58 protein-coding genes (1 of these 58 only partly in view) are annotated in these 55779 nt (G+C 63.9%); 38 read left to right on the top strand and 20 right to left on the bottom strand.

The window, feature by feature from the left end; all coding sequences use genetic code 11:
• Together MB818_RS13475 and MB818_RS13470 are read right to left on the bottom strand one after the other, a co-directional pair.
• Nucleotides 1-418: the 5' portion of a nitroreductase family protein gene (locus MB818_RS13475; protein ID WP_238905409.1), read on the bottom strand. Its footprint begins 275 nt before the window's first position; only the first 418 of its 693 coding nucleotides appear in the window; it begins with the start codon at nt 416-418; its stop codon lies beyond the left edge, outside the window.
• A 37-nt stretch (nt 419-455) separates the two neighbouring features.
• Entirely contained in the window at nt 456-1340 is an 885-nt protein-coding gene (locus MB818_RS13470) for an ArgP/LysG family DNA-binding transcriptional regulator (RefSeq protein ID WP_238905407.1), read from the bottom strand.
• Between the two features lie 91 nt (nt 1341-1431).
• Between MB818_RS13470 and MB818_RS13465 the strand changes: the two genes are divergently transcribed.
• From MB818_RS13465 to MB818_RS13440, 6 genes are all read left to right on the top strand, one after another.
• Entirely contained in the window at nt 1432-2043 is a 612-nt protein-coding gene (locus tag MB818_RS13465; RefSeq protein ID WP_234137569.1) for a LysE/ArgO family amino acid transporter, read from the top strand.
• A 68-nt stretch (nt 2044-2111) separates the two neighbouring features.
• The gene (locus tag MB818_RS13460; RefSeq protein ID WP_234137570.1) at nt 2112-3023 is read left to right on the top strand and encodes a DMT family transporter; all 912 of its coding nucleotides are present in this window, start codon (nt 2112-2114) and stop codon (nt 3021-3023) included.
• Between the two features lie 35 nt (nt 3024-3058).
• Nucleotides 3059-3472 (top strand): DUF1036 domain-containing protein, encoded by a 414-nt coding sequence (locus MB818_RS13455; RefSeq protein WP_238905405.1) that lies wholly within the window; start codon nt 3059-3061, stop codon nt 3470-3472.
• A gap of 59 nt (nt 3473-3531) precedes the next feature.
• Nucleotides 3532-4104, top strand: coding sequence for a choline-binding transcriptional repressor BetI (betI, locus tag MB818_RS13450; RefSeq protein ID WP_234143250.1), 573 nt, complete (start codon nt 3532-3534; stop codon nt 4102-4104).
• Nucleotides 4101-5609, top strand: a complete 1509-nt coding sequence (betC, locus tag MB818_RS13445; protein WP_238905403.1) for a choline-sulfatase — start codon at nt 4101-4103, stop codon at nt 5607-5609. Before betI (MB818_RS13450) ends, betC begins: the two co-directional genes overlap by 4 nt.
• Nucleotides 5610-5763: 154 nt before the next feature.
• Nucleotides 5764-6123 (top strand): nuclear transport factor 2 family protein, encoded by a 360-nt coding sequence (locus tag MB818_RS13440; protein WP_234177935.1) that lies wholly within the window; start codon nt 5764-5766, stop codon nt 6121-6123.
• 21 nt (nt 6124-6144) lie between these two features.
• Here the strand turns inward: MB818_RS13440 and MB818_RS13435 are convergent, their stop codons facing one another.
• Entirely contained in the window at nt 6145-6951 is an 807-nt protein-coding gene (locus MB818_RS13435; protein ID WP_238905402.1) for an isocitrate lyase/PEP mutase family protein, read from the bottom strand.
• A gap of 90 nt (nt 6952-7041) precedes the next feature.
• Nucleotides 7042-7623, bottom strand: coding sequence for a choline-binding transcriptional repressor BetI (betI, locus tag MB818_RS13430; protein ID WP_238905401.1), 582 nt, complete (start codon nt 7621-7623; stop codon nt 7042-7044).
• A 165-nt stretch (nt 7624-7788) separates the two neighbouring features.
• Here betI (MB818_RS13430) and MB818_RS13425 point away from each other — a divergent pair, with 165 nt between their 5' ends.
• From MB818_RS13425 to MB818_RS13415, 3 genes are all read left to right on the top strand, one after another.
• A complete protein-coding gene (locus MB818_RS13425; RefSeq protein WP_439653289.1) occupies nt 7789-8991 on the top strand; it encodes a BCCT family transporter in 1203 nt (400 codons plus the stop codon).
• A 75-nt stretch (nt 8992-9066) separates the two neighbouring features.
• On the top strand, nt 9067-10725 hold the full coding sequence (gene betA, locus MB818_RS13420; RefSeq protein WP_238905399.1) for a choline dehydrogenase: 1659 nt from the start codon (nt 9067-9069) through the stop codon (nt 10723-10725).
• 121 nt (nt 10726-10846) lie between these two features.
• Nucleotides 10847-11086 carry an HP1242/YdcH family protein gene (locus MB818_RS13415; RefSeq protein ID WP_234137578.1) on the top strand — a complete coding sequence of 80 codons (240 nt, stop codon included), beginning with the start codon at nt 10847-10849 and terminating at the stop codon, nt 11084-11086.
• Between the two features lie 72 nt (nt 11087-11158).
• Here the strand turns inward: MB818_RS13415 and MB818_RS13410 are convergent, their stop codons facing one another.
• Nucleotides 11159-12556 (bottom strand): helix-turn-helix domain-containing protein, encoded by a 1398-nt coding sequence (locus MB818_RS13410; RefSeq protein ID WP_238905396.1) that lies wholly within the window; start codon nt 12554-12556, stop codon nt 11159-11161.
• Between the two features lie 66 nt (nt 12557-12622).
• Nucleotides 12623-12910: a YciI family protein gene (locus MB818_RS13405; protein WP_234137580.1), complete on the bottom strand. Its 288-nt coding sequence runs from the start codon at nt 12908-12910 to the stop codon at nt 12623-12625.
• A 96-nt stretch (nt 12911-13006) separates the two neighbouring features.
• On the opposite strand from MB818_RS13405, the gene MB818_RS13400 reads away from it, so the two are divergent.
• On the top strand, nt 13007-13909 hold the full coding sequence (locus MB818_RS13400) for a LysR family transcriptional regulator (protein ID WP_234137581.1): 903 nt from the start codon (nt 13007-13009) through the stop codon (nt 13907-13909).
• On the opposite strand, the gene MB818_RS13395 is transcribed toward MB818_RS13400, so the two are convergent.
• Nucleotides 13853-15058 (bottom strand): multidrug effflux MFS transporter, encoded by a 1206-nt coding sequence (locus MB818_RS13395; protein ID WP_234137582.1) that lies wholly within the window; start codon nt 15056-15058, stop codon nt 13853-13855. The genes MB818_RS13400 and MB818_RS13395 overlap by 57 nt on opposite strands.
• A 182-nt stretch (nt 15059-15240) precedes the next feature.
• On the opposite strand from MB818_RS13395, the gene MB818_RS13390 reads away from it, so the two are divergent.
• The 6 genes from MB818_RS13390 (at nt 15241) to MB818_RS13365 (ending at nt 18924) form a co-directional block, all read left to right on the top strand.
• Nucleotides 15241-16773 carry an acyl-CoA carboxylase subunit beta gene (locus MB818_RS13390; RefSeq protein WP_234137583.1) on the top strand — a complete coding sequence of 511 codons (1533 nt, stop codon included), beginning with the start codon at nt 15241-15243 and terminating at the stop codon, nt 16771-16773.
• A 10-nt stretch (nt 16774-16783) separates the two neighbouring features.
• Nucleotides 16784-17272 carry a GFA family protein gene (locus tag MB818_RS13385; RefSeq protein WP_234163446.1) on the top strand — a complete coding sequence of 163 codons (489 nt, stop codon included), beginning with the start codon at nt 16784-16786 and terminating at the stop codon, nt 17270-17272.
• On the top strand, nt 17269-17667 hold the full coding sequence (locus MB818_RS13380; RefSeq protein ID WP_234163447.1) for a cupin domain-containing protein: 399 nt from the start codon (nt 17269-17271) through the stop codon (nt 17665-17667). The genes MB818_RS13385 and MB818_RS13380 overlap by 4 nt, the downstream gene beginning before the upstream one ends.
• Nucleotides 17668-17738: 71 nt before the next feature.
• A complete protein-coding gene (locus MB818_RS13375; RefSeq protein ID WP_234167087.1) occupies nt 17739-18143 on the top strand; it encodes a DUF6497 family protein in 405 nt (134 codons plus the stop codon).
• Nucleotides 18144-18357: 214 nt separating this feature from the next.
• The gene (locus MB818_RS13370; RefSeq protein WP_234137587.1) at nt 18358-18495 is read left to right on the top strand and encodes a hypothetical protein; all 138 of its coding nucleotides are present in this window, start codon (nt 18358-18360) and stop codon (nt 18493-18495) included.
• 69 nt (nt 18496-18564) lie between these two features.
• Complete coding sequence (locus MB818_RS13365; RefSeq protein WP_234137588.1) at nt 18565-18924, top strand: hypothetical protein; 360 nt, start codon at nt 18565-18567, stop codon at nt 18922-18924.
• Nucleotides 18925-19004: 80 nt separating this feature from the next.
• On the opposite strand, the gene MB818_RS13360 is transcribed toward MB818_RS13365, so the two are convergent.
• Nucleotides 19005-20105, bottom strand: coding sequence for a DcaP family trimeric outer membrane transporter (locus MB818_RS13360; protein ID WP_234163448.1), 1101 nt, complete (start codon nt 20103-20105; stop codon nt 19005-19007).
• A 698-nt stretch (nt 20106-20803) separates the two neighbouring features.
• Here MB818_RS13360 and MB818_RS13355 point away from each other — a divergent pair.
• From MB818_RS13355 to MB818_RS13345, 3 genes are all read left to right on the top strand, one after another.
• On the top strand, nt 20804-21007 hold the full coding sequence (locus MB818_RS13355; RefSeq protein WP_234137590.1) for a hypothetical protein: 204 nt from the start codon (nt 20804-20806) through the stop codon (nt 21005-21007).
• 120 nt (nt 21008-21127) lie between these two features.
• The gene (locus MB818_RS13350; RefSeq protein WP_238905394.1) at nt 21128-23173 is read left to right on the top strand and encodes an acetyl-CoA carboxylase biotin carboxylase subunit; all 2046 of its coding nucleotides are present in this window, start codon (nt 21128-21130) and stop codon (nt 23171-23173) included.
• A gap of 4 nt (nt 23174-23177) precedes the next feature.
• Nucleotides 23178-23699: a hypothetical protein gene (locus MB818_RS13345; RefSeq protein ID WP_238905393.1), complete on the top strand. Its 522-nt coding sequence runs from the start codon at nt 23178-23180 to the stop codon at nt 23697-23699.
• Between the two features lie 16 nt (nt 23700-23715).
• On the opposite strand, the gene MB818_RS13340 is transcribed toward MB818_RS13345, so the two are convergent.
• Complete coding sequence (locus tag MB818_RS13340; protein WP_234137593.1) at nt 23716-24162, bottom strand: DUF4174 domain-containing protein; 447 nt, start codon at nt 24160-24162, stop codon at nt 23716-23718.
• Between the two features lie 171 nt (nt 24163-24333).
• On the opposite strand from MB818_RS13340, the gene MB818_RS13335 reads away from it, so the two are divergent.
• The 8 genes from MB818_RS13335 to MB818_RS13300 all read left to right on the top strand — a co-directional run bounded on the left by MB818_RS13335 (nt 24334) and on the right by MB818_RS13300 (nt 32722).
• Nucleotides 24334-25266 carry a hypothetical protein gene (locus MB818_RS13335; protein WP_234137594.1) on the top strand — a complete coding sequence of 311 codons (933 nt, stop codon included), beginning with the start codon at nt 24334-24336 and terminating at the stop codon, nt 25264-25266.
• A complete protein-coding gene (gene scpA, locus MB818_RS13330) occupies nt 25232-27361 on the top strand; it encodes a methylmalonyl-CoA mutase (protein ID WP_234143266.1) in 2130 nt (709 codons plus the stop codon). Before MB818_RS13335 ends, scpA begins: the two co-directional genes overlap by 35 nt.
• Nucleotides 27362-27490: 129 nt before the next feature.
• The gene (locus MB818_RS13325; protein ID WP_234177927.1) at nt 27491-28093 is read left to right on the top strand and encodes a VOC family protein; all 603 of its coding nucleotides are present in this window, start codon (nt 27491-27493) and stop codon (nt 28091-28093) included.
• A complete protein-coding gene (locus MB818_RS13320; RefSeq protein WP_234143268.1) occupies nt 28090-28584 on the top strand; it encodes a GNAT family N-acetyltransferase in 495 nt (164 codons plus the stop codon). Before MB818_RS13325 ends, MB818_RS13320 begins: the two co-directional genes overlap by 4 nt.
• A gap of 40 nt (nt 28585-28624) precedes the next feature.
• Complete coding sequence (locus MB818_RS13315) at nt 28625-29305, top strand: molecular chaperone DjiA (protein WP_234137598.1); 681 nt, start codon at nt 28625-28627, stop codon at nt 29303-29305.
• A 4-nt stretch (nt 29306-29309) separates the two neighbouring features.
• Nucleotides 29310-30323, top strand: coding sequence for an endonuclease/exonuclease/phosphatase family protein (locus MB818_RS13310; protein WP_238905391.1), 1014 nt, complete (start codon nt 29310-29312; stop codon nt 30321-30323).
• A gap of 38 nt (nt 30324-30361) precedes the next feature.
• Nucleotides 30362-30751 (top strand): hypothetical protein, encoded by a 390-nt coding sequence (locus MB818_RS13305; RefSeq protein WP_238905389.1) that lies wholly within the window; start codon nt 30362-30364, stop codon nt 30749-30751.
• A 159-nt stretch (nt 30752-30910) separates the two neighbouring features.
• Nucleotides 30911-32722, top strand: a complete 1812-nt coding sequence (locus MB818_RS13300; protein ID WP_238905388.1) for an amidohydrolase — start codon at nt 30911-30913, stop codon at nt 32720-32722.
• Between the two features lie 234 nt (nt 32723-32956).
• On the opposite strand, the gene MB818_RS13295 is transcribed toward MB818_RS13300, so the two are convergent.
• From MB818_RS13295 to MB818_RS13285, 3 genes are read right to left on the bottom strand one after another with little or no spacing between them, the layout of a single operon-like run.
• On the bottom strand, nt 32957-34501 hold the full coding sequence (locus tag MB818_RS13295) for a Ppx/GppA family phosphatase (RefSeq protein ID WP_234163455.1): 1545 nt from the start codon (nt 34499-34501) through the stop codon (nt 32957-32959).
• Nucleotides 34502-34550: 49 nt separating this feature from the next.
• Nucleotides 34551-35240: a P-loop NTPase family protein gene (locus tag MB818_RS13290; RefSeq protein ID WP_234137603.1), complete on the bottom strand. Its 690-nt coding sequence runs from the start codon at nt 35238-35240 to the stop codon at nt 34551-34553.
• Nucleotides 35241-36308, bottom strand: coding sequence for an AI-2E family transporter (locus tag MB818_RS13285; protein WP_234183019.1), 1068 nt, complete (start codon nt 36306-36308; stop codon nt 35241-35243).
• Between the two features lie 291 nt (nt 36309-36599).
• Here MB818_RS13285 and proS point away from each other — a divergent pair, with 291 nt between their 5' ends.
• Complete coding sequence (gene proS / locus MB818_RS13280; RefSeq protein WP_238905387.1) at nt 36600-37994, top strand: proline--tRNA ligase; 1395 nt, start codon at nt 36600-36602, stop codon at nt 37992-37994.
• A gap of 4 nt (nt 37995-37998) precedes the next feature.
• Here the strand turns inward: proS and MB818_RS13275 are convergent, their stop codons facing one another.
• Entirely contained in the window at nt 37999-38367 is a 369-nt protein-coding gene (locus MB818_RS13275; protein WP_234137606.1) for a hypothetical protein, read from the bottom strand.
• A 238-nt stretch (nt 38368-38605) separates the two neighbouring features.
• On the bottom strand, nt 38606-40414 hold the full coding sequence (locus MB818_RS13270; protein WP_234163458.1) for a fasciclin domain-containing protein: 1809 nt from the start codon (nt 40412-40414) through the stop codon (nt 38606-38608).
• A gap of 230 nt (nt 40415-40644) precedes the next feature.
• Between MB818_RS13270 and MB818_RS13265 the strand changes: the two genes are divergently transcribed.
• The 5 genes from MB818_RS13265 (at nt 40645) to MB818_RS13245 (ending at nt 43919) form a co-directional block, all read left to right on the top strand.
• Nucleotides 40645-41931 carry a lipoprotein-releasing ABC transporter permease subunit gene (locus MB818_RS13265; protein WP_234217057.1) on the top strand — a complete coding sequence of 429 codons (1287 nt, stop codon included), beginning with the start codon at nt 40645-40647 and terminating at the stop codon, nt 41929-41931.
• Complete coding sequence (locus MB818_RS13260) at nt 41924-42610, top strand: ABC transporter ATP-binding protein (protein WP_234163459.1); 687 nt, start codon at nt 41924-41926, stop codon at nt 42608-42610. Before MB818_RS13265 ends, MB818_RS13260 begins: the two co-directional genes overlap by 8 nt.
• A gap of 85 nt (nt 42611-42695) precedes the next feature.
• Nucleotides 42696-43079 (top strand): c-type cytochrome, encoded by a 384-nt coding sequence (locus MB818_RS13255; RefSeq protein ID WP_234137610.1) that lies wholly within the window; start codon nt 42696-42698, stop codon nt 43077-43079.
• 25 nt (nt 43080-43104) lie between these two features.
• Nucleotides 43105-43497 (top strand): cytochrome c, encoded by a 393-nt coding sequence (locus MB818_RS13250; RefSeq protein ID WP_234137611.1) that lies wholly within the window; start codon nt 43105-43107, stop codon nt 43495-43497.
• Between the two features lie 14 nt (nt 43498-43511).
• On the top strand, nt 43512-43919 hold the full coding sequence (locus tag MB818_RS13245; RefSeq protein ID WP_234137612.1) for a c-type cytochrome: 408 nt from the start codon (nt 43512-43514) through the stop codon (nt 43917-43919).
• A gap of 67 nt (nt 43920-43986) precedes the next feature.
• Here the strand turns inward: MB818_RS13245 and MB818_RS13240 are convergent, their stop codons facing one another.
• The 3 genes from MB818_RS13240 to MB818_RS13230 form a co-directional block, all read right to left on the bottom strand.
• Nucleotides 43987-44670, bottom strand: a complete 684-nt coding sequence (locus tag MB818_RS13240; protein ID WP_234137613.1) for a hypothetical protein — start codon at nt 44668-44670, stop codon at nt 43987-43989.
• 157 nt (nt 44671-44827) lie between these two features.
• The gene (locus MB818_RS13235; RefSeq protein WP_238905385.1) at nt 44828-45490 is read right to left on the bottom strand and encodes a DNA-3-methyladenine glycosylase I; all 663 of its coding nucleotides are present in this window, start codon (nt 45488-45490) and stop codon (nt 44828-44830) included.
• Between the two features lie 62 nt (nt 45491-45552).
• Nucleotides 45553-45960 carry a PaaI family thioesterase gene (locus MB818_RS13230; protein ID WP_238905384.1) on the bottom strand — a complete coding sequence of 136 codons (408 nt, stop codon included), beginning with the start codon at nt 45958-45960 and terminating at the stop codon, nt 45553-45555.
• 227 nt (nt 45961-46187) lie between these two features.
• Between MB818_RS13230 and MB818_RS13225 the strand changes: the two genes are divergently transcribed.
• From MB818_RS13225 to MB818_RS13205, 5 genes are all read left to right on the top strand, one after another.
• Entirely contained in the window at nt 46188-47138 is a 951-nt protein-coding gene (locus MB818_RS13225; protein WP_234137616.1) for an ABC transporter substrate-binding protein, read from the top strand.
• Between the two features lie 9 nt (nt 47139-47147).
• Entirely contained in the window at nt 47148-48200 is a 1053-nt protein-coding gene (locus MB818_RS13220) for a quaternary amine ABC transporter ATP-binding protein (protein WP_234137617.1), read from the top strand.
• Nucleotides 48197-50260: an ABC transporter permease gene (locus tag MB818_RS13215; protein WP_238905383.1), complete on the top strand. Its 2064-nt coding sequence runs from the start codon at nt 48197-48199 to the stop codon at nt 50258-50260. The genes MB818_RS13220 and MB818_RS13215 overlap by 4 nt, the downstream gene beginning before the upstream one ends.
• 87 nt (nt 50261-50347) lie before the next feature.
• Entirely contained in the window at nt 50348-51013 is a 666-nt protein-coding gene (locus MB818_RS13210; RefSeq protein WP_238905382.1) for an NnrU family protein, read from the top strand.
• Nucleotides 51014-51073: 60 nt separating this feature from the next.
• Entirely contained in the window at nt 51074-51595 is a 522-nt protein-coding gene (locus MB818_RS13205) for a DUF2478 domain-containing protein (protein ID WP_234137620.1), read from the top strand.
• 85 nt (nt 51596-51680) lie between these two features.
• Here MB818_RS13205 and MB818_RS13200 read toward each other — a convergent pair whose 3' ends face one another.
• From MB818_RS13200 to MB818_RS13190, 3 genes are read right to left on the bottom strand one after another with little or no spacing between them, the layout of a single operon-like run.
• Complete coding sequence (locus MB818_RS13200; RefSeq protein WP_234137621.1) at nt 51681-52292, bottom strand: TetR/AcrR family transcriptional regulator; 612 nt, start codon at nt 52290-52292, stop codon at nt 51681-51683.
• A gap of 58 nt (nt 52293-52350) precedes the next feature.
• The gene (locus MB818_RS13195) at nt 52351-54093 is read right to left on the bottom strand and encodes an aldehyde dehydrogenase family protein (protein WP_234137622.1); all 1743 of its coding nucleotides are present in this window, start codon (nt 54091-54093) and stop codon (nt 52351-52353) included.
• The gene (locus tag MB818_RS13190) at nt 54086-55723 is read right to left on the bottom strand and encodes a long-chain-fatty-acid--CoA ligase (protein WP_238905381.1); all 1638 of its coding nucleotides are present in this window, start codon (nt 55721-55723) and stop codon (nt 54086-54088) included. Before MB818_RS13190 ends, MB818_RS13195 begins: the two co-directional genes overlap by 8 nt.
• Nucleotides 55724-55779: the final 56 nt, after the last annotated feature.

Here is a 55779-nt window from a genome sequence, read left to right as displayed (position 1 = left end):
GGCCCCAGCGCTGGGCAAAGACCACGATCAGCCAGGGCGCGTCCGTCAGATGCTCTTTCACCGCATTGGTGCCGATCGGCTCCAGCGCCTTGATCCACTCATCTCCCGCACCGCCCGCATAGAACCGCCGCTCTTCCTCTTCGGCCTCCTGCCGGATCCGCGCCTTCAGCGCCGGGTTTGCCACCGCCACGAAATGCCAGGGCTGGTGATTGGCGCCCGAAGGCGCGGTGCCCGCCGTTCGAAGGCACGTCTCGATCACAGGGCGGGGTACGGGGCGGTTCGAGTAATTGCGTACCGTGTGGCGCCGACGCATGGTGTCGTGAAACGCCTCTGCCGCCGCCAGTATCTGGGCATCGGTCAATTCGGTCCGGTCGGGAAGTGGAACGGCACGATAGTTGAGTTGGGTGCGGGCAAACATGGTTTCTCCTTGTCCGGCACTTCCTTATCCGGTGCGCTCAACCGGGGATCAAGCCCAGGCTTGCGGCCTGTCGGACCGCGCGGGTCAATGGGGCAAGCGCAGGCGTCAATACCCGGCTCACCTGCCAGGACAGCGGAACATCCAGCGGCCGGTGAGGGATGAGCGGTACCAGGTCGCCGTGGGCGATATGCTTTCGGACCAGCGCGCGCGGGTTCATTCCCCATCCCATAGCCGCCAGCGCGGCATCGACGAATCCCTGCGAGGAGGGAAGGAAATGCGTAGGGGGCGCCAGTTGCATCCCGGTCTGCATCTCGATCCAGCGCTGTTGCAATTGGTCCTTGGCATTGAATGTCAGGCAAGGCGCGAGAGACAGCGCCTCGGGAGTGACCCCGCCCGCGAACCACTGTTTCATGAATCGGGGGCTGGCAGTCGCGATATAGCGCAGCGCCCCCAACGGATGAGCGTCGCAGCCCGGAATCGGTCTGCCATGGGCTGTGATCGCAGCGCTGACCTCGCCGCGCCGCAGCCATTCGGCGGAATGGTCCTGATCGTCGATAACCAGATCGAACAACACGCCCTTGACGCCAAACATCGCCTCCAGAAACCAGGTGGCAAGGCTATCCGCATTGACCGCGATCCTGACCCTTACCGGCCCGGAGCCTTGGTCAAGCGCAAGGTCGCGGCTGACTTGCGCCTCCAGCAAACCGACATCCTCGGCATGTCGCGCCAGTCGCAGACCGGCGGCTGTGCCCGTTGCGGGTGGACCGCGCTGGATCAGTGCCAGCCCCACTTTCTCCTCCAATGCGCGAATGCGCTGGGACACTGCCGATGGCGTCACCGACAGCGCCCCGGCTGCGGCCTCGAAACTGCCCAGCCGCAGGATGGCGGCCAGCGCGGCAAGCTGTTGCGGGTCGAACTGCATTAGAAATCCTAATCCAGGCTAACAATCTTTAACTGGATTAAACTTGCGCCGCTCTCTAGTCAAACCCGGCAACCTTACGGGAATCCGCCCCATGTCCTCTGCCATTGTCGCCGGCTTTGCCCTTGGTTTCGGCCTGATCCTTGCCATCGGGGCGCAGAACGCCTTTGTCCTGCGGCAGGGGCTGCGGCGTCAGCATGTCTTTGCTGTCTGCCTGACCTGTGCGCTGTCGGACGCGGTGCTGATCACCGCAGGCGTGGCCGGGTTCGGAGGGCTGGCCACGGCCATGCCCTGGTTCGAGCCGCTGATGCGCTATGGCGGGGCGGCCTTCCTAATCTGGTACGGCGCGCGCAGCCTGTTTGCGGCGCTGACCAAGACCGAAGCGCTGATGACCGGCGACGACGCCCGCAGCGGCGGCGGAGCCGCCCTGCGTCCGGTGCTGCTGACGGTGCTGGCCTTTACCTGGCTCAACCCGCATGTCTATCTGGATACTGTTGTGCTGATCGGCTCGATCTCGGCGCAATATGGCGACAGGCTCGGCTTTGGGCTCGGCGCTGTTCTGGCCAGCTTCACCTTCTTCTTCTCGCTTGGCTACGGGGCACGCCTGCTCGCGCCGGTCTTTGCCCGCCCCCGCGCCTGGCAGGTGCTCGACACGGTGATCGCCCTGACCATGTGGACCATCGCGGCCAAGCTGCTGCTGATGTGACCGGGCAATCGCGGGTCGTTCGCATGTGAAGGGTTGCCCCGGCGCCGGAATGGGTGTTCAACCCTGATATGCCTCTGCCCGAGACCCCAGACTCCCGCCCGCTGGCCGGCATCCTCTGGATGCTTGCGGCGGGCCTGTCATTTGTGGTGATGACCGCGCTGGTCAAGTCGATGGGGCAGGGCATGCACCCGATCCAGTCGGCCTTTCTGCGCTATCTGCTGGGCATCGTCTTTGTGCTGCCTGCGCTGCGCAGCCTGCTGGCGGCGCGGCTGACCCGGCGCCACTGGACCATGTTCGGCCTGCGCGGGGCCATCCATGCAGTGGGGGTGATGCTGTGGTTCTTTGCTATGACCCGCATCCCGCTGGCCGAGGTCACCGCGATGAACTATCTCACCCCGGTCTATGTCAGCCTCGGCGCCGCCCTGTTCCTGGGCGAGACGCTGGCGGCGCGACGGATCACCGCCATCTTCGTGGCGCTGATCGGCGCCGCGATCATCCTGCGCCCCGGCTTTCGCGAGATCTCGCCCGGTCATCTGGCGATGCTCGGGACCACGCTGACGCTGGGCGGCTCTTATCTGCTGGCCAAGGCGGCGGTCGAGGATCTCAGCCCCGCCGTGGTGGTGGCGCATCTGTCGATCTGGGTCACGGTGGCGATGATCCCCTTTGCGGTGGCGGTTTGGCAGACCCCCAGCTGGCAACAGCTGGGGGTTCTGTTCGCCATCGCCAGTTTCGCCACTGCCGGGCATTACTTCATGACACTGGCGCTCAAGGCGGCACCGGTGGCGGTGACCCAGCCGGTCACCTTCCTGCAACTGATCTGGGCCACCTTGCTGGGCGCGCTGGTCTTTGGCGAGGGGGTCGATATCTGGGTGGTTGCGGGCGGTACTTTGATCCTCGCCTCGGTCAGTTTCATCACCTGGCGCGAGGCGGTGCTGAAGCGGCGCCCGATCACCCCGCCCAGCATTGCACCGAAGCTGTGATCCGTTTGAACGGGCGCGCATCAAAGGGAAATCGCATGAGAGGCGCTGCGACCATAACCTGTCTTGTGTTCGCGCCCGGTGTGGTGCAGGCCGGGTTCCAGATCTGCAACGATACGCCGGTTACGCAATCTGTTGCGCTCGCCTTTCGTGGTCCCGGGGACTGGATCAGCCAGGGTTGGTATGTGTTCGCACCGGATCAATGCCAGACTGTGCTGGAGGGTGATCTGACCAATCGCTATTATTACGTGACTGCGCTGGCCGAGGGGTGGGCGTTTGACCACCATGACATCGCCTTTTGCGTCAAGCAGGGTGTCTTTGACATTGTCGGCGCCGAAAACTGTCGGGAACGCGACCTTGTCACCAACTTGTTTCGCGAGGTTGATACCGGGCCCACGGCGACCGGTTTCCGGTTAGACCTGTCACCTCTGGTTCGACCTGCCGATGATTGATTGACGCGTCAATAAATATTCCCTAGCGTTTTCAAAACCAATGGCGCTGGGGAGAGGGCATGCCGAAAATCGGAATGGAACCGATCAGGCGCGATGCGATCGTCAAGGCGACGATAGCAGAACTGGGCGTGCAGAAAAGCCTGGATGTCACCGTCAGCCAGATCGCCCGCCGGGCGGGCATGTCGAGCGCGCTGGCGCATCACTATTTCGGTGGCAAGGACCAGATCTTTCTGGCCGCCATGCGTCATATCCTGACCGAGTTCGGCGACGAAGCGCGGGCCGAGATGAAGGCCAGCACGCCAGCCGACCGGCCGCAAGCCATTGTGCGGGCCTGTTTCGCGCATTCCTGTTTCACCCCGGATGTGATCGCGGCATGGATGACCTTCTACGTGTTGTCGCAGACCAACGCTGACGCGCTGCGCCTGTGGCGCATCTATCAGGCGCGGCTGTATTCCAACCTGGTTCATGCCCTGCGCCCGGTAGTGCGCAATCCGGGCGAGGTGGCCAGTGATATCCGGGCGCTGATCGACGGGCTCTACATCCAGGCGGCGCTGGGCGCACCCGGAGAGCCCGATTTGGCCTGCGCCCATGCTTTGCGTGTTCTTGATACCCTGATCGAGGCTGGTAGATGACCCAACCCAATATCCTGATCCTGATGGTGGATCAGCTGAACGGTACCCTCTTTCCCGATGGTCCCGCCGACTGGCTGCATGCGCCCAACCTGAAACGGCTGGCGGCGCGCTCGACCCGGTTCGCCAATGCCTATACCGCCAGCCCGCTCTGCGCGCCGGGGCGGGCCAGTTTCATGTCCGGCCAGTTGCCGTCGCGCACCGGGGTCTATGACAACGCCGCCGAGTTCCGCAGCGATATCCCGACCTATGCCCATCACCTGCGCCGCGCGGGCTATTACACCTGCCTGTCGGGCAAGATGCATTTCGTCGGCCCCGACCAGCTGCACGGGTTCGAGGAGCGGCTGACCACCGATATCTACCCGGCGGATTTCGGCTGGACGCCCGATTATCGCAAGCCGGGCGAGCGCATCGACTGGTGGTATCACAATATGGGCTCGGTCACCGGCGCGGGCGTGGCCGAGATCACCAACCAGATGGAATATGACGACGAGGTCGCCTATCACGCCAAGGCCAAGCTTTACGATCTGGCGCGCGGCAAGGACGGCCGCCCCTGGTGCGTCACCGTCAGCTTCACCCATCCGCATGACCCCTATGTGGCGCGGCGCAAATACTGGGACCTCTACGAGAATTGCGAGCACCTGCTGCCAGAGGTTAGTGATCTGGGCTACGACAACCATGACCCGCACGCCAAACGCATTTTCGATGCCAATGACTGGCGCAATTTCGATATCACCGAAGACGACATCCGCAAGTCGCGCCGCGCCTATTTCGCCAATATCTCCTATCTGGACGACAAGGTGGGTGAGATCCTCGAGGTTCTGGAAACCACCCGGCAAGAGGCGATCATCCTCTTTGTTTCCGATCACGGCGACATGCTGGGTGAGCGCGGGCTGTGGTTCAAGATGAACTTCTACGAAGGCTCCGCCCGGGTACCGCTGATGGTAGCCGCGCCGGGGATGGCCCCGGGCCGCATCGACACGCCGGTCTCGACCATCGACGTGACGCCGACGCTGGGCGAACTGGCGGGTGTCGACATGGCCGAAATCGCGCCCTGGACTGATGGCACCAGCCTGGTGCCGCTGGCAAATGGCACCGAGCGCACCGCGCCGGTGCTGATGGAATACGCCGCCGAGGCATCCTATGCGCCGCTCGTTTCGATGCGCTATGGAAAGTGGAAGTACAACCGCTGCGCGCTCGACCCCGACCAGCTTTTCGATCTGGATGCCGACCCGCATGAGATGACCAACCTCGCCGACCACCCCGATCATCAGGGCACGGTACAGAGCCTGCGCGCCAAGTCGCAGGCCCGTTGGGATCTTGACCGTTTCGATGCCGAAGTGCGCGCCAGCCAGGCCCGCCGCTGGGTGGTTTACGAGGCGCTGCGTCAGGGCGGCTATTACCCCTGGGATTACCAGCCGCTGCAAAAAGCCTCGGAACGCTACATGCGCAACCACATGAACCTTGATAATCTGGAGGAAAGCCAGAGGTTCCCGAGGGGGGAATAGCTGTTTCCCCTGATGGTACTCTGGCAGCGACGGGGATGATCGTGGCCCCCATTTTCCACGCCGTGCCAGGCGGTTTTCCAGCGCTCAAGCCGTTCGCTTCGCACATGCAAATCAGGTTGTGATCGGGTAAACTCCTGTTCCAAAAGGGGGGATCATGACCACATCAGAACACATCGCCGCGCTGACCGCGCTTGTCGAAACCTACGTGATGGCGATGACCCGGGGCGACCGGCCCACGCTGGAGCGGATCTTCTTCGACCGGGCCAGCGAGGTGGGCCATTACGAAGGGGAGCTGCTCTGGAATTCTCGCGACGCGTTCATCGCCATGTGCGAGGACGCGGCCGATGCTGAAACCGATCCGTTCTGGGCGATCAATTCTGTTTCGGTGCAGGGGGACATCGCGCAGGTCCATGTCGAAAACGATTGGGCCGGCATGCGCTTTGACGATTTCCTTACGCTGCTTTTGCACGAGGGCAGTTGGCGCATCGTGTCGAAGGTCTATCGTATCCGCTGAATGCCGGCCGCTCCGGCGGTCTTACCGGTTCAGCAAAGCTTCGACTTCGACCACGCTCGCCGCACCCTTCAGCACGGTGAAATCGCCGCGTTCCAGCATGGCGCGGGTGCCGCCCAGCAGGATCTGTTGCGTCACCCGGGCCAAACCGCCACCGATCGAGATCCGGGAAACCCCCAGCGCGCCCATCTGCTCGGCGGTCAGATCCCGCATTTCCCCCGCCGCCAGCAGGTTGACCGGCGTTCCGGTATCGGCCAGCGCCCGGGTGGTATCTGCATCGACAAGCGGGGCATAGATCACGTCCGCGCCCGCCTGGGCAAAAGCGATGCAGCGGCGCAGGGCCTCGGCCTGATCATAGCTCTGCATCAGCCAGCCATCGGCGCGCGCCGTCAGAACGATATCCACCTCGCGGGCGGTGGCTACCGCCGCCTCGATCCGGGCCAGGGCCAGATCGAAGGAATAAGACCCCTTGGACGGCATCATGGTATCCTCGATCGAAACCCCGGCCAAACCCGCCTCCGCCGCCAGGCGCACCGTCTCGGCCACGGTGTCGGGGCTGTCGCCGAACCCGTTCTCGAAATCGCCGTTCACCGGCACATCGACAGCGGCGCAGATATCGGCCGCGTGCCGCAGCGCGATCTCGCGCGTGATCTGCCCGCCATCCGCCAGACCCAGGGTAAACCCATGTCCGGACGAGGTCGTCGCCAGCGCCCGCGCGCCCAGACCGGCCATGACCTTGGCCGACCCGATATCCCACGGGTTCGGCATCACCAGAGGATCACCCGGAACGTGCAGGTCCCGAAAACGCTTGGTCAATTCATCGCGGCGCATGATGGCACTCCTCATTGATCTGGCGGCACGATGAGCATATCGGCCTCGGGCGCGAAAGGAACGGCAATCCTGAGATGACGCGCGCGCCTGTCACCGCCGGTCCAGTAACAACTCCGTCAGGGCCCGCGCATCGGCCCGAGCCGATGCCGCATCAGGGACCGTGTCGCCCTGCGCCGCTTCGATCCAGATGCCGTCCATATAGGCCTGTATCGTCGTCTGCACCCTGTTCAGACCCTGTTCCGGCACCAGTTGCCGCAGTTCCCGGCGGATGTTGCTTGCCACCCGCGCCCGGTTGATCCGGTGCAGTCGCGACAGGCTGCTGGTATAGGGCGCGTTGGCCCAGAACTGCACCCAGACCGAACATTGCGCCGGCGTGAACAGCGTGTCGTCGAAATTCGCCTCGACAATCGCAAGCAGCCTATCGCGCGGTGTTTTTGCTTCGGCCAGCCGGGACAGCAATGCCGTGTGCAGGATCGACAGCAGGCGGCGCATGGTCTCTTCCATCAGCCGGTCCTTGGACCCGAAGTAATAGTTGATCGACGCCGCCGATGCCCCGGCCTCGCCCGCGATCTCGGCCATGGTGACCGAGCCGAATCCCCTGTGATGCAACGACCGGATCGCGGCGGCGACCAGCTCGTCATTGCGGATGTCCCGAATGCGTTTGCGTCTCATGCGGTCATATTGGCCAATCGGTCAAACTGTTCAAGTTTAAAGGATTATCGAAAAACTTGTATGGTGATACAAGTTTTGGTTCTTTTGATCAGGTTGTTGTGCTAGTTTCCCGCATCATTCGACCCGGCCCCGAGGAGAGGGCGGGCGTGAACCCAGGGAGGAATAATGATCCTGAATTCGATCTTGAGCTTTGGGCTGCTGCTGACCCTTGGTCTGGTGGCCTTTTGCGTCATCAAATGGCGCGATGTGGACTGTATCGGCCCGACGCCGGTGCATCTGTTCACCTTTATCGCGATCCTGTTCACGTCCGGTCTGGATGTCGGACTGATCATGTTCCCGCTGGCCGAATTCGGCGGCTATGCCGAGGATCCGGCCTATGCCTTTGCCAATCCGCTCGCGATCGAGTTCGGGTTCTGGGGCTTCCTGATCTGGGCCTTCTACTTCCTGACCGCCTTCTATTTCTGCGTGATCGAGCCGCGCGTCGGATTTTTCGAGATCCCGCTGGTGAAGCTGGTCAACAACATCGTCATCATCGGCACCTGCGCCTTTACCGCCAGCCTGTTCCTGATCTATCTGCCCGGCTACATGCCCGAGATCGGCGATGGCGAGACGGTGGTGCCCGCCTTCTATGTCATCGTGTTCCTGACCATTCTGGCGGCGGCCTATTCCTCGACCGATCTGAAATATGTGCGCGTGCTCTCGGTCGGTTCGACCTTTCTGTTCCTGGCGCTGATCCTAGGCATGTGGGCCAGCGCGGGCATGGGGCTGGGCGGTATCGGCCAGAACCTTGGCCTGCTCGGCGCCTATTTCGGCAACCTGCAGGAATTCGTGTTGCCGCTGACCGATTACCACGCCTTCTACCTGTTCTGGTGGTTCGCCTGGTCGATCATGATCGGCCAGTTCACCTCGCGCTTTGTCGGCGGGCTGAAGACCTGGCAATTGCTGATCGCGCTTCTGGTATTCCCCTCGATCCCCTTGGCGATCTGGTTCTCGGTTCTCTATTTCTATCACGAGAACGGGATCAGCACCGCCGGGCTGACCAATGTCGCGATGATCGTGGTGGGCATCACCTTTGTCATCAACTCGCTCGACTCGCTGATCCGGCTTTATACCGACAACCTGTCGATCACAGTCGAGCGTCTGGGGCGTCCGCTGTACATCGCGGGCAATGTCGGCGTGCTGTTCGCGCTGACCCTGCTGTTCCAGAGCCAGTGGCTCCAGATCCAGTGGGTCGGCTCGATCGTGATCGGCCTGTACCTGGCCTGTGTCCTGTTCATTGCGCTGCGTCACCGCAGAACGGTGATGGCGATCAGGACATCCCCCGAGGACCGTGCGCTCGATTTCCACAAGGTTGAAAGCGTGCACTGACACAACCGGACCCGGCCCTTGTGGGCCGGGTTCCTTTCGCGCCACCGGCGCAGAGACAAACAGAGAGTAAGACGGATGGAAGCGGATTTTGTCATCGTGGGCGCCGGCAGCGCGGGCTGCGCCATGGCCTACAGGTTCAGCGGGGCGGGGGCCTCGGTGCTGGTGATCGAACATGGCGGCACCGATGCGGGGCCGTTCATCCAGATGCCGGCGGCGCTCAGCTATCCGATGAACATGTCGCGCTATGACTGGGGTTACCTGTCCGAGCCCGAGCCGCATCTGAACAACCGCCGCCTGGTCTGCCCGCGCGGCAAGGTGATCGGCGGGTCGTCCTCGATCAACGGCATGGTCTATGTGCGCGGCCATGCGATGGATTTCGACACCTGGGCCGAGATGGGCGCCGATGGCTGGGCCTATGCCGATGTGCTGCCCTATTACAAGCGGATGGAGACCTGGCACGATGGCGGCCATGGCGGCGATGCCGCCTGGCGCGGTACCGACGGGCCGCTGCATGTCACCCGCGGCCCGCGTACCAACCCGCTGTTCAAGGCCTTTGTCGAGGCCGGGCGGCAGGCCGGTTACGAGGTCACCGGGGACTATAACGGTGAAAAGCAGGAGGGCTTTGGCCCGATGGAGCAGACCGTCTGGAAAGGGCGGCGCTGGTCAGCGGCCAATGCCTATCTGAAACCGGCGCTCAAGCGCGAGAATTGCGACGTGGTGCGCGGCCTGGCTGCCCGCGTGGTGATGGACGCGGGCCGCGCCACCGGGGTCGAGATCATCCGGGGCGGCAAGGCCGAGGTGATCCGCGCCCGTCGCGAGGTGATCATCGCGGCCTCGTCGATCAACTCGCCGAAACTGCTGATGCTGTCGGGCATCGGCCCTGCGGCGCACCTCGCTGAACATGGTATCGCGGTCGTGGCCGACCGCCCCGGCGTGGGGGCCAACTTGCAGGACCATCTGGAGCTTTACATCCAGCAGGCCGCGATCCAGCCGGTGACGCTCTACAAATACTGGAACCTGTTGGGCAAGGCGGCGATCGGCGCGCAATGGCTCTTTACCAAGACCGGGCTGGGTGCCTCGAACCAGTTCGAAAGCGCGGCCTTTATCCGTTCGCAACCCGGCGTGCCCTATCCGGATATCCAGTATCATTTCCTGCCCATCGCCGTGCGCTATGACGGTCAGGCCGCGGCCGAGGGCCATGGCTTCCAGGCCCATGTGGGGCCGATGCGCTCGCCCTCGCGCGGGGCGGTCACCCTGCGCTCGGACCGGCCCGAGGACGCGCCGGTGATCCGCTTCAACTACATGAGCCATGAAAAGGACTGGGCCGATTTCCGCACCTGTATCCGGCTGACGCGCGAGATCTTTGGTCAGGACGCGTTCAAACCCTATGCCGGCAAAGAGATCCAGCCGGGTGCGGCGGTGCAGAGCGACGACGAACTCAATGCCTTTATCGCCGAACATGCCGAAAGCGCCTATCACCCCTGCGGCACCTGCCGCATGGGCCGGGCGGATGATCCGAACGCCGTGGTCGACGGGCAGGGCCGGGTGATTGGGGTCGAGGGGCTGCGCGTGGCCGACAGCTCGATTTTCCCGCAAATCACCAATGGCAATCTCAACGCGCCTTCGATCATGGTGGGCGAGAAGATGTCGGACCATATCCTGGGCCGCGACCCGCTGCCGCGCGCCAATGACATCCCCTGGATCAATCCACGTTGGGAGGCCTCGCAACGGTGAGGCAGGGGCAGAGATTTTTCGTCGAAAAATCTCGCCTGCCGCACCCGATTTGATCCCTGTCAATGTCGGCCTTGTGGAGGGCGTCTAGCCTCTGGGCTGACATTGAAAAAGGAGCGAACGGATGTCCCATACCCCGCATGAACTGGCCGAGGAATTTCCCGAAAAGGTCGATCTGATGAGCCAGCTCAAGCAGACGGATGCGCATTTTTCCAAACTGGCGGACGAGTATCACGAGATCAACCGGGCTGTGCACCGGGCCGAAACCAACGTGGAACCCATGGAGGAACTGGCCGAGGTCGAGCTGCGCAAGAAGCGCGCGGCGCTGAAGGATGAGATCTGGGGCATCCTGTCCAAGGCCTGAGCAGAAGAGGCGGGGGCGCTGCCCCCGTCGCCTGTCGGCGCCTCCCCCGGAGTATTTCCGGCGAAATGAAGATCAGTTGACCTCGTAGGGCAGGGTGCCGCGATGGTCGCTGTCGATGGTCAGGCGCCGCTCGAGCGGCGGGACCGAGCGCTGGTGGCAGGTCTTGCGCTCGCAGATGCGGCAGGAAATGCCGATCGGCTCATAGGCGCTGGCGTTGCTGACATCGAGATTATCGGCATAGACCAGTTGATCGGCATGGCGCACCTCGCAGCCGAGCCCGATCGCATAGCGTCGCACTGGTGCCCCGAAGGAGCCGCCGGTCTTGGACACGTCACGCGCCAGCGAGATATAGCGCACGCCATCGGGCGTTTCCGCCAGTTGTCGCAAGAAATGGCCGGGGGTTTCGAACGCGCGATGCACGTTCCAGAGCGGGCAGGCGCCGCCGAAGCGTGCGAATTGCAGCCGCGTGGCCGAGTGGCGCTTGGTGATGGTGCCGGCCTGATCGACCCGGACAAAGAAGAAGGGGATGCCCTTGGCGCCCGGCCGTTGCAGGGTAGAGAGACGGTGCGCCACCTGCTCGATCGAGGCGCCGAAGCGGGTGCTGAGCCGTTCCAGATCATGACGGGTCTGTTGGGCAGCCTCCAGAAAGGTGCCATAGGGCATCAGCGCCGCACCGGCGAAGTAATTGGCCAACCCGATCTTTGCAATGGCGCGTGCCTCGTCACTGTGGAAACGGGCGAAATCGAGCGTTGCCTCGAGCAGCGAGTTCTGGCTTAGCAGCGCCACCTGCAAGAGCAGTTGAAACACCTGGGTCTGTGGCGCGCTGCGGGTGGACAGGCGCAGCAGGCGCGTCGCAGGGTCGTATTGGCGCAACGCCTCGATATCGGCCAGCTCGACCGTGATGCCGCGATCGGCCAGTGCCGCCAGCGCCGCGCCGCGCACCCCGTCGGCCTGGGCCCGGGCCGCGAACCGCTCTGCCGCGTGATCGACCGCGTCGATATAGTTGTCGCAATAATGGAAGAAGTCGCGCACCTCCTCCCAGGGGCTGGCCTGAATGCGCGCATCCTCGCGCCCCAGTGCCTCGTCCAGCGAGGCCAGTCGCTCATGTGTCTGCCGGTAGGTGCGGTGCAGCTCGATAAAGGCGCGCGCCAGCGCGGGTGCGTTCGACGCGGTCAGGCGCAGATCGGCGAGCGGCGGCATCGCGTCGGCGAAAATCGGGTCAGCCAGCGCCTCGCGCATGTCGCTGACCAGCCGCTCGCTGTCGCCGGTGCTGAGCTCGGTCACGTCCAGCCCAAATTCCTGCGCCAGTGCCAGCACCACCGAGGTCGACACCGGGCGGTTGTTGTTTTCCATCTGGTTCAGATAGGGCAGCGACACGCCCAGCTTGGCGGCAAAATCCTTTTGCGTCAGCGACAGGCGGTTGCGGATCTCGCGCAGCTTGGCGCCGGCATAGAGTTTCTGGGTGGCCATAGGATGCCGACTCTTTGCAAATTTACCTTGATGCAAGGTTACGTTTGCAAAGCGCGCGCGGCAAGCTCAGACCGGCTGGCCGTTGCGAAAGACTTGCCGCCATTCCAGAATGTCCACGCTCTGGCGCAAGCCCGTGGGCCAGAACGGGTCTTTCTCGACCAGGGTTTGGACATCGGCGCGGGTCGCGGCCTCGATCAACCACATGCCGCCGCGTCCCTGGGGCCCGTCGAACAGCGGTCCGGCGCCAAGAATGGCTGCCCCGTGAGAGGCAAGAAACGCAAGGTGTTCGGCCATGTGTCTTTGGCGCAGATGTTCCTTGCCGGGACTATCCTGAAACGTGACACGGTAGAGCATGATCTGTCCTTTCGGTGCTAAGGTGAACAGGATGACATGCTGCAAATCCGCTGCGCAGAGTGGAAATTTGCAGTTAGGAGATGCAAGGTTGCAGTCATGAACTGGGATGACATGCGGTTTCTGCTGGCGGTTGCGCAAGCGGGCAGCCTCAAAGGGGCGGCCCGCTCACTTGGCGTGGACAAGACCACCGTGTCGCGGCGCCTGCGTGCGCTCGAGAAGGCGTTGGGGCGCCAGGTGGTCGAGGTGGGCGGGCAGGGCTTGGGTCTTACCGAATTCGGGCGCCGACTGTACCGCCATGCCGAGGTCATGCAGGGCGAAATGCAGGAGGTCGACACCCTGACCGGGGCCAATAGCGATGGTGGACTCGGAACGGTGCGCCTGACCGCGGTGCCCATGGTGATCAACCATATCCTTGTGCCTGCGATGGGCGATCTGCGCGCGGCGGCTCCGGGACTGCGGCTGGAACTGATTGCCGAGGCCCGCGATCTGAGTCTGTTGCGCGGCGAGGCCGATATCGCCCTGCGCCTGGCGCGCCCGACAGAGGGCGGACAGGGCGTGTTGGCGCGCAAGCTGGGAGATCTGGACTATGCTGCCTTTGCTGCGCGCGATGCCGCAAGGGATCTGCCCTGGATCGGCTATGAAACACGTATGCAATACCTGCCTCAGGCGGCGGCCCTCACACGGGCGGCAGAGATCGAAGGTGTGGCCCAGGTCTCGGTCAATGATGCCGAAACCCTGTTCCGGCTTGTCTGCTCCGGCCACGGGAAAACGCTCTTGCCTCGGATCATTGGCGGCGCCGAGCCGCGCCTGGTCGAGTTGCCGTTTCGGCATGGAGCGCTGCCCAGGCGCGAACTCTGGTTGATGCTGCGTCGCGAACTGCGTGACCTGAAGCGCGTTCGCCTGGTCGCGGATTGGGTCGAAGGCGTTCTGTCCGCGCGAATGTCACAGGCCCAGCCGGCGTGCTCTCCAGATCACGGCGAGGATGGCGACAACCCCTAGCAGGGCGGTGCCCAGCATCAGCCAGAGCAGCGGCAGCGCGCCGGATTCGGGTGTCAGCAGGGCGCCGGCCCAGGCGCTCAGCGCGGCGCCGCCGCCCAGCATGATGGCGCCGTTCAGCCCCGAGGCGCTGCCTGCCAGATGCGGGCGCACCGACAGAGCGCCGGCGGTGGCGTTGGGGATCGACATGCCGTTGCCCAGCCCGACCAGCGTCATCAGTCCAAAAAAGCTGTATTCAGACCCATATCCGGAGAGCATGGTTGCCAGCGACAGGGTTATGCCAAGCGCGTTCATCAGGCAGCCCCACAATACCATCCTGTCGACGCCGAACCTTACCGAATAAGCGCCACTGACAAAGTTGCCGGCAAAGTACCCCAGCGCAGGGGCCCCGAAGAAAAGACCCATGCGCGCGGGCTCCATCCCGAAAACTTCGGTGCTGACAAAGGGTGCACCGCCCAGATAGGCAAAGAAGGCCCCCGAGGACAGGCCGCAGGCCAGCGAATAGCCCCAGAACCGGGGAGAGGTCAGCAGGGCGGGATACTCGCGGAACTGCTGGATCAGGGTCTTGCCGCTTTTCAGCGCGGTTTCCCCGAAATCGACATAGGTGAGAATGAGCGCCGCCACCCCCAGCACGAACAGGATCCAGAAATTGGCCTGCCAGCCGAAATACTGGTCCAGCACGCCGCCCAGCGCGGGGCCGATCATTGGCACCACCGCCATGCCCATGGTGACCCAGCCCAGCATCGAGGCGGCCTTGTCCTGTTCGTACATGTCGCGCACCGCTGCGCGACTGAGCACGATGGCCACCGCGATCACCGCCTGGCACATGCGGAAGAAGAGAAAAATCTCGACCGTGGGCGCATAGATGCAGCCGAGCGTGACGATCAGGAACAGGACCAGCCCCCACAGGATGACCGGGCGCCGCCCGGCCTTGTCCGCCAGCGGTCCGATCACCACTTGCATTGCCGCGTTCACCGCGAGGTAGAGCGCGACCGAAAGCTGCATCAGCCGGTAATCGGTCTGGAAATACTCGGTCATGTTGGGAAGGCTGGGCAGAAAGATGTTCATGCCCAGGGCGGAAAGGCCCGACAACAGGATCAGAGTGGCAAGCGCAGGTGGGCTGCGCTGCAAGGAGGCGGGCGGGGTCTGCATGGTTTCGATCTAGGCGCGCTCTGCGGGCAAGTCCATCTTTGGCCGTGGGTTAAGGTGTTAATTAGCAACTTTGCGTTTTGCTTTGGTAGAGTTGCCAATGATTTGCAAATTTGCCGAATTCCCCTTTGGCGCTTGCGGCATTGTCTTTATGGTCCGTTCAAATTTCAAAGGGGACAATCGCCATGAAAGACATCCTTTCCGAGCTGGAAACCCGCCGCGAGGCCGCGCGGCTGGGGGGCGGGCAAAAGCGGATCGACGCCCAGCATGCCCGGGGCAAGCTGACAGCGCGCGAGCGGATCGAGCTGTTGCTGGATGAGGACAGTTTCGAAGAATTCGACATGTTCGTCAGCCATCGCTGCACCGATTTCGGGATGGAAAAACAAAAGCCTGCGGGTGATGGCGTGGTCACCGGCTGGGGCACGATCAATGGCCGCATGGTCTATGTGTTCAGCCAGGATTTCACCGTCTTCGGCGGCTCGCTGTCGGAAACCCATGCCCAGAAGATCTGCAAGATCATGGATATGGCGGTGCAGAACGGCGCCCCGGTGATCGGTATCAACGATTCGGGCGGCGCGCGCATCCAGGAGGGCGTCGCCAGCCTTGCGGGCTATGCCGAGGTGTTCCAGCGCAACATCATGGCGAGCGGAGTGGTGCCCCAGATCAGCGTGATCATGGGCCCCTGCGCCGGTGGCGCGGTCTATTCGCCCGCGATGACCGACTTCATCTTCATGGTCAAGGACACGTCCTATATGTTCGTGACCGGTCCCGACGTGGTGAAAACCGTCACCAACGAGGTGGTGACAGCCGAGGAACTCGGCGGGGCCTCGACCCATACCCGCAAGTCCTCGGTCGCCGACGGCGCCTTTGAAAACGATGTCGAGGCGCTGGCCGAGGTCCGCCGCCTGGTCGATTTCCTGCCGCTCAACAACCGTGAAAAGCCGCCCGTGCGCCCGTTCTTTGACGAGCCGGGCCGGATCGAGGCCAGTCTCGACACGCTGGTCCCGGAAAACGCCAACACCCCCTATGACATGAAGGAGCTGATCAACAAGATCGCGGACGAGGGCGATTTCTATGAAATCCAGGAGGATTTCGCCAAGAACATCATCACCGGTTTCATCCGGCTCGAAGGGCAGACCGTGGGCGTCGTGGCCAACCAGCCAATGATCCTGGCGGGCTGTCTGGACATCGACAGCAGCCGCAAGGCGGCGCGCTTCGTGCGCTTCTGCGACTGTTTCGAAATCCCGATCCTGACGCTGGTCGACGTGCCGGGCTTCCTGCCGGGCACCAGCCAGGAATATGGCGGCGTCATCAAGCACGGCGCCAAGCTGCTGTTCGCCTATGGCGAGGCCACGGTGCCAAAGGTCACCGTGATCACCCGCAAGGCCTATGGCGGCGCCTATGACGTGATGGCCTCCAAGCACTTGCGCGGCGATTTCAACTATGCCTGGCCCACCGCCGAGATCGCGGTGATGGGCGCCAAGGGCGCGACCGAGATCATCCACCGCGCCGATCTGGGCGATGCGGACAAGATCGCGGCCCATACCAAGGATTACGAGGACCGGTTCGCGAATCCCTTTGTCGCCGCCGAACGCGGCTTCATCGACGAGGTGATCCAGCCGCGCAGCACCCGCAAACGCGTCAGCCGCGCCTTTGCCTCGCTGCGGGGCAAGTCGCTCAAGAACCCGTGGAAGAAGCACGACAACATTCCGCTCTAGGAGGTCAATGATGGGCCAGACCCACGCCGGTGGATGCCTGTGCGGCGCGCTTCGCTACGAAGTGAGCGAACCGCCCCTGCGTCTGACATGGTGCACCTGTCGCTTCTGTCAGAAGATGACAGGGACACCGATGAATGCGCTTGCCGGGTTTTCCGGTGGCGCGTTCCGGCTGGTGTCGGGCTCCCCGCGGACCTACACCCATGTCTCCGAGGGCAGCGGCAAGGAGATCCACCTGAAATCCTGCCCGACCTGTGCCACCACCGTGTTTGTGGAGTTGGAACGGTTCCCCGGTTTCACGGGAGTCATGGCGGGTACCCTGGACGACCCGGACTGGTTCGACAGGACGCCGGAAAACGCCAAGTACATCTTCACCGACTGCGCGCAGAAGGGGACGGTGGTACAGGCCGGGTTCCCGGTCTACCGGCAACACGCAACCGATCTTGAAGGCGCACCGCAGGATCCGGCGGTCTACAACCATCATCACCTGGTAAGCTCATGACACAGCTTTGGAAAAATCAGGCCTTTACCATCAGCCATGCCGACAGTTCCCCTTTTGTCGGGCAGGGGCTGCGGGCCTTTTTCGAATATCGTGATCTGGGCATCAAGGATGCGACCAAGGGCCGGTTCGGCGCCCATGTGATCCGTGCGGTGCCGGGCATGGAAAGCCCGGGCGCCTGGCACAGCCACGATCTCGATTTCCAGATGGTCTATGTCACCAAGGGCTGGGTCGTCTTCGAATACGAAGGGCAGGGCGAGCATATGTTGCGCGCCGGGTCCTGCGTGTTGCAGCCGCCCGGCATCAAGCACCGCGAATGCCGTCACTCCGACGACATGGAACTGATCGAGATCATCTCGCCCGCCTCCTTCGAGACACGGGACGAGACCGCCCCATGACCCTGCGCGCCCGACATGGAACAGCGCCCGCCACGTGCGATGCGCAAGCAACCCCGGCGAGAGGAGCCCGCTTGCGGGGCCGGGGTTGCCTCTATGTCCTGGCGCTAATGGCGGCGTTTGCCGCGCCTTTGCGAGCGCAGGCGCTGTTGCCGGTGCCCTCGGGTCAGCCTGTGGAACTGGCCGATGTGCTGCTCGACAATAATCCGGGCGAGTTATGGATCCGCTTCCGCTTCATCGCGCCCAAGATCGGCGATCAGGCGGGGCAGATCCCCTATGACGTGGTGGCCATCGACATGGAGCATCTGTGCACCATCCTGGCGGTGCCATATGTGGAGAGCCGCCAGATCACACCGGCGCGCGTGATCATCTCGATGTCGGACCGCCCGGTGGCCTTCGGCACCTCGCAACCCGGCGCCACACAATTTTTTGAGGCCTACCGCCTCCGCGACTCTCGCTGTATCTGGGAGGAGTTTTGACGATGCTACAACATGTTGCGGGTCAATCTTCACATCAGCGGAGTTTTGCGACTTTGGAGTCACAGGCCATGAACTTGCCCCATCTCGGATGTATTTCCGAACCGAGATCCACTATGCTCGCGCACGGTCGCCAACGCGCGTCCAACCCTGAAAGGGTGAGGCAGGCAGAAGCTGTTGCTTCTGTAAGTTTCGATTGTGTCAGTAGGAGAAACAGATGTCGAAATGCATCAAATTCGTTGCAATGGTTGCCTTTGTCGGCGCCGTTGCTGCTTGTGACAACTCGCCGAAGGAAGAATACGTCATCGTCGAGCCCATCTCGACCGAACCGGTCTTCACCGGCAAGTACAAGTAAAGACCGCGCGGGATCGGCCCTGCGGCCGGTCCCGCGTTTCGCCGCGCTCTCTGGCCGGGAGGGCGTGTCATGCTGAAACATCGCGGTTTCCCCAGCCGCATGCCCGGCTCTGATTTCCAGTTCACCATTCGCCGCGCCAACCCCAAGGGCGTCACGCCACTGGTCCGGCGCGAGCGCTATCGCGACCGCAAGGCGGTCGATCGCCGTGCCGATGCGCTGTTCATGCAGGCCCTGTGGGAGCAGTTCGGCGACGAACCGTTCGAGCGCGGCAATCTGGATGCCGGGCGCCTGAGCTGGCTGTTCGGTCGCGAGGTGGTGGCAGCAGAGGATCCGTTCGATCCGGCCAGCTACGAGGCGCTTCTGGTCATTGATGTGGCGGTGGCGCGGGCCTCGTTCCCGGATGCGTTCGACGGGGACGATTGGGAATGATCCATCCGGCGGCGCATATGGCCCGTTCGGGGAATACCGGACACGCCCTGACCGAGGGAGGACAGGGCGTGCCGCGGCTCTCAGAAGTTCAGCTGTACCGCAAGCTGAACCCGGTCGCCTTCGAAGCTGGCGCCGGTCGAGGTGGTGCGTTCGCCAAAGATGTATTCACCGCTCAGCGTCAGGTTGTCGGTGGCTTTGTAGAACGCGTTGACATGGATGGTCTCAAGCTCGGTGAAATCGAGCGTACCGGTCGAGGTGGGCAGGTCGTATTCCTCGCTGCCATAGGCGATGCCGAAGTTCCACTTTTCGCCGACATCCTGCCGGAATTCGACGGTAAAGCCATCGACATCGTTGGCCACGCCGCCAACCGCCGAGGCACCGCCGCCGATCAGCAGCGGGCCCAGCGCCTCGCCGGTGACGAAGGTTGCCTGGAACAGGCCGCCATGCCAGGGGCGCAGCGCGCCGGACACGGTGACGCCGGTCTGGTCGACCTCGGTACCGCCGGAAATGACGGTGCCGACCAGGCCCGCGATCCGGGCCGAGAACAGATCGTCATTGTATTCCAGCGCGGCGGTGACGACCGGATCGTCCGAGCGGGCGCTGTTTTCCTCGATCGAGGCGCTGAACAGCGCCTTGCCGAAGGCATGGCTGTAGCGCACCTGCGGCACCCGGGCAAAGGTCACGCCGACCGGGCCGTTGAACTCGACGCTGGTCGGGTAATGGCCGATGGGCATGAAGTTGGTCCAGGTCTGACCGATCAGCCAGTGATCGCCGATGCGGATATTTGCATGGCGCAGGCGCAGTTCCGACCGGCCGCCCGAGGCGAACAGGTCGAACTCCAGCTGCCCGCCCAGAGTGCCGATATCGGTCTCGGTGCTGGTGCGGATGCCCAGGCGCGACTGGCGCACGGTGGCGCCAAAGGTCCCGTCGGTGGCATTCGCGGGTTCGCCGATATTGTTCACAAAGGCGGTGTCGCCCTGCACAAAGTCGAAATCGTAAAAGAAATCGGCCTTGGCATAGCCGTAAATGTCGATCGCGGTGCGACCGACATGCAGGTCGCCGCGTGCACCGGCGGCACGGCCGGCCTCCAGCGCTTCGACACGGGCGCGCAGCGCGTCCAGTTCGGCCTGGCTGCCGGCATCGCCGGCCATCGCCGCTCCGGCGCCCCCCAGGGCCGTCATCAGCGTCAGCGCCGATATTGCGTCAAGTCTCCTCACCATTTCTACCCATCTCCTCGTATATGTGGCGAGGCTTTGGGTTCCACGCGGCCCCGGTGCGATCAAATGACAAGCGGGCGATTGGCCGTGAGCGGAAATTGCCGCGATGGTGATCGTTCGGGAGTTGAGTTTTTGCCTGTCGCACACGGTATCTCGCCGGTACAGGGTCTGGCGCGCACGAACGCGTGCAGCTCGCGTGAAAGCAGTCGTCGCGCCTGTGGGTTGGGTCGGGATCGCCTGGCCTTGCGTAACGGTTATGTGACAGAGGACGTGCCCGCAGCGGAGAAGCACCCTGTCGGCGTTTTCCCGCCAGAGTTGCTCCGCGTCCGGCAGAATCCGGCTCAAATCCGGCGTCCCGCGAACCGGGGCTTGGCGGCTTGCCACGGATACGGCAGCCTCGTTCAGGCGTGCGGCATAAATCTGCCTGCGTCGTGCGCGCACCTACTATTCCGTACCCCTTCCCTAAGCGGGCGGTTTGATGTCGCTGACCTCGAACCGCCCGTCTTTTTGCCCGCGCTCGGCACAGGTGGATCGGCGGATTTCCCCCAATTTGCGCGGCCCGCCGCTGAGGCTGTCACGGCGCGTGCACGCCGCTTGATTTCCACCCGCGCGCGGCCCCATCTATCTGCCCATAAGACGGATCAATCCGAAGGAAGGGCAGGATGCAGAAATCGAAACTCTTTGCCGGTCTGGCGCTCGTCGCCGGTCTGGCCGCCTGTGGCGACAACCCGACCGAACAGGCGCTTTACGGCGGCAGTGCCGGGCTTCTGGGCTCGCTCGCGCTGGATGGAAACCCTGTTGTCGGCGCAGCGGCCGGCGCCGCTGGCAACATCCTTTATTGCAAGGTGCAAGGCACCTGTAACTGACACACTGAATTCTCTCCGGGCACCGAACCGCCCGGCTGATATCGCGCGATACGCCGTTCCTGGCCATCCGGCCGGGGGCGGCGTTTTGCGTTCCGACCCTTCCAAGACAGAGGACATCGCATGTTCAACAAGATCCTGATCGCCAACCGGGGCGAGATTGCCTGCCGGGTCATCAAGACCGCGCGCAAGATGGGCATTTCCACCGTTGCCATCTATTCGGATGCCGACAAGCAGGCGCTGCATGTGCAGATGGCCGACGAGGCGGTGCATATCGGCCCGCCGCCCGCGAACCAGTCCTATATCGTCATCGACAAGGTGATGGCCGCGATCAAGGCGACCGGCGCCCAAGCGGTGCATCCGGGCTATGGCTTCCTCAGCGAGAACTCGAAATTCGCCGAGGCGCTGGAAGCCGCCGGTGTCATCTTTGTCGGCCCCCCCAAGGGCGCCATCGAGGCGATGGGCGACAAGATCACGTCGAAGAAGATCGCGCAGGAGGCAAATGTCTCGACCGTGCCCGGTTACATGGGTCTGATCGAGGATGCCGACGAAGCGGTCAAGATCTCGAACGAGATCGGCTATCCGGTGATGATCAAGGCCAGCGCCGGGGGCGGCGGCAAGGGCATGCGCATCGCCTGGAACGATCAGGAGGCGCGCGAAGGCTTCCAAAGCTCCAAGAACGAGGCGGCGAACTCCTTTGGTGACGACCGTATCTTCATCGAGAAATTCGTCACCCAGCCGCGCCATATCGAGATCCAGGTTCTGTGCGACAGCCATGGCAACGGCATCTATCTGGGCGAGCGTGAATGCTCGATCCAGCGGCGCAACCAGAAGGTCGTCGAAGAGGCGCCCAGCCCCTTCCTCGACGAGGCCACCCGCCGCGCCATGGGCGAACAGGCCGTGGCGCTGGCCAAGGCGGTGGGCTATGCCAGCGCGGGCACGGTGGAATTCATCGTCGACGGCGACAAGAACTTCTACTTCCTGGAAATGAACACCCGCCTTCAGGTGGAACACCCGGTGACCGAGCTGATCACCGGTGTCGATCTGGTGGAACAGATGATCCGCGTGGCGGCGGGCGAACCGCTCAGCATCACCCAGGACGATGTGAAACTGACCGGCTGGGCCATCGAGAACAGGCTTTATGCCGAAGATCCCTATCGCGGCTTCCTGCCCTCGATCGGCCGTCTGAGCCGCTATCGCCCGCCGGCGGAAACCGCCGCCGGTCCGATGCTGGTCAATGGAAAATGGCAGGGGGAGGCGCCCTCGGGTGAGGCGGCTGTGCGCAACGATACCGGCGTCTACGAAGGCGGCGAGATCAGCATGTACTATGACCCGATGATCGCCAAGCTCTGCACCTGGGCGCCGACCCGTGCCGCCGCGATCGAGGCGATGCGCATCGCGCTGGACAGTTTCGAGGTCGAAGGCATCGGTCACAACCTGCCCTTCTTGAGTGCGGTGATGGACCATCCGAAATTCATCTCGGGCGACATGACCACGGCCTTTATCGCCGAGGAATATCCCGAAGGCTTCGAAGGCGTGACCCTGCCTGAAACCGACCTGCGCCGCGTGGCCGCCGCCGCCGCCGCTATGCACCGTGTGGCCGAAATCCGGCGCACCCGTGTCTCGGGCCGGATGGACAACCACGAGCGCCGGGTGGGTACGGATTGGGTGGTCACGCTGCAAGGTGCCGATTTCCCGGTCACCATCGCCGCCGATCACGATGGCTCTACCGTCACTTTTGACGATGGCAGTGCGATGCGGGTGACCAGCGACTGGACGCCGGGCGACCAGCTGGCCAACCTGATGGTCGATGGTTCGCCGCTGGTGCTGAAGGTGGGCAAGATCTCGGGCGGGTTCCGCATCCGCACCCGGGGCGCTGACCTCAAGGTGCATGTGCGTACCCCGCGTCAGGCGGAACTGGCGCGGCTGATGCCCGAGAAACTGCCGCCCGACACCTCGAAAATGCTGCTTTGCCCGATGCCCGGCCTGATCGTGAAGGTCGATGTCGAAGTGGGGCAGGAAGTGCAGGAGGGTCAGGCGCTGTGCACCGTCGAGGCGATGAAGATGGAAAACATCCTGCGCGCCGAGAAAAAGGGCGTGGTTGCCAAGATCAACGCCGGCGCGGGCGACAGCCTGGCCGTCGATGACGTAATCATGGAGTTCGAATAACCCCATGTTCGGGGCACGCCCATATCCTCGCGGTGTCCGGCCACTGGCCGCGCTGGCCCTTCTGGGGCTGGCGGCCTGTGCGCTCGACCGCGAGGCCGAGGTGCGTGCCCAGCTCGGCGGCTGGATGCCGCTGGGCGATACACTCTATTTCGAGTCCAAGCTGGAATGCACTGCCGGGGTCTTCGCCACTCAGGCCGATTTTCTCCAGGGCAAGGTGCGCACCGTTTCGACCCTGCACGACGGTCTGGCCGCCTTGGGAAAAGAGGCTACCGTCGCCTTCGAGCTCGAGGGAATGACCCCCGACCAGGTCTCGCAGGCGGTGATGTCGGCGGATCTGCCCAAGGGGCTGGGTGTCCTCTCCTCGGGCCTCAGCGCGCGGGCCTGCATGGACGAGGGTACAAGATCGGCTTATCTGAGTGCGCTGCACTCGCCTGCCGCGCTGCTGATCTTTGCCCCGGATAACAACGCCCTGGTGATCCTCGACCGGGATCGGCGACAGGTGTTCTTTGCCCGGGGAGATGTGTGATGGCGGCACGCGCGCCTCAGTTCAGCCCGCGCCGGTCGCGGATTTCCTGTTCGCGGGTCGGCATCTTGTCGATGGTCCGGGTCAGTTCGCGCACGCTCCACGGGGTCGGCTTGCGCAGCTTGACGCCGCCATCCTTGTCGATCACCACCAGCGCGAAACCGCGCGGGCGCAGTTTCTGCCGGGCGGGTGAGCGGGACGACGGGTCGGTGTCTGTCAGAACCACCACGTCGCGTTCCGTGAGCATGTCTGCGCCTGCGCGCAGCATCTCGATCTGCTGCTGGAACCGGGGATCAGCATCGGTATCGGCAAAGACGACGATGGGCCGTTTTATCCATAAAAATTCACTCAAATCGCTCTCACCGGCGGGCCGGATCAGAGCCTCCGCTTCAGGTTGCATGGCATCGGCTGCCCAGCCTGCAAGCGGGAGAAAGGCAAGGAAAACAAAGGCGAATAACGGTCTCATGTGGTCTCCTGTCCCGTTCAATATAGCCGCGGCGGCGCCGATTGCGACAGCTTGCGCGAGAGGGGGATGCAAAAAGTTTAACGTTAATGGCTTCGTCAGGGGTTGGGCATGACTGTGAGGGTACATTCCCGCTCCCATCGGGTCCTGAGGGCCCGCAAGAAAGGCTGCGCCATGGACGTTATCCTGCATATCGGCGCGCATCGCTGCGCGACCACCACATTTCAACACTATCTGCGCCAGAATGCCGACCGGCTGGCGGCCGATGGCACCGGGTTCTGGGGGCCACGGCGGACGCGTAACGGGCTGTTTCGCGGCCTGCTGCCCACGCCCGGCCCCGCCACCGGGCGCGACCTGCGCCGCCGCGCGGTGGGGCGGGTGCGGCTGAACCTGGCGCGTACCGCGCTGGGCGGCACCCGGCGTTTGGTGGTGAGTGACGAGAACATGCTGGGTTCGATGCGGCTGAACCTGCGTCAGGCGGAACTGTACCCGGACGCGGGCGAACGCATCGCCCGCTATGCCGAGGCCTTTGACGGCAAGATCAGCGATGTGATGCTGAACATCCGCTCGCCCGAGATCTGGTGGTCGTCGGCGCTGGGCTATGGGCTGACGCGCGGTTTTGGCCTGCCATCGCCGGTGGCGCTGGACTGGATCGCTCATGGCCCGCGCAGTTGGCGCGACGTGATCGCCGATATCGGCTGCGCGGTGCCGGGCGCCCGGCTGTGGGTGCTGCCGTTCGAGATTTTCGCCGGCCGCCCCGAGGCGCAGCTTGAGGCGGTGACGGGCCGCCCGGCGCCGAACGAGCATAGCCGCGACTGGTTGAACGCAACGCCGCGCCTGCCGGAACTGCGCGAGATGCTGCCAGAGCGCCTGGCGCGCGCGCTGCCCGGTGGCGAGGGCCGCTGGACCCCCTTTACAGCCGAGCAGGCCACCGCCCTGCGCGAGACCTATGCCGATGACCTGATGTGGCTGGCAGCCGGAGCCGATGGCCTGGCCTGGCTGATGGACGATCCGAACAAGAAACCGGCGGGGCAAACCCTGCCAAGACCCGAATTGACAAGAGGAAGACGCAATGAGCAAGACCGACGATTGGCGGGCGCTGGCTGAGAAAGAGCTGCGCGGGCGCCCCGTTGAAGACCTGACCTGGCAGACGCTCGAAGGGATCGACGTCAAGCCGCTTTATACCGAGGCGGACACCGCCGAGCTGCCGCATATGGGTGGGATGCCGGGCTTTGGCCCCTTTACCCGTGGCGTCAAGGCGACCATGTATGCGGGCCGCCCCTGGACCATCCGGCAATATGCCGGCTTCTCCACCGCCGAGGAATCGAACGCATTCTACCGCCGCAACCTGGCCGCCGGTCAGCAGGGTGTCTCGGTCGCCTTCGACCTGGCCACCCATCGCGGCTATGACAGCGACCACCCCCGCGTGGTGGGCGACGTGGGCAAGGCCGGTGTCGCCATCGACAGCGTCGAGGACATGAAGATCCTGTTCGACGGCATCCCGCTCGACAAGGTCTCGGTCTCGATGACGATGAACGGCGCGGTGATCCCGATCCTGGCCAGTTTCATCGTCGCGGGCGAAGAGCAGGGCCATGACAAATCGGTGCTGTCGGGGACCATTCAGAACGACATCCTGAAAGAGTTCATGGTCCGCAACACCTATATCTATCCGCCCGAACCCTCGATGCGGATCATCTCGGACATCATCGGCTATACCTCGGACAACATGCCGAAGTTCAACTCGATCTCGATCTCGGGCTATCACATGCAAGAGGCCGGGGCGAACCTGGTGCAGGAACTGGCCTATACCCTGGCCGACGGGCGTGAATATGTGCGCGCCGCGATCGAGGCCGGGATGGACGTGGACAAGTTCGCAGGTCGCCTGTCGTTCTTCTTTGCCATCGGCATGAACTTCTTCATGGAGATTGCCAAGCTGCGCGCCGCGCGCACGCTCTGGCACCGGATCATGACCGAGTTCGGCGCCAAATCCGAACGCTCCAAAATGCTGCGCACCCACTGCCAGACCTCGGGCGTCAGCCTGCAAGAGCAGGACCCATATAACAACGTGATCCGCACGGCGTACGAGGCGATGAGCGCGGTCCTGGGCGGCACCCAGTCGCTGCATACCAACGCGCTGGACGAGGCGATCGCGCTGCCCACCGATTTCTCGGCCCGCATCGCCCGCAACACCCAGTTGGTGCTGCAGGAAGAGACCGGCGTGACCAAGGTGGTCGATCCGCTGGCGGGTTCCTACTATGTCGAGAGCCTGACCAACGACCTGATCGAAAAGGCCTGGGCACTGATCCAGGAGGTCGAGGAGATGGGCGGCATGACCAAGGCCGTGGCCAGCGGCATGCCCAAGCTCAGGATCGAGGAAAGCGCCGCCCGCCGCCAGGCGATGATCGACCGCGGCGAAGAGGTGATCGTTGGCGTCAACAAGTACCGCAAGGACAAGGAAGACCCGATCGACATTCTTGACGTCGACAACATGGCGGTGCGCGACGCCCAGATCGCCCGGCTGGAGCGTATCCGCAGCACTCGCGACGAGGCGGCCTGTGTCGCCGCGCTCGACGAGCTTACCCGCCGCGCCAAAGAGGGCGGCAACCTGCTCGAAGCGGCCGTCGAGGCGGCCCGCGCCCGGGCATCCGTAGGAGAGATCAGCATGGCGATGGAAAAGGAATTCGGCCGCCACCGCGCCGAAGTGAAGACCCTGGCCGGTGTCTATGGCGCGGCCTATGAGGGCGACGAGGGCTTCGCCGCGATCCAGAAGTCGATCGAGGCCTTTGCCGAGGAAGAGGGCCGCCGCCCGCGTCTGTTGGTGGTCAAGATGGGGCAGGACGGCCACGACCGGGGTGCCAAAGTGATCGCCACCGCATTTGCCGATATCGGTTTCGACGTCGACGTGGGTCCGCTGTTCCAGACGCCAGCCGAGGCGGCGCAGGACGCCATCGACAACGATGTGCATGTGGTCGGTATCTCCAGCCAGGCGGCGGGCCACAAGACGCTGGCGCCGCAACTGGTCGAAGAGCTGAAGAAGGCCGGTGCCGAGGACATCATCGTGATCTGCGGCGGGGTCATTCCGCAGCAGGATTACCAGTTCCTCTATGATCACGGGGTCAAGGCGATCTTTGGTCCGGGCACCAACATTCCCGAGGCGGCGCAGGATATCCTGAAGCTGGTGCGCGACGCGCGCGCAGGCTGAGGTCAGGGGCTGGGGGCGCTGCCCCCCGGCCTGCGGCCTCCCCCCGGAGTATTTCGAACCAGAAAGAAGCGGCAGGCGTTGGCTTGCCGCTTTTTTGCTGTCAGTCTCTGCCCAGGCAGGAGGGCGGTGATGGAACTGGATCATTTCGCGGTGGCGGGCGAGACGCTGGAAGCGGCGCGGGCACATGTGGAGGCGGCGCTGGGGGTGGCGATGCAGCCGGGGGGTCAGCATGCGCGGTTTGGTACCCATAACACGCTGTTGGGCCTGGCCGACGGGCTTTACCTCGAGGCAATCGCCATCGACCCGGCCGCACCTGCGCCGGACCGGCCGCGCTGGTTCGATCTGGACCGGTTCGCGGGCGCGGCGCGGTTGAGCAACTGGATCTGCCGGGTGCCCGATCTGGCGGCGGCATTGGCCGCAGCGCCGTTAGGGGCGGGCGATATCGTCGATCTGGAGCGCGGCGCGCTCAGCTGGCGGATGGCGGTTCCGGCAAGTGGCGTGCTGCCCTATGATGACCGGTTTCCGGCGCTGATCGAGTGGCAAGGCGATCTGCATCCGGCGTCGATGCTGGCGCCTTCGGGCTGCGCTTTGCGCCGGCTGGTGGTGACCCATCCCGAGGCGCAGGCACTGGCAGAGCTGTGCGGGTCGCTGGAGCGCGTGGTGTTCGAGACCGGGCCTTCGGGCTTACGCGCCGAGATCGACACGCCGCACGGGCTGCGGGTGCTGGAATGAGGATCCGGCCCGCGCGGGCGCAGGATGCGGCTGATATCGCCGGGATTGCCAATCATTACATCCGCGACACGCTGGTGACCTTTACCACCGAATTGCGCAGGCCAGAGGCCGTAGCCGAAGATATCGCGGCACGCGCGCCTGCCTATCTGGTGGCCGAAGCGGCGGGTGCGGTTCTGGGCTTTGCCACCTATGGCCCGTTTCGGTCGGGGCCCGGCTATGCCCGCACCCGTGAGCATTCCATCCTGCTTGTCCCCGGCGCGCGGGGGCAGGGGGCGGGGCGCGCCTTGATGGCGGAACTGGAGCGGGTCGCCCGCGCCGAGGGGGTGCATGTGCTGGTGGCAGGTATCTCGGGCGCCAATCCGGGAGCGGTGGCGTTTCATGGCAAACTGGGCTTTGCCGAGGTGGGGCGCCTGCCGCAGGTCGGGTACAAGGAGGAGCGCTGGCTCGACCTGATCCTGATGCAGAAAATTCTCGATGCTGACCCAAATTGACGCACCTGACACCGCCGGGCGAAGGCGCTAGTGTGGCGCCATGTCACTCTGGACCCGCATAACCGACGCGCTGAGCGCGCTGGCGCAGGGCGAAAGCCTGAGCGCCGTGTTCGAACGCTTGCGTACGCCGCCCGAGAAATCGGTGGCCTTTGCCATCGCCGTCATCGCCCTGGGTGCCAAGATGGCCAAGGCCGATGGCCGGGTCACGCGCGACGAGGTGACCGCCTTTCGCGAAGTGTTCCAGATCGCCCGCGCCGACGAGGCGGGCGCGGCGCGCGTCTTTGACATGGCCCGCACCGATGTCGCCGGTTATCAGGATTATGCCCGCAAGATCAAAGGCATGTTCGCCGAGGACAGCACCGTGCTGTGTGACCTGATGGAGGGGCTGTTTCACATCGCCATGGCGGATGGCTTCTATCATCCGGGCGAGAACGAGTTCCTGGCCGAGGTGGCGCAGATATTCGGGCAGACCGACCGCCAGTTCCATGCCCTGCGTGCCCGTTTCGTACCTGATGCGCCCAAGGATCCCTATACGGTGCTGGGGGTGTCGCCCGACATGCCGATGGCCGAGATCCGCAAGGTCTGGCGCAAGCTGGTGCGCGAGACGCACCCGGACGCGATGATGGCGCGCGGTGTGCCCGAAGAGGCGATCCGCCTGGCCGAAAAGAAGATGATCGACATCAACCGCGCCTGGGACGAGCTTAACGGCGCGCGGGTCTAGGGCGATGCGGCTGGCGACCTGGAATATCGAGTGGTTCGCCAATCTCTTTGACCGCAATGACCGGCTGTTGGTGGATGACCGCTGGTCGGGGCGCCACGATGTCACCCGCGCCCAGCAGGTCGAGGCCATTGCCAAGGTGTTGACCGCGCTCGATGCCGATGCGGTGATGATCATCGAGGCGCCCAATACCGGGCGGACGCAGAACACGGTTCGGGCGCTGACCGCCTTTGCCGAGGCATTCGATCTGCGAACCCGCGCCGCGGTGATGGGCTTTGCCAACGAGACCCACCAGGAACTGGCGCTGCTGTACGATCCGGCCCGGCTCGAGGCGCGGCACGATCCCCTGGGCGAGGAGACCGGAAAGCGCGGCAGTGCCACGCCGCCCCGGTTCGACGGCACCTACCGGATCGATCTTGATATCGACGCGACCGAGGATCTGGTGCGCTTTTCCAAACCGCCGCTGGAGTTGGAGATCCAGACCGCCACGGGCACTCGGTTCCGCATGATCGGGGCGCATCTGAAATCCAAGGCGCCGCATGGGGCCGAATCCCGCGACGAGGCGATCCGCATCTCGATCCTGAACCGGCGCAAACAGTTGGCCCAGGCGATCTGGCTGCGCGAAAGGGTCGAGGATCATCTGGCGCGCGGTGAAGAAGTGGTATTGCTGGGTGACCTGAACGACGGCCCCGGCCTGGACGAATTCGAACATCTCTTTGGCCGTTCCTCGGTCGAGATCCTGCTTGCGGCGGGGCTGTATGACCCGCATGCCGACAAGGTGCGGCAGGTGCGCCCGGGGCCGCTGCCGGCGACGGCGCGGTTCCAGTTGCCGGGCGAGGGGCGGTACCTGTCGGCGCTGCTCGATTACGTGATGATCAGCCGGGGCCTGATGGCGCGGCGCCCGGCCTGGCGCATCTGGCATCCGTTCGACGATGCCGAATGCTGGCAGATGGTCGAGTTGCGCGAGGCGCTACTGACCGCCTCCGATCATTTCCCGGTGTCGCTGGATATCGACATCTGAGCTTTGAAATCGCGCGCGCGAATGCCTATCTTGGACGTATGAAACCGATCCTTGTCATCGCCCTTGGCTTGATGCTGACCACCCCGCTGCCCGCCACCGCGCAGGACGAGGGTGAAGGCCGCTCGCTGATGGAACGCGGCGCCGAACTGTTCCTCAAGGGGTTGAGCCAGGAGATGGAACCGGCGCTCAGGGACCTGCGCGACATGGCGGGCAAGGTGGGGCCATCGGTGCTGAGTTTCCTCGAACAGATGGGCCCGGCGCTGGCCGATCTGGCCGAGCGGGTCGAGGACTGGTCGGTCTATGAGATACCCGAGATGTTGCCCAACGGCGACATCCTCATCCGCCGCAAGACGCCGCTGCCCGAGGCACAACCGGACCAGCCGCTTCAGCCGGTGGAGCCGCCCCCCCCAGGGATGACGGATATTTAGCACGGACAATCCTGGGATTGTCGCTTGCTGAGTGGGCATTTTCATCCGCGCTGCCGGCTTATCTGCCGATCACCACACACAAAGTCATGAGCGCTCTATCAAGACGGGTCACCTGTCGATATTTTATACGGATCGGATCACCAGTCGGGGAAGACAAATATGTTGATGAATTTGCATCGCACGACGGCCTGGATTGCGGTTATCGCAATGTGGGCATCAATGTCCGAAGCCCAGGAATTCGCGGACACGATCTATACCGGGGGTCCTATTCTCACGGTCGATGACGCGCAGCCGAGAGCCGAGGCAGTCGCGGTGAAGGACGGGCGGGTTCTTGCTGTGGGCGATCTGTCCGATCTGTTGGCGCGGCAAGGCGACGCGACGAAGGTCTTCGATCTAGATGGCAGAACCATGCTGCCGGGATTTGTCGATAGCCATGGGCACGTGGTCATGGGGGGGTTACAGGCGCTTTCCGCCAATCTTCTCGCCCCGCCGGATGGAGACGTCACCGACATTCCCAGTTTGCAGCAAACGCTTCGTGAGTGGACCGAGAAGAACGCCGATACCGTCGAGAAGGTGAAACTGATCATCGGCTTTGGTTACGACAATGCCCAACTCGCGGAACTGCGGCATCCGACACGAGAAGACCTCGATGCGGTTTCGACTGAATACCCGATCATGATCGTGCATCAGTCTGGGCATCTGGGTGTCGGCAATTCGAAGGCGCTGGAAATCGCCGGGATCGATGCCTCGACAGAGAACCCGCCCGGTGGCGTCATCCGGCGTGGTCCCGACGGCGAACCGAACGGTGTGCTGGAAGAATATGCCTTCTTCACGGCGGTGGTGCCGATGCTGTCCGAACTGGGCCCCGAGGGTGTGACTGTCTTTGCCAAGGCCGGGGCCAAGCTATGGGCGAGCTTTGGCTATACCACGGCACAGGACGGCCGATCCTCGGGCGGCGTCGTCGAAGCCCTGAAAGCGGTCGACGCCGAAGGCGAATTGCCGATCGATGTGATCGCTTTTCCCGATGTGCTGGAAGCCAAGGATTACATCAAGGCAAACGCTTCGGATGATTACACCGGCAACGTCCGCGTCGGGGGTTGCAAGCTGACAATCGACGGTTCGCCGCAAGGCTTCACCGCGCTTCGAGACCGACCATACTTCGATCCGGTGGGCGATTATCCACCGGGCTACGCCGGGTATTCTGCCGTGACGATGGAGCAGGTCCAAGACGCAGTGAACTGGTGCTACGAGAACGGTTTGCAGGTCATTACGCATGCAAACGGCGAGGGAGCGTCCGACATGCTGATCGCCGCACTTGGGGCGGCACAGGAGAAGTATGGCGATCCGGGCAACCGTCCGGTACTGATCCATGGTCAATTCCTGCGCGAAGACCAGGTGGACAGCTATCAGCGGCTGGGTGTCTTCATGTCGTTGTTTCCGATGCACACCTTTTATTGGGGCGACTGGCATCGAGACCATACGGTTGGGCCGGTCAACGCCGAAAACATCTCGCCAACCGGATGGCTGGTTCAGCGTGGCATGATGTTTGGTTCTCATCACGATGCGCCAGTTGCCTTCCCCGACAGCATGCGCATTCTTGACGCCACGGTCACCCGGCGGACGCGTTCCGGCGACATCCTTGGGCCACATCAAAGGGTCGATGTCATGACCGCGCTCAAGGCGATGACAATCTGGCCCGCATGGCAGCAGTTCGAGGAAGACGACAAGGGCTCGATCGAGGTAGGCAAGCTCGCCGACTTCGTCATTCTGTCTGGCGACCCGACGGCGGTTGATCCGGAAACGCTGGATCAGCTTCGTGTGGTTAAGACCATCAAGGAGAACAAAGTGATCTACGAGGCCGAGGCGGGCGTGCAGAAAGGCGAGCTGTCACACCCGGATTTTGCCTTTAGCCCTATCGCGGCGGATCATATTCTTCACGCCATGTACGAGGGTCTCACCGCCCGGAATTGAGAGGCATCTGGTCATCTTTTCGATCTGCCGCGCCGCTGGCCTGACGGAAGCCGATGCTGAGCGAGTTGCTGAACGAACCCGAAGCAACTCCCTCTCATTGTTCGCGGTGATGCGTCTTGGCCAGCGGCTTGTTACGAACCCAAGCGAGGACCTCTGTGGGACCACCCGACAGGATGGGTCACGGCAGGTTCCGGAAAGTCCGGGGCAAACCTGCGGCCCCGGGCTGCGTTGGTCTCACTCCTCGATAAACACGTCCGAGGTCGCCCCCAGCGCCGAGACCAGCGATTGGAACCGGGCCTCGGCCACTTCGCTGAACAACGGGGCGGCCTCTTGCGGCAGGTGCAGTTCCAGTTTGCGTTTCTTGGGGTACCAATGCAGCCGCCCCATCCGCGCGTCGCGCTTCAGCCAGAGCATGGCGCCAAAGCGCATTGCCTTGCCCAGGATCTCGGCCTGGGTCTGGCTCTTGTCGTCCAGCAATGCGTAAATCGGCTCGAACCGGTTGCCCTCGCGCTTGTTGCGATAGCGGTGTTGCAGGGCCAGCCCGATAAAGACACGTTCGGAATGCTTGAGCCCGCCCAGGTTGGCGCGGGTCACGTTGTCGAAACAGACCTCGGCGCGGTAATCGGGATGCGCCCGCCAGCTGACATCGTGCAGCAGGCAGGCGGCCTTGATCAGCCGCACCCGTGGGCGCGGGGCGGATTTGAACAGCGGCATCACGAATTCAAAGAGCTGCTTGCCGAATCCGGGCAGGCGGGCATCCTTGGATTCGGCGAAATAGCAGGCCTCGATCAGCGGGTCGCGGTCGCGCAGCCGCTGCGGCATCTGTTCATACAGCAGCCCCTCGCGGATCCCGTAGGAGGAGATGGCGATATCCTTGGGCTTGAACTCGCGGATCAGCCGGGCCAGCACGTCGATCGCATAGGGAACCAGCGCCATGCGCGAGGCCGAAACGCCGGCCTTGCTGCGCAGCTTGTCCAGGTCGGCCCGTTCGATATAGCGCGCGGTTTCATGCACGTCGCGGACGGTCATGCGGTATTCGTGCAGCACCTTGAGCGGATAGTTCCGGCGCAGCATGTCGACACGCGCGATGGCGCGCCAGCTGCCACCGACCAGGAACAGGCGGTCGCGCTGGGGGCCAAGCTGGGCGCGCAGGTCGTTCATCACCTGTTTGATATGTGCCTTGCGGCCGCGACGACCGCCCGGCACGTCGCGCAGCTTCAGCGGCCCCAGCGGCGAGGTCAGGCGGCGGCCCACCTGGCCGCTGCCGATCTCGGCCAGTTCCATCGAGGCGCCGCCAATATCGCAGATCAGCCCATAGGCGCCCGGCCAGCCCAGCAGCACGCCCTGCGCCGACAGCCGCGCCTCTTCCTCACCGTCGATCACCTGGATCACAAGGCCGGTCTCGCGCTTTACCTCGGCGCAGAAATCGGCGCCATCCGCGGCTTCGCGGACGGCAGCGGTGGCCACCACCCGCAGGGGCGGCAGGTCCAGGTCGTCGGCCAGGTGCTGGAACCGGCGCAGCGCGGCCAGAGCCCGCACCCGGCCTTCGGGGTTCAACCGTCCGGTCTCGGCCAGACCGGCGCCTAGGGCGCACATGATCTTTTCGTTGTAGAAATAGGCGGGCGAGCGCGCTGCCCCATCGAACACCACCATGCGGACCGAGTTCGAGCCGACATCCACCACGCCGATCCGCGACAGCGCCCGGGCGCCGGGATCGTCGAAAAGCGGTCTGCCGAAGGGCCCCCAGTCCGGGACGGATGTTTCCGTTTGCAGGTTCATGCGGCCCCCTGTCTTCGCGTGGGCAGAATGCGGGATTGAGTCATTCGGGTCAATTGCGGTGTCCGGCCGCACCGGGCTGATCGTTCAGCAGCCGAACGGCCAGGGCACGGGTGATGTCGCGCTTTTCAGCCAGCGCGATCCGGTCCAGCGCCTCGACCATGCGGGCGGCGGCCTCGAAGCTGCGGTCCATGTGTTTCACCAGATACGAGATCACCTCGGGGCCCGGGCTGAGTTGCCGGTCGACGAACAGTTTGGCCAGTACAGCGCCCAGCAAGGCGTCGTCCGGCGGGTCTAGCGCCACATGCTGTGCGCCCTCGATCCGGCTTTGCAGGTCAGGCAGGGCCAGGCCCCAGAATCCGGGCGCCTGCTGTCCGGTCAGCAGCAACGGATTGCCATTGGCCAGGGTCAGGTTGTGCAGATGAAAGAGCAGCGCCTGACGCGCATCGTCGCCTGCCAGCAGCGGCACATCCTCGACCGCGACCGGGCCGGATGCCAACTGGGGAATATCGGCCTCGGCCAGGTCGGTTGCGGCGGTGATGCGCCCGCCGGTCTCGGCGGCCCAGACATGGGCCAGGTGGGTCTTGCCCGCGCCCGCCGGGCCGGTCAGCACCAGCTTGCCGCCGGGCCAGACCTGTGCGGAAATCATCGCCACCGCCAGCGCATTGGCGGGTGAGACGAAAAAATCCTCGCGCCCCAGCGCGGTCATCGCGGGGAGGTCAAAGCTGAGTTGTCGGGCCATTCAGTCGTTGTCCTGTCCGGTGAGGCCCCGGTAGAGGCGGCTGCCCAGATACTGTCCGGTGGCGAAACGCGCAAGTACCCCCAGCGCCGCCGCGACCGGCACCGCGATCAGCATGCCGACAAAGCCGAACAGCGCGCCAAAGACCGACAGCGCCAGCAACAGCCAGACCGGATGCAGCCCGACAGAACTCCCCACCAGCTTCGGGGTCAGCAGGTTGCCTTCGACCACCTGGCCCAGGGCAAAGATTGCCGCCACCAGTCCGATCGACAGCCAGTCGCCCCAGAACTGGAACAGCGCCAGCCCGATGGCCAGCGCACCGCCGATCAGTGCCCCCAGATAGGGGATAAAGGTCACCAGCCCGGCGATCAGCCCGACCACCAGACCGAATTGCAGGCCGACGATCATCAGCGCCACCGCGTAATAGGTTCCGAGGATCAGACAGACCGTGCCCATGCCGCGCACGAAAGAGGCCAGCACAGCGTCGATCTCTCCGGCCAGACGCCGGATCACCGGTGCATGATCCAGCGGCAGCAACTGGTCGATGCGCGCGATCATCCGGTCCCAGTCAAGCAGAAGATAGACCGCAACCACCGGCACGATCACCAACAGCAGCACCACGTTGATGGCCGAGCCGACCGAACCGGCCAGGGTCTTGAGCAGGTCGCCCGAGCGCGACTTCAGCGTTTCCATCACCGAGGCGATCATCTGATGCGCGTTCGATTCGCGATCCAGCACCGAGGGGAAATGGGTGCTGACAAAGGTCCTCAGGTCCTGGAACAGTTGCGGCAGCACGTTGATCAGGTCGATCATCTGCGCGATCAATGCCGGCACCACCATCAGCACCATCAGCACGAACAGCAGCACCGAGGCGACCGTGATCACCGCGGTGGCCGCCGAACGCGACAGGCCCAGACGCTCCAGCCGGTCGGCCACCGGATCGACGAAATAGGCAATCGCGCCGCCGATCACAAAGGGCAGCAGCACGTCACCCAGCAGGTAGAGCACGGCGACGAAGATCACCGTGGCAACACCCCAGTAGCGCAGTTGATCCTTTACGGGCAGTGCCATGCGGCCTCCGGCGCGATGATTTTCCACATGCTTCGGTTTTGGCTTATGGTGCCTGGGCTTGCAAGCGTTCCCTTGGCGCGGCCCGCGTTGCGATCACTATAGCTCTGGGGAACACGGCTTGCGCATTGTCTCCGTTCCGGGTGTAGCTGCTTTGACCGTACTGGAACATGAACCTGATGCAGCGGTAAACCGGATGTCTTCACCGGGCAAAACCACGCCTGAGCGATTGCCTGTTGCACGGCGATGTCTTAGACCGCTTGGAAACGTCAAATTCAGGAAAGACACAGCACGATGCGCCTGTCGCGATATTTTCTGCCCGTATTGAAGGAAAACCCCGCTGAGGCCCAGATTGTCAGCCATCGTCTGATGCTGCGCGCCGGCATGATCAAACAGGCGCAGGCCGGCATCTATTCCTGGCTGCCGTTGGGGTTCAAGGTGCTGCGCAAGCTGGAAAACATCGTGCACGAGGAACAGATCCGTGCCGGTCATATCCCGATGCTGATGCCCACCCTGCAATCGGCCGACCTGTGGCGCAAATCCGGGCGCTATGACGCCTATGGCCCGGAAATGCTGCGGATCACTGACCGGCACGACCGCGAAATGCTGTTTGGTCCGACGAACGAAGAGATGATCACCGATATCGTCGCCAACTATGTGACCTCGTACAAGGCGCTGCCGCTGACGCTCTACCATGTGCAGTGGAAGTTCCGCGACGAGGTGCGCCCGCGTTTCGGCGTCATGCGGGGCCGTGAATTCCTGATGAAGGACGGTTACAATTTCGACCTGACGAAAGAGGATGCGCTGCACGCCTATAACCGTCATCTGGTCAGCTATCTGCGCACCTATGAGCGTATGGGGTTGCAGGCGATTCCGATGCGGGCCGACAGTGGCCCGATTGGCGGCGACTATACCCATGAATTCCTGGTGCTGGCCGATACCGGCGAGTCGGAAGTCTTCTATGACAGCGCGATCACCGATCTGAGCTTTGGCGACCGCATGATCGACTATGACGATCACGCCCAGTGCCAGGCGGTGCTGGAGGAGTTCACCAGCCGCTACGCCCGCACCGACGAAACCCATGACGAGGCGGTTTTCAACGAGATCCCCGAAGAGCGCCGCCGCGTGGCGCGGGGGATCGAGGTGGGCCAGATCTTCTACTTCGGGACCGAGTATTCAGAGAAACTGGGCGCGATGGTGCAGGGCGAGGACGGCCAGCGCGTACCGCTGCACATGGGCAGCCATGGCATCGGAGTGTCGCGCCTGATCGGTGCCATCATCGAGGCCAGCCACGACGACAAGGGCATCATCTGGCCCGAGGGCGTCACGCCTTTCCATTGCGGTATCGTGAACCTGAAGCAGGGTGACGACGAGGCGGATGCGGCCTGTGACAAGCTATATGCCGCGCTGACAGCGCTCGGGCTGGAACCGCTCTATGACGACCGTAGCGAACGGGCGGGGGGCAAGTTCGCCACCATGGACCTGATCGGTCTGCCCTGGCGGATCACCGTGGGCCCGCGCGGGTTGAAGAACGGGGTGGTGGAACTGACCAGCCGCAAGACCGGCGAAAGCGTCGAGCTGAGCCCGGAAGAGGCGGTTCGGAAGGTGGCCGAGATCTATGCGCCGCACCACCCGCACCTAGCTCGTGAAGAGCCGATGGCAGGCCGGTCTTTCCAAACCTGGCTGTGATGGACTAGTGAAGTGGACTGCGGGTTGGCGGGTGGCTTAGCAAATCGCCATCCGCCCAGTCGCCATGGTGCGCCAGAACGCATGGCCGCCCCAAACGGTTCACCAAGTCCTCCATCGACAGCCCGAGGAAGTTCAAACCGCACAATCGCTTACCGCTGCCGCGCTCTGTGACGCAAAAGGCGCCGTCTCGAAAAGCCAGACCATAACCGCGTTTCCGCATGACCTCGATAAGCTCGGCCCATGTTTTCGCCCCGTGAAAAAGCGGCAGCATGACTGCCCGCAGCAGAGCTGCCGTTTCACAATCATAAGCCGCAGGTTGCGACGTGGAGCGTTTTTTCGAAGACATCGGTCCTGTCATCTGCCTGAGTCCCATCTTGGGCACTCCTCATTCCTAAAATGCTGGCACTTGTGCAGTACGGATTCAAAATTTGCCCGCCCGACGTGTTAATTTTGGTTAAAATTTGGGGAAATTCGGTGTCAAAATCGGTCTCATCGCCATAATGTTTCTGTCTTGGAAACGGTATTGAGCGGTGATGCGTGTTCTTGTCATCTGTGCATCATGTACGGCAGGGGCGCTGTAGCCGCCCCTGCCAAAATGTGCGAACGTTGGGTTAGGCAAGAAGATCGTAATCCGTGCCGTCGATCCTGATCATGATGCTGTCTTGTGCAGCGCCGTCCACAAGGGCAAAGATCACTTGCCCCTGATAGTCGACAAAAACCTCCTCGACGGCATCATCCCCCGGACGTGCGACACCGTCACCGCCGGCATGGGTCACGTGAACGACGAAATCGTCGATGCTCGCATCGGACTGGCCGAAGACAAGGACATCGTTTTCTTCCGAGTTGAAGTCCTGGATCCAGTCGGTGCCGTGATCCTCAATCCCCAGGTGGTAGAACTTGTCGGCGCCGGTGCCACCATTCAACCGGTCGAACCCGAAGCCACCATTGATGAAATCATCCCCGGCGTTGCCGAATATCTGGTCACTCAACCCGTTTCCGGCGATGACGTCGTTCCCGTCCTGACCAGCCAGAAAATCGGTTCCTGCACCACCCGAGATCGTATCAGCACCGCCTTCGCCATAGACGACGTCGTTACCGGCCCCCGCATCAACCAGATCGCTGTCTGCGCCTGCATAGATCCAGTCGCCAAGGTCGCTGTCGCTGGCGCCGCCGATGATCGTGTCGGCACCCTCGGCCCCATTGAGCGTATCGTTGCCATCGCCACCGCGCAGAAGATCGTTTCCGGCGTCGCCGAGCAGCCGGTCGTTGCCGTCGGCGCCAAGGATGATGTCATTGCCTTCACCGCCGCGGACGACATCATCCCCGCCACCAGCGTCGATTAGGTCGTTATCGAGGCCGGTATCAAAGGACTCTGCAATGTCTTCGCCAAAGATCAGATCGACAGCATTGTTCCCGTCGCTGACAAGAACATCGGCAGGAACCAGAACGCCATCAATGACATGCACGATCCCGTTGGCAGCCTGGATATCGGTGGCGATGATGTTTGGATCGGGCAGTTCGGGGTCAAGGTCGCCGAGGCTGGTTCCGTCGATTGTTATCGAACCGCCCTGAAGTGTTGTGATGGTGTCAGAAGCAAGTACCTGGCTGGCTTGCAGGGATTCGCCCGCGACATGATAGGTCAGCACCTGGGTCAACAGCCCGATCGGATCGCCCCCGCTTAGAAGATTGAGACCGCGCACAATGAAGGACAGGGCACCTGCCTCGTCGGTTCCCTCATAGCCGAGCGTTTGCGCAAGAGACAGGAACGCGTCGTCATTCGGCGCGAAAACAGTCAGGTCGGCATCCGCATCGTCAAGGGCACTGCCAAGCCCGGCGGCTGATACGGCCGCCAGGAGGAGATCGAAGTCGCTTCCATTGTCATCCAGCTCTCCCGACGACGCGACCAGCCCTGTGATTGTCGGGGCATCGTTTCCGGGCAGGTCTACCGGCAGCATGACCCGGTCGATGACGTGGATGATGCCGTTGTCCGCCGCCACATCGGTCGTGACCAAAGATGCGTCGATCAGGTCAGGTTCGAGATCGACAAGGGTGGGCGCATTCAGCGTCACAACGCCACCCTGAAGGGTTGTCAGACTGCCCGCAGCCGCGATTTCGGCTTCCTCCAGGGATTCGCCGGCGACATGATACAGCAAGACAGCGCGCAGAGTTTCAGCAGGTACTGCACCGGTCAAGAACGCGGTCACCGCATCGTTGTCCGTGCTGTCTCCGTCAAAGCCGATATCCACGGCAAGTTTCGAGAAGGCCGCATTGGTCGGGGCGAAAACGGTGAAATCGCCCGAGGCATCGTTCAACGTGGCGACAAGGTTCGATCCGGGTAGTTCGCTGTCGACGAACGTCAGGGCCGAAACAAGGATCGAGAAATCCGCGTTTCCAGCGGCAATATCTGTTATTGTGGGCATTGTTTCCTCCAGCTTGTGTTCGAGAGGACTACGCGTTCAGCAACAGGGCGGATCATTCCAAGGGGCTCACGAAATCGCGAGCAAGAGTGACCCGGCGCGCGTAAGCATTTGACAGTCGTACGGGTTCTGAATTCCCCCGGCATACCGCGGAATCGGCGGGTTGTTGGTTCTGACCATGTACAAAACCGTCAAAACGCCGTACATCGCGGGCAAACGAGCAGGAGCCTAAAATGGCCAGACAACCGGCCCCCTTTGCCGCATTTGAATGGAAGATCGCCTGGCGGTACCTGCGTGCCCGCCGGGCCGAGGGCGGGGTCAGCGTGATGACCTGGATCAGCCTGATCGGCATCACGCTGGCAGTGTTCGCGCTGATCGCGACGCTGGCGGTGCGCTCGGGCTTCCGGTCCGATTTCGTGGGCACCATCCTGGGTGCCAACGCCCATGTCACCGTCTATAACCCCGGCGAAATCGACGCCAATGGCCGCATTGACCGGACCATCCCCAACTATGCCGAGATGGCCGCCCGAGTGGCCGGGGTCGCGGGCGTCACCCGCGCCGCGCCGCTGGTCAAGGGGCAGGTGATGGCGGCCGCCCAGAACCGCAATGCCGGTGTCGAGGTGTTCGGTATCGCCGCGGCCGATCTGGCCGCACTGCCCGGTATCGTGAATACCGACCGTTCTTATGGCGACCTGTCCCGCTTCGATCAGGGGATCGCGCTGGGCTCGGGCGTGGCGCGCGAGCTGGGGGTTACCGTGGGTGACCGGATCAAGCTGATCTCGCCCAACGGTGCCCGCACACCGATGGGCACCTCGCCCCGGGTGAACGCCTATGAGGTGGTCTATGTGTTCTCGGCCGGGCGCTATGACATCGACCGCACCCGGGCCTACATGCCCTTTGCCGAGGCGCAGGCCTATTTCAACCGCGAGGGTGTCGCCGACGAGATCGAGGTGATGGTGACCGAGCCCGAGCGGCTGGACCGGGTGCTGATCCCGATCCTGACCGCCGCCGGTGACGGCGCCCAGGTCTGGACCTGGCAAGACGCCTCGGGCGGGTTCCTGCGCGCGCTCGAGGTCGAGGACAACGTGATGTTCATCATCCTGTCGATCCTGGTGCTGATCGCGACCATGAACATCGTCTCGGGCCTGATCATGCTGGTCAAGAACAAGGGCCGGGATATCGGCATCCTGCGCACCATCGGCCTGAGCGAAGGGTCCATCCTGCGCGTGTTCTTCATCTGCGGCGCGTTTACCGGCATCCTGGGCACGCTGATGGGCGTTGTGCTGGGCTGTCTCTTTGCCATCTATATCGACCCGATCTTCTCTTTCGTGAATTTCGTGATGGGTGGCGGCGTCTGGGACCCGGCCATTCGCGGCATCTATGCGCTGCCGGCGGAACTGCGGCTGGCTGATGTGCTCAAGGCGGCGGGTCTGTCGCTGGGCCTCTCCTGTGTCGTGACCTATTTTCCGGCGCGCCGCGCGGCGCGGCTGAACCCGGTGGAGGCGCTGCGCTATGAGTGAGGCGACATTGCGCCTGAGCGGCATCGAAAAGACCTATCTGAAGGGGACACCCGGCGAGGTGCGCGTGCTGCGCGGCGTCGATCTGAGCGTCGCGCCGGGCGAGATGGTGGCGCTGGTCGCGCCCTCGGGGGCGGGCAAGTCGACGCTTCTGCATATCGCGGGCCTCTTGGACGTGCCCGATGCGGGTCAGGTTCAGATCGCCGGACAGGACATGACCGGGCGCGGCGACCGCGCCCGCACCGGGATGCGGCGGCGGGACGTGGGCTTTGTCTATCAGTTCCACCATCTGTTGCCCGAATTCTCCGCGTTGGAAAACGTGGTGTTGCCGCAGCTGGCCAACGGCGTGGCTGAAGGCCAGGCCGAAGCGCGCGCACGCGAGCTTCTCTCCAGCGTCGGAGTGGCCGGGCGCGCGGACCATCGTCCGGCGGCGCTGTCGGGGGGCGAACAGCAGCGCGTGGCGTTCTGCCGGGCGCTGGCCAACGCGCCGCGCCTGTTGCTGGCGGATGAGCCGACCGGCAATCTCGACCCCGCGACCTCGGAGCAGGTGTTTGACGCGCTGGTCGAACTGGTGCGCGGCACGGGCCTGTCGGCGCTGATCGCTACTCATAACCTGGAACTCGCCGCGCGCATGGACCGGGTGGTGCGCCTGACCGAAGGGCGATTGTCGGCCGAAGGCTGAGGCGGCGCCACGCGTTGATTTGGATCATGGCGCCGGCTGTCGCGCCGGGTCAGGCTGGCCGGGAAATCATAGTGGTCCGTTGAACATGCGCCTTCTGTTTCCGGCCTTACTCCTGCTCGCCGCATGCGCCCCCGAAGGACCGGGTGGTGCGCGGCTCTATGCCCGGCATTGCGCGGCTTGCCATGGGCCGACCGGCGCCGGGGATGGACCCGAGGCGCCGCGCTTGCCGGTACCGCCCGCAGATCTGCGTGGCCTTGCAGAGGCCCATGGCGGGCAGTTTCCGGCGGCGTCCGTGATGGCCACGATCCATGGCTATCCCGGCAAGGGGCATCTGGGCGCGATGCCTGAATTCGGGCCATTGTTCGACGGCGAGACGGTCGCCGTCACCACTACCGATGGAAATGTCGTCGCAGCACCGCGCGCAATAGTGGCGCTGACCGCTCATGTCGAAACGCTGCAAACGCCCTGAGGCGCGCAAACTGGAGGAGACCTCGATGAAACCGTTCCTGTCCGCCCTGCTGATCTCGACCCTGGTCGCACCTGCCTTGGCGCAGGATGTGACCGAGGGAGAGCAACTCTACCGCCACCATTGCGCGACCTGCCACGGGATCGAGGCCACCGGGCACGGACCGATGGCCGGCGTACTGGTGATCAGCCCGGCGGATCTGACGCGTCTGTCCGAGGATGGAGAGCTGCCGATCGTACGGATCGTGCGACGCATCGACGGGCGAGACCCGCTGGTCAGCCATGGCAGCCCTATGCCGGTCTACGGCCCCTATTTCGAAGGGCGCGACGTGGCTATTAAGTCGGAAACCGGTCAGCCGATCTTGACCAGCCAGCCGATTGTCGATCTGCTGGCCTATATCGCGACGCTGCAAGAGAAATGAATGGGAGACCGGCCATGCGCGCTATACCCGCAACCGCTCTGATATTGGCTGTGATTGCGGCCTGTGCCCGGATCGACGCCATGCCCGGTCCCGCGGAAGGCGAAAAGGTCTTTGCCGCAAATTGCGTGGCCTGTCACGATTACCGCGGGCAGGGGGCGGAATTGTCTGGCGGTGGCGAGGCGCCGGACCTGACCCGGATCGCGGAACGGCGGGATGGAGACTTTCCCCGGGCCGAGATCCTAACCAAGATCGACGGCTATGGACGCGGTAAGGTGTCGGCAGAGATCATGCCAGCCTTTGGCGCCCTCCTCGAAGGAGAGTTGGTTCCGGTCGAGATCGACGGGGTCATGACGCCGACGCCGCGGCCACTGGCGGCGTTGCTGGCCTATCTGGAAAGTATCCAGGTGTCCGAGGCGGGGTAATCCGCGCGACCGGGGCGGAGGCGAAGAAAATTCGACGAATTTTCTTCTCTGGTGCTGCGTTGCAAGGTCAGTCGCAGATCCCATTCAGCTCCGCATCGCGCCAGGGCAGCAGCACGTCGCTTTCGCGCCGTGACTGCGGCAGGGCACTCACTGGCATCACCGCCGCCAGCATGTCATGCAGCCGACGCGTGCGCGGCGCCTCGGGGGCCAGCGCCCGGCAACAGACATATTCCTCGACGATGGCCCCCTGCTGCTCGTAGCCGTAGCTCAGGAAATCGGGTGCCGCGCGCAGGTCGAACAGATAGGGATCGTCGCTGGCCCCGTGTTCGGCCGCCGCCCGGAGCGGATGATACCCGGTGGTGTGCCGGTTCTGCCATTGCCAGACATGGGTCAGCTCATGTGCCAGCAGCATCGCGGCAATCAGGTTCACCCGGTCGGGATAGTCCGGCATGTAGTCATCCAGATACCAGTCGCGTGCAAAATAGACCTTGTGGAACAGGGTTACGGCAGCGGGTTTGACCGTGACGATCTCTTCTTTCTGCGGCGGCAGGATCCGTTCGCGGCAGGTCACGCGCGGACGCGGCTTGCGGTGAAAGGTCACCGCGCCCACCGGCGCGCCCTCGACCAGGCGCACCCGCGAGATATCGAGCGCGTCGCCGTGCAAGCGGGTGGCAAAGGCGCGCTCGGCCTCGGTCAGTGGCCGGCCGCAGGCGGCCACCAGCAGCAGCATACAGAACAGGCGGAGGATCATGCGTGCGGGCCTCGTGCGGTTCGGGACAGGTGTCTGTACCATCGCACGGTCCCGCCCCGCGCGTTGGTGAGAGGACCCTGGCAGAGCCCTAGCAGCCTCGCTCCGAACGCTAGCCAAGCGCCCGCAGGTCGGGCAAGGGAAATGTCGCGCGGTGGCCTCAAAGGCTCATCGCCAGCACGCGGCTGATTTCGGTCAGCGAACGGCCGGATTGGTCCATCCAGGTGTTGAAGGCCGCCTGGACCTGCGTCATCGCCTTTTTCGAGGTGGGCGCCTTGTCCACAACCCCTTCGGCGATCAACCGGGCGGTAACATCGCGCGACAGGATGAAACTGTCGCGCCCGGCAAAGCGCATCGCATATTGCGCGGTGGTGCCGCCCAACCGGCTGCCGCGACGTTTAAGCAGGTCGAGAAGGCCCACATAGTCGGTTGACGGCCAGCCACCCAGCACCTGACCGGCGCCGCCTTCGTCCCGCAATTCCAGAAGAAAGGCCGCGTTGTCGCGTACCGTGGCGATCTTGGTGCCGTTGCGCACGATGCGGGCGTCCTGCAACAGGGCATCGAATTTCTCGTCATCCATCAGGGCGCAACGGCCGATGTCGAACCCGTCAAAGGCGGCCTCGAACCCCTCCCATTTCGCCTCTATCACCTTCCAGTTGAAGCCGGCCTGAAACACGCATTTGGTGATCACCGACAGCCATCGATCCTCGGGCAGCGCGGCAAGCTCGACCGCGGATGCGGGACGGGTCAGCTTGGCCTCGAGCGCCGCCGCGCCGCCATGGCGGGCGGCGGCAAGCGCATGGATCTCGTCGAAATGGTGCATGTCTCACCTCCCTGATCTGCGGGATGTTGCCACTCTGCCCAAGGCTGGGCAAGGCGTGCACGTCAGGGCGCGTAAAAGGTGGCTGTCGCGGTGGCCACCTGCTTGCCACTCTCTTCTTCGTGCATATCGGCGCGGGCAAAGACCAACGCCTTGCCTGCCCTCACCACCTCGGCCCGGCACAGGATCGCGCGCCCGACACCGGGGCGCAGGAACTGGGTGTGCAGGTCGGTGGTGGCAAACAGGCGCAGCTCGTCCTGCTGTGCGATGGCGGCCAGCGCCATGCTGGTATCGGCCAGTGCTGCCAGCGCCTGACCCGAGACAATGCCGCCCGCCCGCGCCAGATGCGGCCCCAGCGGCATTCGCACCAGCACGTGTTCGCGATCCGCCTCCAGCACCTCGGGGTCGAGCGCCTGCACCCAATCGGCGAAATGTTCGCTCAGCAGCACCTGGGCGGTTTCCGGGGTCAACATCGGCGGCGTCTCCTGTGGTTCTGTCTGGGGGCGAGCATAGGCGCAGAGATCATCCGACGCCAAGCCCAGACAGGGTCAAACCCGGCGTCGTAAAAAAATGCTCGACAAGACGGGGAGGTGTGATGATTATTGACTGACCAATCAATAAACCGCCATGCGAGGGACTGGTGACAGTTCCCCGGAATCGGCGGATAGTGCACCCAATCGGATCAACAGGGAGAACTGAGATGAAACGGGTAGGACTTGGACTTGCGCTGGCCGCGCTGGCAGGGGGCGTGAACGCCGCTGAAATGGGCGCCTCGGACGAGCCGATCAAGCTGGCGATCAACGAATGGACCGGGCAGCACGTGACCACGCATGTGGCCGGCGAGATGCTCAAGGCCGCGGGCTACAAGGTGGAATATGTGACTGCCGGCATGATGAACCAGTTCCAGGCGCTGGCCGATGGCGATATCCACGCCACGCTGGAAATCTGGTCGTCGAACGTGTCGGACGAATACGCCAAGAAGGTTGCCGAGGGCACGGTGACCGAGATCGGCGATCTGGGCCTGAACGCGCGCGAGGGCATCGCCTATCCCGCGCATGTGGCCGATCTGTGCCCGGGCCTGCCGGCCTGGGAGGCGCTGAAGGAGTGCGCGCAGGTCTTCGCCACCGCCGAGACCCTGCCGATGGGCCGACTGGTCGACTATCCCGCCGATTGGGGCACACCGGGCGCAGACCGCATGACCGGTCTGGACCTGCCGATCAAGGCGGTGCCCGCAGGCTCCGAAGGGGCGCTGATCGCGGAACTGCGCGCCTCGACCGAGCGCAAGTCGCCGCTGCTCATCACCTTCTGGCAGCCGCATTGGGCGATGTCGGCCTATGATGTGAAATTCATCGACCTGCCGCCGGGCGAAGAGGCCTGCTTCAGCGATGCGTCTTGGGGGCCGAACCCCAATGCGGTCAACGATTGCGATTTCTCACCCAGCCGCATCTTCAAGGCGTCCTGGTCGGGCTTTGCCGAGAAATGGCCCGCCGCCCATGAAATTCTCACCAACTATCAGCTGAGCGTCGAGGCGCAGCAGCCGATGATGGGCGCGATCGACGTCGATGGCGGCAAGGTCGAAGAGGTGGTTGCCGCCTGGATGACCGAGAACGAGGGCAGCTGGCGCCCGGTCGTCGACGCAGCCACCAAGTGAGCCGCAGACGTGACTGAGGCGACAACGCCGGCCATCACCTGCCAGAATCTCTGGCAGGTGTTCGGGCCCGGTGCAAACGACGCCCTGGCCGAGGCATTGGCCCGGTCGGGCGGCGATGCCGAGGCCGCGGCGGCAGAGCTGCGCGGCAAGGGTCTGATCCCCGCCGTGCAGGACGCCAGTTTCGAGGTCCGCGAGGGCGAGCTGTTCGTGATCATGGGCCTGTCCGGGTCGGGCAAGTCCACGCTTATCCGCTGCATCTCGCAACTGCTGCCGGGCACCGGTGGCGAGATCCGGATCGAGGGCGACAATGTCGTCGGCGCCAGCAAGCAAAAACTGACCGATTTGCGCCGCCGCAAGCTGGGCATGGTGTTCCAGCATTTCGGCCTGTTCCCCCACATGACGGTGGCCGAGAACGTGGCCTATCCGCTCAAGGTGCAGGGGGTAGGGCGCAAGGAACGCCGCGCCCGGGCGCAAGAGGTGATCTCGCTGGTCGGGCTCGACGGGCGTGAGGACAGTTTCCCGCGCCAGCTGTCCGGTGGCCAGCGCCAGCGCGTCGGCATCGCCCGCAGCCTGGCGGTGAACCCCGATATCTGGTTCCTGGACGAGCCGTTCTCGGCGCTGGACCCGCTGATCCGGCGCCAGTTGCAGGATGAATTCCTGCGCATTCAGGCGACGCTTAAGAAATCCATCGTCTTCATCACCCATGACATCGCCGAGGCGCTGAAACTGGCCGACCGCATCGCCATCATGCGGGATGGCAAGATCGTACAGATCGGTACGCCGACCGAGATCGTGCTGAACCCGGTCGACGATTATGTGCGCGAGTTTTCCAAGGATGTGGCCAAGGGCCGCCATGCCAAAGTGGCCTCGGTCATGCGGACCGGCGCCGAGGAGCAGGGACCGGACGATCCGGGCCTGACCACGGGCATGACGCTGGACACCGCGCTGGCGCGCTGCATGCAGCTGTATCAGCCGGTGCCGGTGCGCGATGCCAGCGGTGCCATCGTGGGCACGGTGCAACCCTCGGATCTGGCGGCTGCATTGCAGGTGGACGACACATGAGCGCCGTCGATATCCCGGTCCCGCGCGCGGCACGGCTGACGGTGGGAACAAAGGCCGCGCTGATCACGGCGCTGGTCGGCGCGCTCTGCCTGGCGCTGGAGCCGGTGGCGCCCTGGCTGGGCGCCTGGCCCAAGGCCTGGGTGCTGCCTGCGACCGATTGGGTCGGGACGGTGATGACCGCGCTCCTGGCCTGGTTCAAACCCGTGGCCCGCCTGTTCTCGGCGGTGATGGTCTATCCGATGGATGCCGCCAACTGGGTGTTGAACGCGACCCCCTGGCCGCTGGTGATCGGTATCGTCACCGCGCTGGGCTGGTATCTGGGCGGTGCGGCGATGGCGGCGCTGGGGCTTGGCGGTCTGGGCTTCGTGCTGGCCTCGGGCTATTGGCACGAGGGAATGAACACGCTGGCCCTGGTGGCGGTTTCGGTGCCGCTGGCGCTGGTGGTGGGCGGGGCGATCGGCATTCTCGCCAACGAGGTGCCGCGCATCCGGGCCGCGGTGCAGGCGGTGCTGGATATCATGCAGACAGTGCCGACATTTGCCTATCTGACGCCCTTGCTGGCGCTGTTCGGTTTTGGCCCGGTGGTGGGGCTGATCGCCTCGGCGATCTATGCCGCGCCGCCGATGGCGCGCAACGTGATGCTGGGGCTGGAGCGGGTCGAGGCCGAGGTCAAGGAAGCCGCGATCATGTCCGGCGGCACCCGTATGCAGCAATTGTTCCAGGTCGAGATCCCCTCGGCCTCGCGCCAGATCATGGTGGGGTTCAACCAGTGCCTGATGGCGGCGCTGAGCATGGTGATCATCGCCGCCGTCATCGGCGGGTTCAACGATATCGGTTGGGAAGTGCTGTTGACCATGCGCAAGGCGCAGTTCGGCGCGGCCTTGCTGGCGGGGATGGTGATCGTGGCCTTTGCGGTCATCATCGACCGGATGAGCGCGGTGCTGGCGACCGAGCGCAAACGCCATGACATTCGCGTGGTCTGGGGGCTGCTGGGGTTGGCCTTGGCCTTTACGCTGGTGTTCTGGACCCGGCTGCCGGCGGCCTCGGAACTGACCTTGCTCGACCCGGTGGCGGTCTCGCTGGATCAGGGGTTGACCCGGTTTACCCAGGCCAATGGCGCGGCGCTGGATGCGCTGAAGAACAACACGCTCTACTATGTGCTGCTGCCGCTCAGGATCGGGCTGGATCAGGCGGTTCTGCCCTTTACCTGGGGCTTCTCCTGGACCCCGCAGATGAGCGGCGCGCTGTTTGCGCTGGGCGCGGTTCTGGCGCTGGGCATGGCCTGGGCCGGGCGGCCGACCGCCGGGCTGACGGCCCTGATCGGCCTCGGCATGATCGAGACCGGCATCACCAATCTGCCCTGGCCGTTTGTGCTGACCGGTGCAGCGGCGCTGGGATACGTGGCGGGCGGTCGGCGGCTGGCGCTGATGGTGGTGATCCTGCTGGGGACCATCCTTGTGTCGGGCCTGTGGGACCGGGCGCTGTTGTCGCTCTATCTCTGCGGTGCCTCGGTATTTGCCTGCGCGGTGCTGGGTGGCGCGATCGGTGTGGCCAGCGCGGTCTGGTCGCCGGTCTGGCGCGTGGTGCGTCCGATCTGCGACATGTTGCAGACCATCCCTCTGTTCGTCTTCCTGATCCCGGTGCTGATGGTGTTCCAGATCGGCGAATTCTCGGCCTTTCTGGCGATCTGCGCCTATGCGATCGTGCCGATGATCCGCTACACCCGTCACGGGCTGGTGGACACGCCGGACGAGATGATGGAGGCCGCGATTTCCAGCGGCGCCACCGACTGGCAGATCCTGCGCGATGTGCGCGCGCCCTATGCGGCGCCGACCATCCTGTTGGGGTTGAACCAGACCATCCTCTATGCCTTTTCGATGCTGGTCATCGCGGCGCTGATCGGGACCACCGGTCTGGGCCAGTCGATCTATCTGGCGCTGGGGCAGGCGGATGTGGGTCTGGGCATCTCGGCAGGTGCGGCGATGGCCATTCTGGCGCTGATCGCCGACCGGCTGGTGCAGGGCTTTGCCGAAGAGCGGCGCAAGGCGCTGGGCCTGTGAACCCATGCGGGCCCGGCTTGACTTCGGTTAAGGTCGGGCCTTTTCTCCCGCCCTAGACCGGGGCGGCGGAACGGGCGAGGGACAGCGATGGGCGGATGGGCGGAATTTGCGGCGGCGCTGGCGGTGTTCCTGCTCAGCCATGTGATCCCGGTGCGCCCGCCGGTGCGGCCCTGGCTGGTGGCGCGGCTGGGCGCGCGCGGCTTTGGTATCGCCTATTCCCTGTTCTCCGTTGCGGTGCTGGGCTGGCTGATTCTGGCCGCCGCCCGCGCGCCCTATGTCGAGGTGATCCCGCCCTTGCCCGCGCTGCGCTGGGTTCCGGTGCTGGTCATGCTGCCGGTCTGCCTGCTGGCGGTGGCGGGGCTGCGGTCGGTCAATCCGCTGTCCTTTGGCGGGCTGGGGCGGGGGGCGTTCGATCCGGCCCGGCCCGGTATTCTGGCCCTGTCGCGCCATCCGCTGCTGCTGGCGCTGGCAATGTGGTCGGGGGCGCATCTGCTGGCCAATGGATCGCTGGCGCATGTGATCCTGTTCGGCCTCTTTTTCGGGTTCGCAGTGATGGGCATGGCCCTGATCGACCGGCGCAAGCGGCGCGAGTTGGGCGCCGACTGGACGCGGCTGGCGGCAAACACTGCCCGGCTGTCGCCAAGGGGACTGCCTGCACTGCTGGCGCCGCGCATAGTGCTGTCTGCCGCGCTGCTTTATCTGGCCCTCCTGCTGGCCCATGCACCTGTGATCGGGGTCTCGCCGTTGCCCTGACTGGTCGAACCCGGATCGGCGTGCTAGATCATCACCGACACTGTTAGAAGGACGCTCACGATGCATCTGGCCTATGTCACCACCACAGCGCGCGGCGCCACCGACCGGCTGCTGAGCGAGGTGGCCGCGCGGCTGGATGCCAAGGGCGTGCGCCTGGCCGGGGTGGTGCAGACCAACACGGAGTGCGCCGACAACGCCCGTTGCGACATGGACCTGCGGGTGATGCCGGGAACCGAGGTCATCCGCATCTCGCAGACGCTGGGCGCCGGGTCGCGCGGCTGCCGGCTGGATCCCGGAGAACTGGAGCGCGCGGTGGGTCTGGTCTCGGCGGCTCTGGCCGAGGACCCCGAGCTGCTGATCGTCAACAAGTTCGGCAAACACGAGGCCGACGGGCGCGGCTTTCGCCCCTTGATCGCCGAGGCGCTGGCGCGGGATATTCCGGTGCTGCTGGGGGTGAACGGCCTGAACGAAGAGCGGTTTTTGGCCTTTACCGAGGGTGCCGCCGTAAAGCTGAACCCGGAAGCGGATGCGCTGGTCGATTGGGTCGAGAACGTCCGCGCTTCACGCATTCAGGCGGCCTGAGCCGTCTCTCTCTTCCGGCTTTCCTTTGCCGACCCGCCTCATAAGCAGACCGAGGCGGGTCTGCCCTGCGCGTTTGGACGGAGGTTCAGAGGAACCGGGTCAGCAAGGCCCGGAACGTGGCCGTCAACTCTTCGCGACTGCCCTGGTCCTTGCCGATCTGGTTCTGCATCAGAAACCGAAAGGCGCCGTCGAGCAGCGCGTATGAGATTTCGACATTCTCGGGGGCATCATGGCCCGCCTTTTTGAAGGCGGTCGCGACTATTTCGATCAGCATCCCTTCGATCTCGGCCACGACCGGGCGAAAGGTGGCGTCGAACATGGCCTGGGTGCGGATATCATACCACAGCCGGTGGGTCATGTTGTCGTCCACGATCGAGGTTACCAGAGCCTCGGAAAAGGCGTCGATCACCCGCTCGCGTCCCTGCGCCTTTTTCAACGCGTCGGTGATATTGCGCACGAACTCCTGCTTGTAGAGTTGCACGCAGTAGATGATCAGGTCGGTGCGGTCCTCGAAATAGTAATGCAGCATGCCAAGCGACAGGTCGCTTTTCTCGGCGATGTCACGCAGCGAGGTATTGGCATAGCCAAGCTCTTTGAGCGCCTCGATCGCGCTGGTGGCGATCTGGCGTTTTTTCTCGTCCCGCTTGGCGTTCTTGCGCGCGGCGCGGGCTTTCAGTTTGGCTGGCATCTCGTTCATGGCACTCACATGGCTTTGATTCGGGCGGAATGCAACTTTTTCCGCCCTCTGTCTCCTTTCAGCCCAACAGCGCGTGGTAGAAGATACCGGGCAGTTTCAGCCAGTTGGGCTTGTACTGGAATCCGGTTAGCGCGGCGCCGATCTTGTGCTGGCGGCGGTTGGTGATGAAGAAGGGCGGGCGCGGCAGCAGCGAGAACTGCCCCGACAGCAGCCCGCGCGGGAACGGGCGCCAGGGTGCACGTACCACCGTGCGCTCGGTCTTCTCCAGCATGAAGGAATTGTGAACCGTCCCGATGCCCGATCCGACATTCTCCAGCGTATGACCCGGAAATGCACCCCAGGGACAGGCGGTGATCAGGAAACCCAGCCCGCACCAGCCGTTGATGCCGATGGTGCCATAGCGCAGCTTGGCGATGATTTCCTCGAACCGTTTCCGGCCGATCTGGCGGATGGTTTTCGGGTGGATCAGGATCTGGCAGCCCAGCGTGCCCCAAAGGTCGTCATTGGCATAGTCGATGGCCGCTTCGAGATAGCTGGCCGGATCGGTGGCCTCCAGTTCCTTGACGCTCAAAGCGGGGGCAAAGACCTCGCACGAGGCGTTGAAATGGTCCGCGCCCAGTTCGCCCACGATAAGCGCCGGGGCAAGCGGGCCGCGGTCGACCTTGTCGGCCTTGCCAGCATGTTCGGCGAAAGAGTCCAGCCGTTGCTGGGCGCCGGGATACCAGGCCGGGCGGGTGGACCCCGCCGCGACGCGCTTGACCTCTTGGATCAGCTGCGCGCCCTTGTCCCAGCCGCGCGGCATCACCAGCGCCTGACAGGCGATGCAGTTGTGGCCGGAATTGTGCAGCTTCATCGTCGCGATGTTTTCCGCCTGGAACCGGATATCGGCGGCGGACCAGGGGCCGGGCACCACGATGGTGGGGCTGACCGAACCCAGTTCGGAGGTGAACCGCTTGGTGTTTCTGGGCGTGCCCGCCTTGCGGTTCTTTGCACCTTCCTCGCCCACGCCCCAGACGATGGCGTCATGGGTGCTTTCGGCGCCGGTGATATGCAGTTCTTCGATGATGGGATGATCGCACAGATAGGCGCCCCCCTTGGCATCCCCCTTGACGATGCGCAGATATCCCTCGTCGACAAAGGGTTTCATGGCGATCTTGTAATAGTCGGTCAGGTAATCGTTGACCGGGTTCATCTTCAGGATCACCACCTGGTTTTCCAGGATCAGCTTTTGCAGCACGTCCAGCGGCGTGATCGCGTTCACATTGCCCGCGCCCAGCACCAGCGCGACCTTGCCGCGCCTCTGTTTCTCCGGCCTGTCATAGGCGATGGCGGCGTGCTCCTTGAGGTTGCCGGCTGTCACGCCCTGTTGCATCCAGACCTCGGCCGAAACGCCGGACAGGAGCAACCTGTCCCAGATCGAATGCGGCAGCACCTTGACCGCCAGTTGCCCGGTGACCAGTTCGCGGGTGGGCAGGTGATCGACAAAGGCCTTGCCCTGCATCTGCGACAGCGTTGCCATCAAGGCGTTGCAGCCTGCCATGCAGGCATAGGGCCCCGCGATCCATTCCTCGCCCGCCACCGCCGTGCCGGGTTTCAGACCCTTGCGGCGGGCGGCCTCGTCGGCCCAGCCCTTGGCGACCTTCATGATCCCGTCCTTCATGCCCGACAACAGCCGGATCCGGTCGGGGACGGGCAATTGCGCCCATCTGTCCTTGTTCGCGTCCAGCTCTGCCAGAGCACGGTCATAGTGATCGAACAGCGCGTCCTGGTCGTCGAGTGTCAGTTGTGCGGCGTCAAGCATCCCGGATACCTCTCTCGATCAGGGTATTGGCGAACTGGTCGCGCAGCTGGTTCTTGAGCATCTTACCGGTGGCATTGAGCGGGATCGCATCGGTGAACACCACCGCGTCGGGCACCTGCCAGCTGGCGACCTTGCCCTTGTAGAGCGCGAGGATCTCTTCTTCGCTCGGGTCGGCACCTTCGGCCTTGACCGCGATGACGATCGGGCGCTCGTCCCATTTCGGATGGACCGCGCCGATGGCGGCGGCCATGGCGACGCCGGGATGCGCCACCGCGATCCCTTCGAGGTCGACCGAGGAAATCCACTCGCCACCCGATTTGATGATGTCCTTGGTGCGGTCGCGGATCACCATGAACCCGTCGGCGTCGATGGTCGAGACATCGCCGGTATCGAACCAGCCGTCACCGGTGGTTGCCGGTGCCTCCTTGCCGAAATAGGTATCGACCACCCAATGGCCGCGCACCTGAAGGGCGCCTTCGGCCTTGCCGTCATGGGGCAGGGGAGCGCCCTTGTCATCGACGATGCGCAGGTCGATGCCAAAGGGCGGGCGGCCCTGACCCAGACGCAACAGAGCCATCGCATCGGCATCCAGATCGGCATGCTTGCCCTTGGGTCGGTTGGCCGTGCCCAGCGGCGAGGTCTCGGTCATCCCCCAGGCATGGATCGTGTCGCAGCCATAATCGTTGCGGAAGGTGGCAATCATCGACGGTGCGGCCGCTGATCCGCCGATCACGTTGCGGCGCAGGGTCTCCATCCTGGAGCCTGATTTCTTCGCCGCCGCGAGCAGCATCATCCAGATCGTCGGCACGCCCAGGGCCAGCGTCACCTTCTGGTCGTCTATCAGCCCCAGCAGGCTGTCACCGTCCAGCATCGGCCCCGGCATCACCAGCTTGGCGCCGGTCATCGCGGCGGCATAGGGAATGCCCCAGGCATTGGCGTGGAACATCGGCACCACCGGCAGGATGGTCTCCTCGCTGGAAAGGCTCAGCCCGTCGGGCAGCGAGATCGCGAATGTGTGGATCATGGTCGAGCGATTGTTGTAGAGCACGCCCTTGGGATTGCCCGTGGTACCGGAGGTATAGCAGAGCGAGCATGGGCTCTCCTCGCTGATCTGGGGCCATTCGTAGTCGTCAGCGCCCTGTTCGATCAGCTCGTCGTAGAAGACCACGTCCGGGATCGCCGCCAGAACCTCTGCATCGCGCGGCCCCATGAAGATGAAATGCTCGATCGTCTTCAGGTGGTCACGCGTTCCGGTGATCAGCGGCATAAAGGTCTTGTCAAAGAACATCGCCTTGTCGCCGGCATCGTTGCAGATAAAGATGAACTGCTGTGGTGCAAGGCGCGGGTTCAGCGTGTGGCAGACCATGCCGCTGCCGGACACGGCGAACCAGATCTTCAGGTGACGGTGGTTGTTCCAGGCCAGTGTCGCCACCCGGTCGCCCTGCGACAGGCCCAGCGTGCCAAGGGCCGAGGCGAGCTTGCGCGACCGGACCGCCACATCGCCCCAGTTGGTGGAGTGCAAGGCACCGGTGGTCTCGCGGCTGACGATTTCGGTATCGGCATGGTATTTCCCGGCATGCACGATCAGATCGCTGATCAGCAGCTCTTTTCGCATCATCGAACCCAGCATGGGCCATCTCCCTGTGTTGTTGGTCGGGCCCCGCTGCAAGCGAGGCCAAAATCTCT

This window comes from Ruegeria alba (assembly GCF_022321465.1).
Taxonomy (GTDB): Bacteria; Pseudomonadota; Alphaproteobacteria; order Rhodobacterales; family Rhodobacteraceae; genus Ruegeria_B; species Ruegeria_B alba.
This window is presented reverse-complemented; position numbering and strand designations above follow the sequence as displayed.

Bases quoted from the DNA above. Each gene is read 5' to 3' on its own strand.
- MB818_RS13470 (WP_238905407.1), bottom strand. From the start codon at position 1,340: ATGCAGTTCGACCCGCAACAGCTTGCCGCGCTGGCCGCCATCCTGCGG.
- MB818_RS13465 (WP_234137569.1), top strand. From the start codon at position 1,432: ATGTCCTCTGCCATTGTCGCCGGCTTTGCCCTTGGTTTCGGCCTGATC.
- MB818_RS13460 (WP_234137570.1), top strand. From the start codon at position 2,112: ATGCCTCTGCCCGAGACCCCAGACTCCCGCCCGCTGGCCGGCATCCTC.
- MB818_RS13455 (WP_238905405.1), top strand. From the start codon at position 3,059: ATGAGAGGCGCTGCGACCATAACCTGTCTTGTGTTCGCGCCCGGTGTG.
- betI (WP_234143250.1), top strand. From the start codon at position 3,532: ATGCCGAAAATCGGAATGGAACCGATCAGGCGCGATGCGATCGTCAAG.
- betC (WP_238905403.1), top strand. From the start codon at position 4,101: ATGACCCAACCCAATATCCTGATCCTGATGGTGGATCAGCTGAACGGT.
- MB818_RS13440 (WP_234177935.1), top strand. From the start codon at position 5,764: ATGACCACATCAGAACACATCGCCGCGCTGACCGCGCTTGTCGAAACC.
- MB818_RS13435 (WP_238905402.1), bottom strand. From the start codon at position 6,951: ATGCGCCGCGATGAATTGACCAAGCGTTTTCGGGACCTGCACGTTCCG.
- betI (WP_238905401.1), bottom strand. From the start codon at position 7,623: ATGAGACGCAAACGCATTCGGGACATCCGCAATGACGAGCTGGTCGCC.
- MB818_RS13425 (WP_439653289.1), top strand. From the start codon at position 7,789: ATGATCCTGAATTCGATCTTGAGCTTTGGGCTGCTGCTGACCCTTGGT.
- betA (WP_238905399.1), top strand. From the start codon at position 9,067: ATGGAAGCGGATTTTGTCATCGTGGGCGCCGGCAGCGCGGGCTGCGCC.
- MB818_RS13415 (WP_234137578.1), top strand. From the start codon at position 10,847: ATGTCCCATACCCCGCATGAACTGGCCGAGGAATTTCCCGAAAAGGTC.
- MB818_RS13410 (WP_238905396.1), bottom strand. From the start codon at position 12,556: ATGGCCACCCAGAAACTCTATGCCGGCGCCAAGCTGCGCGAGATCCGC.
- MB818_RS13405 (WP_234137580.1), bottom strand. From the start codon at position 12,910: ATGCTCTACCGTGTCACGTTTCAGGATAGTCCCGGCAAGGAACATCTG.
- MB818_RS13400 (WP_234137581.1), top strand. From the start codon at position 13,007: ATGAACTGGGATGACATGCGGTTTCTGCTGGCGGTTGCGCAAGCGGGC.
- MB818_RS13395 (WP_234137582.1), bottom strand. From the start codon at position 15,058: ATGCAGACCCCGCCCGCCTCCTTGCAGCGCAGCCCACCTGCGCTTGCC.
- MB818_RS13390 (WP_234137583.1), top strand. From the start codon at position 15,241: ATGAAAGACATCCTTTCCGAGCTGGAAACCCGCCGCGAGGCCGCGCGG.
- MB818_RS13385 (WP_234163446.1), top strand. From the start codon at position 16,784: ATGGGCCAGACCCACGCCGGTGGATGCCTGTGCGGCGCGCTTCGCTAC.
- MB818_RS13380 (WP_234163447.1), top strand. From the start codon at position 17,269: ATGACACAGCTTTGGAAAAATCAGGCCTTTACCATCAGCCATGCCGAC.
- MB818_RS13370 (WP_234137587.1), top strand. From the start codon at position 18,358: ATGTCGAAATGCATCAAATTCGTTGCAATGGTTGCCTTTGTCGGCGCC.
- MB818_RS13365 (WP_234137588.1), top strand. From the start codon at position 18,565: ATGCTGAAACATCGCGGTTTCCCCAGCCGCATGCCCGGCTCTGATTTC.
- MB818_RS13360 (WP_234163448.1), bottom strand. From the start codon at position 20,105: ATGACGGCCCTGGGGGGCGCCGGAGCGGCGATGGCCGGCGATGCCGGC.
- MB818_RS13355 (WP_234137590.1), top strand. From the start codon at position 20,804: ATGCAGAAATCGAAACTCTTTGCCGGTCTGGCGCTCGTCGCCGGTCTG.
- MB818_RS13350 (WP_238905394.1), top strand. From the start codon at position 21,128: ATGTTCAACAAGATCCTGATCGCCAACCGGGGCGAGATTGCCTGCCGG.
- MB818_RS13345 (WP_238905393.1), top strand. From the start codon at position 23,178: ATGTTCGGGGCACGCCCATATCCTCGCGGTGTCCGGCCACTGGCCGCG.
- MB818_RS13340 (WP_234137593.1), bottom strand. From the start codon at position 24,162: ATGAGACCGTTATTCGCCTTTGTTTTCCTTGCCTTTCTCCCGCTTGCA.
- MB818_RS13335 (WP_234137594.1), top strand. From the start codon at position 24,334: ATGGACGTTATCCTGCATATCGGCGCGCATCGCTGCGCGACCACCACA.
- scpA (WP_234143266.1), top strand. From the start codon at position 25,232: ATGAGCAAGACCGACGATTGGCGGGCGCTGGCTGAGAAAGAGCTGCGC.
- MB818_RS13325 (WP_234177927.1), top strand. From the start codon at position 27,491: ATGGAACTGGATCATTTCGCGGTGGCGGGCGAGACGCTGGAAGCGGCG.
- MB818_RS13320 (WP_234143268.1), top strand. From the start codon at position 28,090: ATGAGGATCCGGCCCGCGCGGGCGCAGGATGCGGCTGATATCGCCGGG.
- MB818_RS13315 (WP_234137598.1), top strand. From the start codon at position 28,625: ATGTCACTCTGGACCCGCATAACCGACGCGCTGAGCGCGCTGGCGCAG.
- MB818_RS13310 (WP_238905391.1), top strand. From the start codon at position 29,310: ATGCGGCTGGCGACCTGGAATATCGAGTGGTTCGCCAATCTCTTTGAC.
- MB818_RS13305 (WP_238905389.1), top strand. From the start codon at position 30,362: ATGAAACCGATCCTTGTCATCGCCCTTGGCTTGATGCTGACCACCCCG.
- MB818_RS13300 (WP_238905388.1), top strand. From the start codon at position 30,911: ATGTTGATGAATTTGCATCGCACGACGGCCTGGATTGCGGTTATCGCA.
- MB818_RS13295 (WP_234163455.1), bottom strand. From the start codon at position 34,501: ATGAACCTGCAAACGGAAACATCCGTCCCGGACTGGGGGCCCTTCGGC.
- MB818_RS13290 (WP_234137603.1), bottom strand. From the start codon at position 35,240: ATGGCCCGACAACTCAGCTTTGACCTCCCCGCGATGACCGCGCTGGGG.
- MB818_RS13285 (WP_234183019.1), bottom strand. From the start codon at position 36,308: ATGGCACTGCCCGTAAAGGATCAACTGCGCTACTGGGGTGTTGCCACG.
- proS (WP_238905387.1), top strand. From the start codon at position 36,600: ATGCGCCTGTCGCGATATTTTCTGCCCGTATTGAAGGAAAACCCCGCT.
- MB818_RS13275 (WP_234137606.1), bottom strand. From the start codon at position 38,367: ATGGGACTCAGGCAGATGACAGGACCGATGTCTTCGAAAAAACGCTCC.
- MB818_RS13270 (WP_234163458.1), bottom strand. From the start codon at position 40,414: ATGCCCACAATAACAGATATTGCCGCTGGAAACGCGGATTTCTCGATC.
- MB818_RS13265 (WP_234217057.1), top strand. From the start codon at position 40,645: ATGGCCAGACAACCGGCCCCCTTTGCCGCATTTGAATGGAAGATCGCC.
- MB818_RS13260 (WP_234163459.1), top strand. From the start codon at position 41,924: ATGAGTGAGGCGACATTGCGCCTGAGCGGCATCGAAAAGACCTATCTG.
- MB818_RS13255 (WP_234137610.1), top strand. From the start codon at position 42,696: ATGCGCCTTCTGTTTCCGGCCTTACTCCTGCTCGCCGCATGCGCCCCC.
- MB818_RS13250 (WP_234137611.1), top strand. From the start codon at position 43,105: ATGAAACCGTTCCTGTCCGCCCTGCTGATCTCGACCCTGGTCGCACCT.
- MB818_RS13245 (WP_234137612.1), top strand. From the start codon at position 43,512: ATGCGCGCTATACCCGCAACCGCTCTGATATTGGCTGTGATTGCGGCC.
- MB818_RS13240 (WP_234137613.1), bottom strand. From the start codon at position 44,670: ATGATCCTCCGCCTGTTCTGTATGCTGCTGCTGGTGGCCGCCTGCGGC.
- MB818_RS13235 (WP_238905385.1), bottom strand. From the start codon at position 45,490: ATGCACCATTTCGACGAGATCCATGCGCTTGCCGCCGCCCGCCATGGC.
- MB818_RS13230 (WP_238905384.1), bottom strand. From the start codon at position 45,960: ATGTTGACCCCGGAAACCGCCCAGGTGCTGCTGAGCGAACATTTCGCC.
- MB818_RS13225 (WP_234137616.1), top strand. From the start codon at position 46,188: ATGAAACGGGTAGGACTTGGACTTGCGCTGGCCGCGCTGGCAGGGGGC.
- MB818_RS13215 (WP_238905383.1), top strand. From the start codon at position 48,197: ATGAGCGCCGTCGATATCCCGGTCCCGCGCGCGGCACGGCTGACGGTG.
- MB818_RS13210 (WP_238905382.1), top strand. From the start codon at position 50,348: ATGGGCGGATGGGCGGAATTTGCGGCGGCGCTGGCGGTGTTCCTGCTC.
- MB818_RS13205 (WP_234137620.1), top strand. From the start codon at position 51,074: ATGCATCTGGCCTATGTCACCACCACAGCGCGCGGCGCCACCGACCGG.
- MB818_RS13200 (WP_234137621.1), bottom strand. From the start codon at position 52,292: ATGAACGAGATGCCAGCCAAACTGAAAGCCCGCGCCGCGCGCAAGAAC.
- MB818_RS13195 (WP_234137622.1), bottom strand. From the start codon at position 54,093: ATGCTTGACGCCGCACAACTGACACTCGACGACCAGGACGCGCTGTTC.
- MB818_RS13190 (WP_238905381.1), bottom strand. From the start codon at position 55,723: ATGCTGGGTTCGATGATGCGAAAAGAGCTGCTGATCAGCGATCTGATC.